General features: G+C 52.9%; 60 protein-coding genes (2 of these 60 cut by a window edge). 5 read left to right on the forward strand and 55 right to left on the reverse strand.

The annotated features are described in order from the left end of the window. From D3P08_RS23220 to D3P08_RS23245, 6 genes are all read right to left on the reverse strand, one after another. Positions 1-293: the 5' portion of a hypothetical protein gene (locus D3P08_RS23220; protein ID WP_476703859.1), read on the reverse strand. The gene continues 979 nt to the left of window position 1, outside the view; 293 of the gene's 1272 nt are visible here — the first part of the coding sequence; it begins with the start codon at positions 291-293; its stop codon lies off the left edge, out of view. A 68-nt stretch (positions 294-361) separates the two neighbouring features. Then, positions 362-1921 carry an extracellular solute-binding protein gene (locus tag D3P08_RS23225; RefSeq protein ID WP_119602520.1) on the reverse strand — a complete coding sequence of 520 codons (1560 nt, stop codon included), beginning with the start codon at positions 1919-1921 and terminating at the stop codon, positions 362-364. Between the two features lie 58 nt (positions 1922-1979). Further along, on the reverse strand, positions 1980-2864 hold the full coding sequence (locus D3P08_RS23230; RefSeq protein WP_119602521.1) for a carbohydrate ABC transporter permease: 885 nt from the start codon (positions 2862-2864) through the stop codon (positions 1980-1982). Positions 2865-2884: 20 nt separating this feature from the next. Next, entirely contained in the window at positions 2885-3847 is a 963-nt protein-coding gene (locus D3P08_RS23235; RefSeq protein ID WP_119602522.1) for an ABC transporter permease, read from the reverse strand. A 177-nt stretch (positions 3848-4024) separates the two neighbouring features. Then, positions 4025-6358 carry an AraC family transcriptional regulator gene (locus D3P08_RS23240; protein WP_119602523.1) on the reverse strand — a complete coding sequence of 778 codons (2334 nt, stop codon included), beginning with the start codon at positions 6356-6358 and terminating at the stop codon, positions 4025-4027. Positions 6359-6560: 202 nt separating this feature from the next. Then, entirely contained in the window at positions 6561-7223 is a 663-nt protein-coding gene (locus tag D3P08_RS23245; protein WP_119602524.1) for a rhamnogalacturonan acetylesterase, read from the reverse strand. Between the two features lie 201 nt (positions 7224-7424). Here D3P08_RS23245 and D3P08_RS27980 point away from each other — a divergent pair, with 201 nt between their 5' ends. From D3P08_RS27980 to D3P08_RS23260, 3 genes are all read left to right on the forward strand, one after another. After that, positions 7425-8561: a LytTR family transcriptional regulator DNA-binding domain-containing protein gene (locus D3P08_RS27980; RefSeq protein ID WP_119602525.1), complete on the forward strand. Its 1137-nt coding sequence runs from the start codon at positions 7425-7427 to the stop codon at positions 8559-8561. A gap of 140 nt (positions 8562-8701) precedes the next feature. Then, positions 8702-9547 carry an ABC transporter ATP-binding protein gene (locus tag D3P08_RS23255; protein ID WP_119602526.1) on the forward strand — a complete coding sequence of 282 codons (846 nt, stop codon included), beginning with the start codon at positions 8702-8704 and terminating at the stop codon, positions 9545-9547. Next, positions 9544-10254 carry an ABC transporter permease gene (locus D3P08_RS23260; protein WP_119602527.1) on the forward strand — a complete coding sequence of 237 codons (711 nt, stop codon included), beginning with the start codon at positions 9544-9546 and terminating at the stop codon, positions 10252-10254. Before D3P08_RS23255 ends, D3P08_RS23260 begins: the two co-directional genes overlap by 4 nt. 196 nt (positions 10255-10450) lie before the next feature. Here the strand turns inward: D3P08_RS23260 and spoIIE are convergent, their stop codons facing one another. From spoIIE to D3P08_RS23440, 36 genes are all read right to left on the reverse strand, one after another. Then, positions 10451-12943, reverse strand: coding sequence for a stage II sporulation protein E (gene spoIIE, locus D3P08_RS23265; protein WP_119602573.1), 2493 nt, complete (start codon positions 12941-12943; stop codon positions 10451-10453). Positions 12944-13615: 672 nt separating this feature from the next. After that, positions 13616-14116 carry a S1 domain-containing RNA-binding protein gene (locus D3P08_RS23270; RefSeq protein WP_119602528.1) on the reverse strand — a complete coding sequence of 167 codons (501 nt, stop codon included), beginning with the start codon at positions 14114-14116 and terminating at the stop codon, positions 13616-13618. A gap of 189 nt (positions 14117-14305) precedes the next feature. Beyond that, positions 14306-14608, reverse strand: coding sequence for an FtsB family cell division protein (locus D3P08_RS23275; RefSeq protein ID WP_162848579.1), 303 nt, complete (start codon positions 14606-14608; stop codon positions 14306-14308). Continuing rightward, positions 14608-15225, reverse strand: a complete 618-nt coding sequence (yabQ, locus tag D3P08_RS23280) for a spore cortex biosynthesis protein YabQ (protein WP_240647720.1) — start codon at positions 15223-15225, stop codon at positions 14608-14610. Before yabQ ends, D3P08_RS23275 begins: the two co-directional genes overlap by 1 nt. Continuing rightward, positions 15222-15509 (reverse strand): sporulation protein YabP, encoded by a 288-nt coding sequence (yabP, locus tag D3P08_RS23285; protein WP_119602530.1) that lies wholly within the window; start codon positions 15507-15509, stop codon positions 15222-15224. Before yabP ends, yabQ begins: the two co-directional genes overlap by 4 nt. A 66-nt stretch (positions 15510-15575) precedes the next feature. After that, entirely contained in the window at positions 15576-17030 is a 1455-nt protein-coding gene (locus D3P08_RS23290) for an amino acid permease (RefSeq protein WP_119602531.1), read from the reverse strand. Positions 17031-17110: 80 nt separating this feature from the next. Next, positions 17111-17404: a diguanylate cyclase domain-containing protein gene (locus tag D3P08_RS23295; RefSeq protein WP_119602532.1), complete on the reverse strand. Its 294-nt coding sequence runs from the start codon at positions 17402-17404 to the stop codon at positions 17111-17113. A 308-nt stretch (positions 17405-17712) separates the two neighbouring features. Then, positions 17713-17991, reverse strand: coding sequence for an RNA-binding S4 domain-containing protein (locus D3P08_RS23300; protein ID WP_119602533.1), 279 nt, complete (start codon positions 17989-17991; stop codon positions 17713-17715). Positions 17992-17994: 3 nt separating this feature from the next. Continuing rightward, on the reverse strand, positions 17995-18267 hold the full coding sequence (locus D3P08_RS23305; RefSeq protein WP_119602534.1) for an HU family DNA-binding protein: 273 nt from the start codon (positions 18265-18267) through the stop codon (positions 17995-17997). A gap of 189 nt (positions 18268-18456) precedes the next feature. Beyond that, the gene (gene yabN / locus D3P08_RS23310) at positions 18457-19950 is read right to left on the reverse strand and encodes a bifunctional methyltransferase/pyrophosphohydrolase YabN (RefSeq protein WP_119602535.1); all 1494 of its coding nucleotides are present in this window, start codon (positions 19948-19950) and stop codon (positions 18457-18459) included. 21 nt (positions 19951-19971) lie between these two features. Further along, a complete protein-coding gene (locus tag D3P08_RS23315) occupies positions 19972-21630 on the reverse strand; it encodes an oligosaccharide flippase family protein (protein ID WP_119602536.1) in 1659 nt (552 codons plus the stop codon). A gap of 206 nt (positions 21631-21836) precedes the next feature. Beyond that, positions 21837-22379 carry a stage V sporulation protein T gene (gene spoVT, locus D3P08_RS23320; RefSeq protein WP_119602537.1) on the reverse strand — a complete coding sequence of 181 codons (543 nt, stop codon included), beginning with the start codon at positions 22377-22379 and terminating at the stop codon, positions 21837-21839. 481 nt (positions 22380-22860) lie between these two features. Beyond that, entirely contained in the window at positions 22861-23052 is a 192-nt protein-coding gene (locus D3P08_RS23325) for a type II toxin-antitoxin system antitoxin (protein WP_119602538.1), read from the reverse strand. 12 nt (positions 23053-23064) lie between these two features. Beyond that, on the reverse strand, positions 23065-23937 hold the full coding sequence (locus tag D3P08_RS23330; RefSeq protein ID WP_119602539.1) for an SPFH domain-containing protein: 873 nt from the start codon (positions 23935-23937) through the stop codon (positions 23065-23067). A gap of 84 nt (positions 23938-24021) precedes the next feature. Then, positions 24022-24216 carry a hypothetical protein gene (locus D3P08_RS23335; RefSeq protein ID WP_119602540.1) on the reverse strand — a complete coding sequence of 65 codons (195 nt, stop codon included), beginning with the start codon at positions 24214-24216 and terminating at the stop codon, positions 24022-24024. Between the two features lie 30 nt (positions 24217-24246). Beyond that, positions 24247-25488 carry a Ger(x)C family spore germination protein gene (locus D3P08_RS23340; RefSeq protein WP_119602541.1) on the reverse strand — a complete coding sequence of 414 codons (1242 nt, stop codon included), beginning with the start codon at positions 25486-25488 and terminating at the stop codon, positions 24247-24249. Further along, positions 25481-26584, reverse strand: a complete 1104-nt coding sequence (locus tag D3P08_RS23345) for a GerAB/ArcD/ProY family transporter (RefSeq protein ID WP_119602542.1) — start codon at positions 26582-26584, stop codon at positions 25481-25483. The genes D3P08_RS23340 and D3P08_RS23345 overlap by 8 nt, the downstream gene beginning before the upstream one ends. A gap of 27 nt (positions 26585-26611) precedes the next feature. Continuing rightward, a complete protein-coding gene (locus D3P08_RS23350; protein ID WP_119602543.1) occupies positions 26612-28183 on the reverse strand; it encodes a spore germination protein in 1572 nt (523 codons plus the stop codon). 160 nt (positions 28184-28343) lie between these two features. Continuing rightward, entirely contained in the window at positions 28344-29483 is a 1140-nt protein-coding gene (locus D3P08_RS23355) for a peptidylprolyl isomerase (protein ID WP_119602544.1), read from the reverse strand. Between the two features lie 70 nt (positions 29484-29553). Then, complete coding sequence (gene mfd / locus D3P08_RS23360; RefSeq protein WP_119602575.1) at positions 29554-33120, reverse strand: transcription-repair coupling factor; 3567 nt, start codon at positions 33118-33120, stop codon at positions 29554-29556. A 186-nt stretch (positions 33121-33306) separates the two neighbouring features. Beyond that, entirely contained in the window at positions 33307-33537 is a 231-nt protein-coding gene (locus D3P08_RS23365) for an anti-sigma-F factor Fin (protein ID WP_119602545.1), read from the reverse strand. Positions 33538-33601: 64 nt separating this feature from the next. Continuing rightward, positions 33602-34162: an aminoacyl-tRNA hydrolase gene (gene pth / locus D3P08_RS23370; protein WP_119602546.1), complete on the reverse strand. Its 561-nt coding sequence runs from the start codon at positions 34160-34162 to the stop codon at positions 33602-33604. Between the two features lie 139 nt (positions 34163-34301). After that, positions 34302-34955 carry a 50S ribosomal protein L25 gene (locus tag D3P08_RS23375; protein WP_119602547.1) on the reverse strand — a complete coding sequence of 218 codons (654 nt, stop codon included), beginning with the start codon at positions 34953-34955 and terminating at the stop codon, positions 34302-34304. Between the two features lie 104 nt (positions 34956-35059). Further along, positions 35060-36460, reverse strand: a complete 1401-nt coding sequence (gene glmU, locus D3P08_RS23380; protein WP_119602548.1) for a bifunctional UDP-N-acetylglucosamine diphosphorylase/glucosamine-1-phosphate N-acetyltransferase GlmU — start codon at positions 36458-36460, stop codon at positions 35060-35062. A 163-nt stretch (positions 36461-36623) separates the two neighbouring features. After that, the gene (gene spoVG, locus D3P08_RS23385; protein ID WP_087571183.1) at positions 36624-36905 is read right to left on the reverse strand and encodes a septation regulator SpoVG; all 282 of its coding nucleotides are present in this window, start codon (positions 36903-36905) and stop codon (positions 36624-36626) included. A gap of 130 nt (positions 36906-37035) precedes the next feature. Beyond that, positions 37036-37431 carry a RidA family protein gene (locus D3P08_RS23390; protein ID WP_119602549.1) on the reverse strand — a complete coding sequence of 132 codons (396 nt, stop codon included), beginning with the start codon at positions 37429-37431 and terminating at the stop codon, positions 37036-37038. Between the two features lie 19 nt (positions 37432-37450). After that, positions 37451-38278 carry a pur operon repressor gene (gene purR, locus D3P08_RS23395; RefSeq protein ID WP_119602550.1) on the reverse strand — a complete coding sequence of 276 codons (828 nt, stop codon included), beginning with the start codon at positions 38276-38278 and terminating at the stop codon, positions 37451-37453. Positions 38279-38360: 82 nt separating this feature from the next. Continuing rightward, positions 38361-39215: a 4-(cytidine 5'-diphospho)-2-C-methyl-D-erythritol kinase gene (gene ispE, locus D3P08_RS23400; RefSeq protein ID WP_119602551.1), complete on the reverse strand. Its 855-nt coding sequence runs from the start codon at positions 39213-39215 to the stop codon at positions 38361-38363. 125 nt (positions 39216-39340) lie between these two features. Beyond that, positions 39341-39526, reverse strand: a complete 186-nt coding sequence (locus D3P08_RS23405) for a small, acid-soluble spore protein, alpha/beta type (protein WP_119602552.1) — start codon at positions 39524-39526, stop codon at positions 39341-39343. Positions 39527-39690: 164 nt separating this feature from the next. Beyond that, positions 39691-39963, reverse strand: coding sequence for a biofilm formation stimulator Veg (gene veg / locus D3P08_RS23410; protein WP_116050072.1), 273 nt, complete (start codon positions 39961-39963; stop codon positions 39691-39693). A gap of 174 nt (positions 39964-40137) precedes the next feature. After that, positions 40138-41007, reverse strand: coding sequence for a sporulation peptidase YabG (yabG, locus tag D3P08_RS23415; RefSeq protein ID WP_119602553.1), 870 nt, complete (start codon positions 41005-41007; stop codon positions 40138-40140). Between the two features lie 63 nt (positions 41008-41070). After that, positions 41071-41982 carry a 16S rRNA (adenine(1518)-N(6)/adenine(1519)-N(6))-dimethyltransferase RsmA gene (rsmA, locus tag D3P08_RS23420; RefSeq protein WP_119602554.1) on the reverse strand — a complete coding sequence of 304 codons (912 nt, stop codon included), beginning with the start codon at positions 41980-41982 and terminating at the stop codon, positions 41071-41073. A gap of 2 nt (positions 41983-41984) precedes the next feature. Beyond that, positions 41985-42536 carry a ribonuclease M5 gene (rnmV, locus tag D3P08_RS23425; RefSeq protein WP_119602555.1) on the reverse strand — a complete coding sequence of 184 codons (552 nt, stop codon included), beginning with the start codon at positions 42534-42536 and terminating at the stop codon, positions 41985-41987. A gap of 161 nt (positions 42537-42697) precedes the next feature. After that, positions 42698-43846, reverse strand: a complete 1149-nt coding sequence (locus tag D3P08_RS23430) for a 3D domain-containing protein (protein WP_119602556.1) — start codon at positions 43844-43846, stop codon at positions 42698-42700. Positions 43847-44362: 516 nt separating this feature from the next. Further along, the gene (locus tag D3P08_RS23435; RefSeq protein ID WP_119602557.1) at positions 44363-45142 is read right to left on the reverse strand and encodes a TatD family hydrolase; all 780 of its coding nucleotides are present in this window, start codon (positions 45140-45142) and stop codon (positions 44363-44365) included. A gap of 26 nt (positions 45143-45168) precedes the next feature. Further along, positions 45169-46464 (reverse strand): HD domain-containing protein, encoded by a 1296-nt coding sequence (locus D3P08_RS23440; RefSeq protein WP_119602558.1) that lies wholly within the window; start codon positions 46462-46464, stop codon positions 45169-45171. A 270-nt stretch (positions 46465-46734) separates the two neighbouring features. On the opposite strand from D3P08_RS23440, the gene D3P08_RS23445 reads away from it, so the two are divergent. Further along, positions 46735-46989 carry an AbrB/MazE/SpoVT family DNA-binding domain-containing protein gene (locus tag D3P08_RS23445; protein WP_028609554.1) on the forward strand — a complete coding sequence of 85 codons (255 nt, stop codon included), beginning with the start codon at positions 46735-46737 and terminating at the stop codon, positions 46987-46989. A 148-nt stretch (positions 46990-47137) separates the two neighbouring features. On the opposite strand, the gene rsmI is transcribed toward D3P08_RS23445, so the two are convergent. The 10 genes from rsmI to D3P08_RS23495 all read right to left on the reverse strand — a co-directional run bounded on the left by rsmI (position 47138) and on the right by D3P08_RS23495 (position 54595). After that, positions 47138-48037 (reverse strand): 16S rRNA (cytidine(1402)-2'-O)-methyltransferase, encoded by a 900-nt coding sequence (gene rsmI, locus D3P08_RS23450; protein ID WP_119602559.1) that lies wholly within the window; start codon positions 48035-48037, stop codon positions 47138-47140. Further along, positions 48034-48759 (reverse strand): tRNA1(Val) (adenine(37)-N6)-methyltransferase, encoded by a 726-nt coding sequence (locus D3P08_RS23455; protein ID WP_240647722.1) that lies wholly within the window; start codon positions 48757-48759, stop codon positions 48034-48036. The genes rsmI and D3P08_RS23455 overlap by 4 nt, the downstream gene beginning before the upstream one ends. 104 nt (positions 48760-48863) lie before the next feature. After that, positions 48864-49226 carry an initiation-control protein YabA gene (locus D3P08_RS23460; protein ID WP_420819056.1) on the reverse strand — a complete coding sequence of 121 codons (363 nt, stop codon included), beginning with the start codon at positions 49224-49226 and terminating at the stop codon, positions 48864-48866. A gap of 85 nt (positions 49227-49311) precedes the next feature. Further along, complete coding sequence (locus D3P08_RS23465) at positions 49312-50115, reverse strand: PSP1 domain-containing protein (RefSeq protein ID WP_119602561.1); 804 nt, start codon at positions 50113-50115, stop codon at positions 49312-49314. Between the two features lie 3 nt (positions 50116-50118). Further along, complete coding sequence (holB, locus tag D3P08_RS23470; RefSeq protein WP_119602562.1) at positions 50119-51096, reverse strand: DNA polymerase III subunit delta'; 978 nt, start codon at positions 51094-51096, stop codon at positions 50119-50121. Positions 51097-51146: 50 nt separating this feature from the next. Continuing rightward, positions 51147-51590 (reverse strand): YaaR family protein, encoded by a 444-nt coding sequence (locus tag D3P08_RS23475; RefSeq protein WP_119602563.1) that lies wholly within the window; start codon positions 51588-51590, stop codon positions 51147-51149. Between the two features lie 15 nt (positions 51591-51605). Next, a complete protein-coding gene (locus D3P08_RS23480) occupies positions 51606-51935 on the reverse strand; it encodes a cyclic-di-AMP receptor (RefSeq protein WP_119602564.1) in 330 nt (109 codons plus the stop codon). A 103-nt stretch (positions 51936-52038) separates the two neighbouring features. Beyond that, on the reverse strand, positions 52039-52674 hold the full coding sequence (gene tmk, locus D3P08_RS23485) for a dTMP kinase (protein ID WP_119602565.1): 636 nt from the start codon (positions 52672-52674) through the stop codon (positions 52039-52041). A 104-nt stretch (positions 52675-52778) separates the two neighbouring features. Next, positions 52779-54305, reverse strand: coding sequence for an aminotransferase class I/II-fold pyridoxal phosphate-dependent enzyme (locus D3P08_RS23490; RefSeq protein WP_119602577.1), 1527 nt, complete (start codon positions 54303-54305; stop codon positions 52779-52781). A gap of 98 nt (positions 54306-54403) precedes the next feature. Beyond that, positions 54404-54595, reverse strand: a complete 192-nt coding sequence (locus tag D3P08_RS23495) for a sigma factor G inhibitor Gin (RefSeq protein ID WP_119602566.1) — start codon at positions 54593-54595, stop codon at positions 54404-54406. 225 nt (positions 54596-54820) lie between these two features. On the opposite strand from D3P08_RS23495, the gene D3P08_RS23500 reads away from it, so the two are divergent. Further along, entirely contained in the window at positions 54821-55351 is a 531-nt protein-coding gene (locus D3P08_RS23500) for a transposase (protein WP_119602567.1), read from the forward strand. Between the two features lie 53 nt (positions 55352-55404). Here D3P08_RS23500 and D3P08_RS23505 read toward each other — a convergent pair whose 3' ends face one another. The 3 genes in view from D3P08_RS23505 to ssuD are tightly spaced (at most 59 nt apart) and all read right to left on the reverse strand, a layout consistent with a single transcriptional unit that may run on beyond the window. Next, a complete protein-coding gene (locus D3P08_RS23505; RefSeq protein ID WP_170160270.1) occupies positions 55405-56193 on the reverse strand; it encodes an ATP-binding cassette domain-containing protein in 789 nt (262 codons plus the stop codon). A 59-nt stretch (positions 56194-56252) separates the two neighbouring features. Beyond that, positions 56253-57056, reverse strand: a complete 804-nt coding sequence (locus tag D3P08_RS23510; RefSeq protein WP_119602568.1) for an ABC transporter permease subunit — start codon at positions 57054-57056, stop codon at positions 56253-56255. 17 nt (positions 57057-57073) lie between these two features. Further along, positions 57074-57671: the 3' portion of an FMNH2-dependent alkanesulfonate monooxygenase gene (ssuD, locus tag D3P08_RS23515; RefSeq protein ID WP_119602569.1), read on the reverse strand. Its footprint extends 545 nt past the window's final position; the window shows 598 of its 1143 coding nt (coding positions 546-1143); its start codon lies beyond the right edge, outside the window; it ends in the stop codon at positions 57074-57076.

The raw sequence follows: 57671 nt of genomic DNA on the forward strand, positions 1-57671 counted from the left end.
CATCCATCGCCGTCGATATCATAAATTTGCGCCGGATAATCCGAGCCAGGCCCGCCGCAATTCGGATCGGGCGTTCCGACCTGCCACAGCAAATTGCCGTCCAAATCGAAAGCGGTCATGCACTGCACCTGATGGGGAACGTAACGATCATCGATGCCCCCGTCCGGCTGAACCATGACGAGCTCCATGCGGCCATCCCCATTCAGATCCCCGAGCAGCATTTTGTTACGTACACCGGCTGTGCGAACGTTTAATTCCTTCAGCAATACAGGAGCCGACTCCGCTCTATTCACCGCATTCCCCTCCACGGAAGCAATAGACAGTGCGGCGATTCGCTCGCGGCACTGTCTATCTGCATTATTTATTGCTGAGATTCTTTGTAGAGCTTATTGATCTCCTCGATATAATCGTCGCCGCCGGTCTCTCTCCACAGCTTAATTGCCGCGTCCAGCCCCGCATCGTCGATTTGTCCGACGATGTATTGAATCCTTGCGTCCGCTATAATATTGTCGAGCTGCTGCCCCTTTTGCGCGTACACTTCGGACACGAGCGGCTGGGCCGGGTTGGCCACGACGATCTTTTCGTTCGCCGCCTGAACCTCGGCAATCATGTTGTTAATCGGCGTTTGCTCCAGCGTCGGCGCAACCGGCCCGATGAACGGGAGCATCTGGTTCAGGCCGTTATATTGCTGCAGCACGGCCGGCTCCAAATTCTCTTTCGGAACGATATAACCGTCCACCATATCGTAGTGGGTGCCTTCCACCCCGTAGCCAAGCAGCAATTGCATCTCCACATCGCCAAGCTTATCGATGAAGGCGAGCACTTTCTTGAGCTCCTCTTCCGTTTTCACAGCGGATTTCGAAATTGCCAGCATACCCGCATAGCCTGTCGTCGGCATGTCCCGATGCCCCTTCGGACCGACCGGCGCCTGGTATACGGATGTATACGATTCGTCTCTAGGCTCCTTCTCCTGCATGGAAGCATTAAGGCGGCGGGCATTATCCGCCACGTCCACGAACGCGCCGGCTTCTCCATTCACGAACGGATCATTCCACACAGCCGAATCCATGACCGCAAAATCTTCATTGACGAGCCCTTCTTCATACAGCTTACGGAAGAACTTCAGCGCTTCTCTGTACTCCGGCGTCATGTGCGTCGGCACCAGGTTGCCGCTGCCGTCGTCCCCCCAGCCGTTAGGCGCTCCGAACCATACCTGCATAATATCCCACGGACCCGCATATTTCGTAACGACAATGCCGTATGTGTCGTCCTTGCCGTCTTGATCCGGATCCTTCTCTTTGAACGCTTTCAAAATATTATAAAACTCGTCGATCGTCTTCGGCGGCTGCAGGCCCAGGTTATCCATCCAAACCTGATTCAGCGTCAGCCCCATTCGGCCAAGGACGCGTCCCCGGTAAACGCCGTAATTTTTGCCGTCGATGGAGGAATTGTTCAGCACAATGTCATTCGCCATGCTGAGGTTCGGGTAATCCTTCAGGTAAGGGCCCACTTCCCAGAAGGCGCCGGCGCGGGCCGCGCTAATAAAGCTCGGCGACTTGTCGACAACCATAATGGTCGGCAGCTGCCCGGACGCAAGCGTAATATTGACCTTATCCGGGTAAGAGCTGTTCGGCACGAACTGAATGTCCAGATCGGTATTCGTGTACTCTTCCAGCTGCTTAATGACAGGGCTGTCGGCGCCCGGAAGATTGGTATCGAACGATTGCATCATGATGCTGATTTTATACGGCTCCTCTTCAGGCGTCTGCCCGCTGTCTGAAGGCTGTGCGCTTTGCGGCGGCGCGCTTTCCTTGCTGCCCTCCGTATTGCCATTTCCGCCCGAGCAGGCCGAAAGCAATAACACCGACGACATAACGAGCAGCGCGAGACTTTTTCTTAACCTGGACTGATCTCTTTTCATGAAATACCCTCCTCTTTATAAATGAGATTGCCTATATAGATATCACGTTCGTGATGATCTACCCTTTGATGGAGCCTAAGAGAACGCCCTTCGCAAAATGCTTCTGCAGGAACGGATACACCAGAAGAATCGGCAGCGTTCCGACCACGATAACCGCCATCTTCACCGACTGATCCGGCGGCTCGACAAAATTCGGATCCAGATTGCTCATATCGCCCGCCGCCATCTGCGACAGCATGACGATTTCCCTTAAAATGACCTGCAGCGGCCACTTCTCATGGTCGTTCAAAAACAGCAGCGAGGAGAAAAAGTTATTCCAGTGGCCGACCGCGTAGAACAGACCGAACGTAGCAAGGATCGGCTTCGACAATGGAAGCACGATGCGCCACAACACCCCCAGATCGGTACAGCCGTCGATCCGAGCCGATTCCTCTAGGCCTGGCGGGAGCTCTTGAAAGAAGTTTTTTATAATTATCATATTGAAGGCGCTGATTGCGCCCGGCAAAATGACCGCCGCGTACGTATCCAGCAGACCGAGCTCCTTCACGACCAAGTAACCCGGAATCATGCCGCCGCTGAACAGCATCGAGAAGATAACGAGATTCATCATGATATTCCGGCCCATCAAGTCCTTGCGGGATAACGAGTAGGCCATTGTAAACGTAAACGCCAGGTTGACCAGCGTGCCGGCAATCGTAATGATGACCGAGTTAACGATGCTTCGGGAGACCGTGTCCGTCGAGAAAATGTATTGATAAGCCGCTATTGACGGGTCCCGGGGGAAGATAAAAAATTCCCGTTCAATCAGCTCCACTTCCGTCGCGAACGACCCGGCGATGATGTATATGAAAGGAAGCACTGTAACCAATGCCAGAAGCCCAAGGAACAAATAGTTGAAGCCGTCGAATATTTTCTCGCCAATCGAATCGTGCTTGCTGTTCATCGTGATTCACCTCTCTCCGTTTAAAAAATTCCTTCCCGTCCGAAGCGCTTAGCGAGACGGTTGCTGCCGTAAATAAGCAGGATGCCGACAACCGATTTAAATAAACCGATGGCCGTGCTATAGCTGAACGCTCCTTGCGTAATGCCGACAAAGTACACATACGTATCGAAGACATCCGCGACCGACCGGTTAAGCGAGTTGGTCATCAGGAAAATTTGCTCGAAGCCGTTGTCCAGGAAGCTGCCCAGCCGCAAAATCAACAGAATAATGATCGTGCTGCTGATCGCGGGAATGGTTATATAGATCAGCCGCTGGAAGCGGTTCGCGCCGTCGACGACCGCCGCCTCATATTGCTCCATGTCAACGGAAGCGAGGGCAGCCAAGAAAATAATGGTCCCCCAGCCGGAATCCTTCCACATCATTTGAAGAATAATAAGGGGCCGGAACCAGGATGTATCCGCCAGGAAGTTAATCGATTTCCCGGTGATCGCGGAGACAAGCTCATGAATAACGCCGCCAGACGTCGTCAGGAACACGTATGTCATACTGGCGACAATCACCATAGAGACAAAATGCGGCACATACACCATCGTTTGAACGACGCGCTTGAAGAAAGCCAGCCTTACTTCATTCAGCAGGAGCGCCAGAATAATCGGGGCCGGGAAGAAAAAGACGAGATCATAGACGGCCAGTATCAGCGTGTTACGCAGAAGCCGGAAAAAGTCCGGGTTGGCGAAAAAGTTTTGAAAGTGCTCGAAGCCTACCCATTCGCTGTTCCAGAAGCCAAGAAACGGCTGGTAGTTTTGAAAGGCGATCAGCACGCCCCACATGGGCAAATATTTGAACACCAAGAAGTACAGCAGGCCCGGCATTAGCAAAATATACAACCACTTGTCTTTTTTCAGCTTCGATAACCATCTCCTCCGCCTGGGGATGGCCTTCCGGATGGAAGCATCCGATTCAGATCGCAGCGCCGTGTTCATCGACTCACCCTTTCTTTACATTCGCTACATTCGCTCCGAAATGGTATCGCTTACATTTTTGAGTATCCACGCTGCGGGCAAGACATTCAATTCTACATTTTTGCATAAGAAAAGCCTTGAATATCAAGGCCTTAAGGGAAGTATGGAACTATTTTGGCGGGGTGGTACACTTTTGTTTCAAGCCTCCGCCTGCTCTCTGAATTGCCCCGGGGTAATGCCGACCTGCTTTTTGAAGATCCGGTTAAAATACCGCTGCTGATAGCCGACTTCAAGGGCGATGTCGTTAATTTTCAGATCCGTTTCGCGAAGCAGCGCCTTCGCCTTTTCGATTCGAAGCTCCGTCACGTAGTCAATAAAGTTAATGCCCGTGAACTGCTTGAAATATTTGCTGAGCGTATACGTGTTGGTGCCGACCAAGTCCGCGCAGAGCTCCAGCGAAATATCCGCCGTATAGTTGGCGTGAATGTAGTCGATCGTCGATTCCACGAGACGCTTCAGCTCAGTGTTCGCCTTCGCTTCCCTCTCCTCAATAAACGGCGCGATGACCCTTCGCTTCATCCAACGGAGCATCTTCTCCGGCTCGCGGATTAACGATAACTGCCCGAACATGTTCTCTCCGTGAAACAGCTGGTGCGGGCTGATACCCGACTGCAGGATGGCGTGCTGAATCGATCCGAATAATTGAAGCATGCTTTGCTGCACGAGAATTTCGGTTCCGCGGGCGGAGAGCACATCCTCTAAAAATAAAGTGACCAGCCGCTCCGCCTCCTCCTTCTCGCCGGCTCTCATCGCATGGATGATATCGCGCTCAAGCGCAAAGGGGTAATGCATCTCGCTGCCTTCGGAGTGGGCGGATAGACGTTCCATATGAATCAGCTGGTTCTGGTTGACGAATTTCCGGTAACCGGTCGCCCGCTCCACCTCCAGAAACATATCGGGAATTTGCTGGATCCTCTCCATCTGCCCGCTGATTGTAATCGTAACCTGCATTTGGATAATGCCGTTGATGGCCTTCGTAATGTCCGTCCCGAGCGTCTGGAGTTGTTCGGAAATCAAGGCTCCCTTCGGGTACATTACCAGTACGGCGACCGTTAAGTCGTGAAAGTTCATTACGCTGTATTGGTCGAATTGCTGCGCCGCAAGCTCTTCGATAATATTGGAGGCCGCAAATGTCACCAAGCTTTCATCCCCATGCGAGAATCGCTCGGTTAGGACGTCATACCCCGTCAGCTGGATATGCAGAATCCGGAAATGATGATCTTCAATATCCCAGCCGTACAGCTTCATTCTCGCTCCCAGGTCCTTCTCCGTATACGAGCTTAAGTGCCCTTGAAGCAGCTGAAGCAGAAAGCCCGATCTTACATGGGTTCTTTGCTCCTCGAGCCGCATTTGAAGATTCAAGCTTTCATTATGCAGCTCATTCCACTGCTTCTCTAGAAATTGAAACTCGTCCATGCCATGCTCCAGATTCTCGCCCCTATTCCCCGCAAGAATGTGCAGCAGCCTCTTCACCGGCAAGTATACCCGCCGCGAGGCAAGCCATGAGAGGATTAACGCCAGCAGCAGACCCGAGGCGCTTACGATAAAGATCGTGTTGGAAATCTTCACGACCGTAGAGGTGATGGCTGTGATAGGAGTGGCCGAAATATAGGTCCACTCGGAGGTGATGCGCGCAAGCTTCCCATAGGAAACGGAATACGTAATCCCGCCTTGCTCGAACACGAACGTGCCCGAAGGCGCTTCCCGGCGAAGAACCTCGCCGCGCAGCGTCTCACCCATATCCGTCTCTTCGGCATTATCCGCAACGAGTACTTGTCCGTCCTTATCGAGGAGCATGGTAAGCCCTTCATTGTAGGGAGTCATCGTCTTCAGCAAATTAATGACTTTGTCCCTCTTAAGCTCTGCAACGAGCACCCCGAACGGCGAGCTGCTGTCTCCCGGAATTTTATGAACGAGCACAATCGGTTTCTCCGTATCCGCTCCTTCTCCCTCGGTAGCAGGCAGCATATCCGACCAATAAATATTCGTTCCTTCCTCGATTAAGCGTTCGAAGCCGTCGATCTGCATGCGGTCGCGGTCGTCCAGCATATAAAACTCGGGCTGGAACAGCACCGTGTCTTCTCCATTAATATAAAGCTGGACTTGGTTGATCAGAGGATGGGAGCCTTGGAGCATAAACAGCGTTTTCGTAATATCCCATGTCTCCTTGAAGTGATAGACGAAGTTCAGCTCCTTCAAATTGGAACCGAACCGCGGGTTAAACGCCCAATGCGAAATATCCAGCTCCACGGAGCTGAACTGATCGTCTATATTTTGCGCGCGCTCCTCAATTTGGTTCTGATGAAGCTCGCTGATGTTCTTCTCCATCGGGCCGACCGCAATCCAGTACGTAGACACGCCTATGATCAGCCCCGGAACACTTGCGGCAATTAAGAACCAGATGAAGCTTTTACGGTAAAAGCTTCTATTCTTTCTCCCTGTCTTCACGGAGCCGGCAATCCGCAGCAGCATGCTCTCTCACCATCCCTGAAAGTAAGTGTAAAAGAAACCGCTTACAAATAGGTTTATGCTTGTGGTCACCCGTTTTATTTGTAAAAGTATACTTGATTGCATACGAATGTGCCATGTAAAAAATAGGGTATCCGCTTCCCCCTTTCTAATTTGCAGTTGTAACCGGTTGACGATCCTTCGCCTCCTTCCGTTCACGAGATGATTATGATTCCAACACCGTGAATGAGGACAGCCGGATAGGAAGAGCTTTTACTTCGTCCGCCACGAGTCTCGCGATCCGCTCGGCGCCCGTTTCGGTAAAATGGGTATGATCGGTTCCGTTCACAGCGACCATAAAAAAGCTTTTCGCCTCCTCGTAACCGACCGACGCGTAATGCTCCAAGCTCCTGCTCATCAAATCGATGATCAGGACATCTTCCTCGGCGGCTACCTGCTTCATCGCTTGGCAATAGTCCGGGAAATCATTGATGAACACGCCGTTCTCCACATGCAGCCTTCCAACCGGCGTAACAAGCACCGGTATGGCTCCGCGGCTGCGAGCCCCGTCGACATACAGCTTCAAATAGGATTTGTAATCGGTATAAGGTTCCGTATAGCGCTCAGGCCTGCTCTTCGTGGAGTCATTATGGCCCATCTGCACAAACAAATAGTCGCCTTCCCTGATCTCTTCCAATATTTCATGCAGGCGGCCCTCCTGAATGAATGTCTTCGAGCTTCTGCCGCCAATGGCCCGATTCCTGAAATGAACCTCATCCGAGAAGAAATCGGCGATATATTGTCCCCAGCCTGCTTGCGGCGCATGCTCCCGGTCGTACGTCTGCACCGTAGAATCGCCCGCGAGATAGACGTTTATTTTGCTTGCCATGCCACCCACTCCGTTTCTTGCTTTTTTTGCCAAACCCTCTTCCCGCTTATTGTAGGCATTCGTTCCATCCCCGGCAATTGCACTTTTTTGCAAGGGCCGTTTCCAACGCCAAACGGTTAAATCTTGAACAAAAAAATGGTATCATATTCGGATATGGAAAAATCAAGGTAGACAGCTCAACAATTGAAAGGAACGAACTGCATGTCCTTACTCCAACTATCTCAGCTAACGAAGACGAAACAAAATGTCGTATTGCTTCCGGCAATTGATTTATCGATTAACGGAGGACAGTGTGTCGCCATTCAAACCAATTATGAACAAGGCCTTTTATTAATCCGCTTAATTCTGGGGATGATTCCGGCATCGGGCGGATCCATTCTTTTTCATGGAGAGACGCTTTCCCGGAAGGAACAAGTCCAGAAGATAGCCGTTTATTTTCAGGGAGACGGTGTGTATGAGCGGCTTAAGGTTCGGGATTATTTGTTATTTTGGGCAAAGCTGTACGGTGTCCGGCCTTCCATTCCGGATGTTCTTCAACTGGCGGGACTAGCCGATAAAGCCGATGTCACGATCGCGAAGATGAATGATTCGGAACGAAAAAGGCTTCATTTCGCCAGAATGATTGTGCAAGACCCAGACTTGCTTGTATTCGAAACGCCCGAACAAAATCTTGATATTGAGAGCTGCATGATTCTCCGCAATATGATGGTCGAGCTCGCCAAGCGGGGAAAGGCGATTCTAGTCACGGCCTCATCGCTCGAGAGCGCGATATCGATGACGGACGAAGTCTATTCTTTATTGCATACCGGATTAAAGAAAATCGAGACAAAGGATCCGGACGAAGCTGCTTTGAAGGATCCCATTCCGAACGAGCCGTTGTCGGAAGCAGCCGTGCAGGATCATCTTATCCTAGAGGAAGAGCTGCCTCCATCCTTCCCGGAAGACTCGGAGAACGCAGGCGGCAATGAGGCGGCTGCGGCTTACGAGATGCCCCGACCGCTGAAGCTGGAGAAAATCCCGGCCAAAATCGAGGATAAAATCATCCTGTTCGACCCTCTTGAAATCAATTATATCGAAAGCAATGAGGGCCTATCTCAATTGCATCTGAATGCGGATGTATTCCCTTGCGCCTGGACCTTAAACGAGCTTGAGGCAAAGCTGAAGGCATATGGCTTCTTCCGATGTCATCGCTCTTATATTGTGAATCTGCAGAGAGTGCGGGAGGTCATTACATGGACAAGAAACAGCTTCAGCCTTGTGCTCGATGATCCGAAAAAAAGCTCTATCCCGCTGTCAAAAAACAAATATGACGCGTTAAAAGATATTTTAGGCATCTAAAACAGGCGCTCCATTCGCCTTAAAAATTGCATCGTTCAACCCCGCAAACACGCTTTTCATCCCGAAATTACTGCGGTTCTGCCGCATTCGGATTACGATAGGTGACGTAAGACGAGACAAACGGGAGCGAGGTTGATCAGATGCAGCCAATCATTCAAGTGAACCAACTAACAAAGGCATACGCAAATAAAAAGGCGCTAAACGGGATCAGTTTTCAAATTCATAAAGGCGAAATTTTCGGATTTCTAGGACCGAGCGGATCGGGGAAAACAACGACTGTAAAAATATTGACTTCGCAATTACTGCACACATCGGGCGATGTCCGCGTATTCGGGAATCCGATCGCTCAGTCAAGACATGCCCATTACTTAGGCCGTATCGGTATTCTGACGGATAATAGCGGGTTATATGAGCGATTAAGCATATATGATAATTTGGAGCTCTTTTGCAAGCTATACGGCATTCCGATTCAGCGGATTGAGGAAGTGCTTACGGAAGTCAATTTAGCGGCGGAACAGCGAACGCTCGTTAAGCAGCTGTCGAAAGGAATGAAGCAGCGGGTAACGCTGGCCAGGGCAATCCTTCATAAGCCGGAGCTGCTGTTTTTGGACGAGCCTACTTCCGCTCTGGATCCGGTCAACAGGCAGCATATCCACGAAGCGTTGAGAAAGCTGAATGAGGCTGGCACCACGATTTTTTTGACCACGCACGATATGGAGGAGGCGGAATCGCTTTGCGGACGCATCGCCTTCATCAACGGCGGCAAAATTGAGGCGATCGATACGCCGCAGCAATTGCGATTGAATCATTCGGATAACACAATCACGTTGACAACCAGGCAAGGCCGCGTGACTGTGGAACGCGACGATTCGGGTGCGGCTCGTATTGCCGAGCTCATTCGAAAAGGAGAGCTTCTTGCCATCCATTCCAACGAACCAACTTTAGGCGATATTTTCGTACAACTGACGGGGAGGAACCTGCAATGACATTTTCGATGGTACGTTTTCAGGCGATTGTAAAAAAAGAGTGGAAGGACGCGGTTAAAAATCCGCAAATCCTGCTGCTGGCGGCATTGCCGATCTTATTTGCTCTAGTGTTCGAGGGGATGGCCGATAATCGTTTGGATATTATCAGTTACCCGGCATTGCTGGCATTGTCGATGACGGGCGCTTTCACGCAATCGACGATGGTTTGCGAGGAGAAAGAGAAGCATACGCTCCGCGTGCTGATGCTGTCGCCGGCAACCGTTGCGGAAATATTGCTTGGCAAGAGCTTGTTAACTGCCCTGCTAACGCTGGTCGTTATGATCATCAGCATGATCATTGTCGGGTTTCCGGTTTATCATTTCGCTTACTTGGCCCTGATGCTCCTTTTTTCGCTCGTCATGTTCCTCTCTTTCGGCACCATTATCGGTTTATTGTCGCGTACGGTTTCCGAATCCTCCATTATCGGATTGCCTGTCTTGCTCATATTCGTGATGGGACCGTTCTTTGCGCCGGATCTCGGCGGAGACGCTCTTGTCAAAATTGTGGATTACTTGCCGACTCAGCAGTTTATGCATGCGCTGTCCGCCCTAACGGAGGATGGAGGCTTCAACGAAATCAAATGGAATTTGCTTAATATTGCCGTATGGACCGCAGCGTCGCTCGTCGTATGTCTGGTTACCTATAACAAAAGACGATTTGATAAATAATGTGAAGCGAGGTGTTTCCCGTGAATAAAACCGTTAAATCCATTTTACAATTTGTGGCCGCCGCCCTAGTTACGATTATTATCGTATCCATCGTCAAGTCGCTGTAAGGATTCTATTCCATCTTCATCGCAATGCTTACAGCCCAGCCGCTTGTGCGGCTGGGCCCCATCGTCTTCACACGTTCCAACGGTTTCTCTCAGCTCACCGTCCTTGGCCGCTCCATGCGGGTGACGCCCGGCCAGCGGAAGGAAGCCCACTCCGGCAGGTGCTTGTCCACGCGCGCGACGAGTACGGTCATATCGTCCACGATCTCACCCTCGTGGTAACGCACGACTGTCTCAAGAAGGGTATCCGCAATTTCTTGCGGATCGTCGGTCTTCATCTCGCTGATGATGCGCTTCATCCATAGCTCCTTATTCACGGCATGTCCCGGCGCGTCATAGATGCCGTCGCTCATCATCACGAGCGTGTCGCCCGGCTGCAGCTGCATGGAGACGAAGTCGACGTCGATATCTTGAATGATTCCGATCGGCAGGTTGTTCGCCGTAATCGGAATGACTTCCTTGCCTCGTTTAATGAAGCTTGGCGTAGAGCCGATCTTCATAAACGTCGTATGCGCGGTATATAGATCGACGATCGCCAGGTCAACCGTCGCGTAGATTTCTTCGGAGGAACGAAGCAGCAGGACGGAGTTCACCGATTTCACCGCCAGCTTCTCATCCATCCCCGACTGCAGCAGCTGCTGCAGGATGGATAATGCCGCGCTGCTCTCCTGGCGCGCGCGCTCCCCGTTGCCCATGCCGTCGCTAATTGCGACCGCGAATTTTCCGTTGCCAAGCTCGACCAGGCTGAAGCTGTCTCCCGACAGCAGATCGCCGCCTTTGGCCGCGCCGGCCACGCCCGTCTCGATTTCATATTGCTTCGCCGAAGCGAAGGTCACCATCGTTGGCTCTCCGTGCTTAGCCGGCGGCACTTCCGATTTCACCGCGATGTGCTCGCCGAGAATGTCGCTGAGCAGCGGCGCAATGATTTTGCGGCACTCGTCGAAGCCTTTGTCGAACGAATGGTACACCTCGATTTCTACGTTCCCCTCCTCCAAATTCACGATATCGACGCCTTGAATGGATAATCCTAACCCTTCCACCGCCTCCCGTATTTGCTCCTCTTGCAGATGCAGCGTCTGCCCTTCGCGTTTGATCTCCCTGGATAAGTCCTCCATGACCTGGGAGACGCCGAACAATTGATCCGCGACAAGCTGCCGGGAGTCAAGGATCTGCTTCTTCCAATGCTTGTTGTTTTGGTGAAGCTCATACTGATGGCGCATCGTGGACAAGACCTGAGCCGTTTTCTTGCAATGAGCGGTCCACGACCTCGGGATATCGTTGGCTGCCGGCACCCGGTTCTCCTCGACCGCGGTTATCATCTCCGTCATCATTTTATGCGTGTTATAGAACTTCTCCTCCCAGCACGCGCTCTGCCAGTGGCAGTTGGCACAGCTGCGTTCCGCAACCGCATTCATGAAATGTCCGATTTCCTCCTCCTTTTTCACCACCGTTACTTTTTGATTAAGCTGGCCAAAGCTTTTTGATAACTGCCGGAACACATCCGAAAATTGAGTGATTCGCTCCGCCGTCACCTCGCGCACCCGCTTCGCATATTCATGCTGCGACTTGGCGTGCTCGAACGTGCCCGGCACATAACGCGCAATCGTCCGAATGACCCCGCGAGGCGTCAGCATCAGCAGCGTTGCGGCCGCCACCGATTCCCAGGTCGAACTCATCACATCCGGTCCTGTTCCTATATATATCGAAAGGATGGACGTTCCGAGCAGCATGCCGAAAGCAGCCGCCATCTTCCCTCCATCTCTTAGTAACCCCGCAAGCAATCCCGCAAAAGCCAGCATACTCATCTGCACAATCGCGCTGAAATCCGCCAAGCTTAGAATAAGGCCTGCCACAACGCCAACCGAAGCGCCAAGCGGCGCGCCTCCCGCCATCGCGAACAGCAGCAGCAAATACCTGGACATGACATGCTCCGCCGACATGCCGTAGAACACCCAGCCCACAGCGCCGGTCATTACGGAAGCAAGCAGAATCATCACGCAAATGATCTCCTCATGCTTCAGCGCCGCCGATTTTTTCGTCATGGTCAGCACAGGGATCGCATGAATGAACACCAGTGTCAGGACAAATGCCAGCCCGGCCTCTACTACGACAAGCATGAAGTTGTACCAGCTAAGCGTATCGCCGATGAACACGCCGAACATTTGGACAAGCAGCGTAGAGACGAACACGAGGATCGGCGCAGTGGAGAGCTCCGCTCTCTCGTAAGCCTCCAGCCCCTTCATCAGTAAGAACAGCACCGCGATCTCCATCGCGATCCACAGCGGCTGCGGATCGGGGGCTAACCAGCTCCCTGCCACGAGCGACACGGCGATCCAGCCGTAAATATCCTTTCTCATAAAATAAATGACGGCAAAATAAGCAGCGGCAAACGGCATCAGCGATTCGAGAATGACGGCTCGTCCAAGCAGAAAGGCTACTGCGACGAGCAGGATCGTCCACTTCTTCGCGAGGAGCATCGAGGCCGTCCCCTTGACGGCCCTCATGTCCCTCACCCTTTGCGCGGCGTTCCGCAGCAGCCCTTCCCGCTTCACCGCGGGATTCTGAATCACGCTCTCCTTCTTCATCATGAACAAGCACCACCATTTCCGAGTTTATTGTGTTTCCCATTATAGGAGCTTGTCCGGATGAAGTTTGTCAGTTATCGTAGCACGGCAAAAAGTTTTTTCCGACAAAAACGCGGGGAGCGCAGTCATTGTCATGAGCGTGTCAAACCTGCGGCTGTACTGGCTTTGCGCGAGTTACGCCTAGGCGTTCGCTGTCGCATCCGTCAACAAAATGCACGCTTGCGGGATGGCGAATCTATGCGGGAACCTGTCGGGAATAGAGGAGGATCGGAGAAAACTATTTTTCTGGAGTAGGCATATTCGGTAAACCGACTTTTCCGCCATGGCGGTCGACAGGGATAGCGCAAATGCCGCGAATGCCTCGCCGCGCGGCTATTGGCCATGCGGTTGCTGTCGCACGAACTGGTTTTTCCTTCGGCGCCGTGCAATCGCACACGACCGCCCCCTCCCCCACCGGTAACCGCCTTTTCGACGCTACTGCACTGCACGACCAACCCCCTCCCGCCAGTAACCTCTTTTTTCGCAATCAGCTCGCGGGCTCGTATGGGCTCATGAGACTGATGTCGACAGAAGGAGGTTTTACACTGCTGTGGCCTACTCAGGCGCGCAACTAACAAAAAAAGCAGAGCCGCAAAGGCCCTGCTTCGTATTTAGCGATGAAATGATTTTAAATTATACACGCTTGGCTCCGCGTCCGCCGCGTTTGCCTTCCGTATTCTTCTTCAGGGAAGAAATACGCTCTTCACTATCTTTCAAGAAGCGTGACATTTTATCCTCGAATGACGGTTTGCCGTATGACGGTCTGCCAGACGATTGCTTGTTGAAGGGACGTCCGCCTCGGTCTTGTCCTCCGCGGTTGAAACGATCTCCGCCGCCGCCGAATCCGCCTGAGCCGCCGGAGCGCTCGCGTTGCGGTGGGGGCCCTTGACCTTCCGGCCGATCAATGGCTTGCTTAATCGAAAGTCCGATCTTTCCGTCTTTGTCCACGTTGATCACTTTGACTTTCACGATGTCATCAATCTTCAGGTGATCCTTCACGTCCTTGACGTAGTTGTCGGCAATCTCGGAAATGTGAACTAGACCCGTGACACCTCCCGACAAGTCGACAAATGCCCCAAAATGCGTGATGCCCGTCACTTTTCCTTCTAACTTGGCGCCCACTTCAATTGCCATAAAATAAAATGTTCCTCTCTCAAAAGTTTTATTAAATCGGTCCGCTTGTCTCCAAGCGAGTAAGGAACAAAACCTACCTCATCAGCAAGGGCTGCGCCCCGCCTCGTCAGCAAAAGTCTTGTATCTATCGTGATTATAACCGAATCGCCGAAGCAAGGTCAACAGACGTTCACCCGACCCGCCGCCCGATTAATCGCTAAAGATCTGCTGTTCTCCCTCTTTGACCATCCCTTGCTGCTTGGTCGCAATCTGAGAGATGTATTCGGGATCGTTGAGCCGCTCGATTTCGCGCTTCAAGCGCTCCGTCTCCGCGCGGGTCTCTTCAATACCGCTTTCAACGGTGGTCAGCTTGGAGTACGTCGCCTTCTGCTGCTGCATTTGGCCAAATAACGTATAGCCCGCCCAGCCCATAAACAGGACGATGAACATCATCCATAGCTTGTACCGACGCTTGGCGGCTGACGCGGTTTTGTTCGCAGCTGCAGTTGCCATTATCGTTTCTCCCTCCTGAACCATCGATTCCATATCGTCCGAATGACAGCTAGTCCCTTCATGAGACGCTCGCCGAATCGCAGCTTTTCCCAATATGGCCTTAGCCATCGTCCAAGCGGACGGGTGATCGGCTTAACCAGCCATCGCAATAAAAGCCAGATCGGACGAACCAATTGTACCACAATCTTGAGCAGGAAAATAGTGAGCGCAGACCCAAATCCTAAAATTACAATGACGCCTTTATAAAGCAGAATGAGAGGCTTCAGGATCACAATCTGGATAAACTTCACGATAAAAGCGATCAAGCTGCGAACAGCTCCGATCAACCATTTCACCGTCGCGATTACCGGCTTGCTGAGCAGCCAGTAGTAAAGAATGACGCCGATAGCTAGTCCCAGGAAAACGTATGCCCGCACCTCGCCATTGTTGCTGGCATACAGCATCCGGAATACGACGACTGCCGCCGCCATCCAGTACATAATATCAAGCACCGGCAGCCACCACCGCGGAAATCTCAGCTCGTTCGACACGACGCGGTATCCATCGAATACGACGCCCATCCCGAGACCGGATAACAGCATGACGGCCACCGTCATCCATTGCATGCTAAGCGTCACTTGAACAGCTTCCCGAACAGCCCTTTGGATTTATTTCCGGCTGTCGCACCATCAAGATAGGCGAGGGAATGCACGTAACCTTCAATTGCAACCAGCCCTTGCTCCAGGCTTAGATGCTTAATATGCAAATTCTGCCCCGTGACAGTGAGAAAACCCAATTCCGTCTCCAGCAGAAACTCTTCACTGTCGAAGCTCTCCACGTTCTTAACGCCGGTCAGCTCCAGCAGCTTCCGATTGACCAGCCTGATTTCCTGATTCTTCTGCCCTTTGCCCGCTTCAACCATAGACTCGTCCCCCGCTTCGTTAATTTCTCTATTACTCTATGGGGGAGAGACTAGGTTTAGAACAGGCTATTCTTCTTTATCGAGCTTACATTCCTTCAGCGGGATGACCCGGGTCCGATGCTTCCATTTGTAGCCCAAATAAATGAGCAGGAACAGCGGTAGTCCGATATAGGTCGCGATGACCCCCATCCAATTGATCGAGCCTTCGAGGAATTGCGCATACCCCTGTCCGACCATTACGATGAAACAAATGACAAACGCCAAAATCGGTCCGAACGGGAACCACCTCGCCCGGTAAGGAAGCTCGTCCAGGCTCCGATTCTGCGCTTTGAAGGCCCGGCGGAACCGGTAATGGCTGATCGCGATACCGATCCACGCGAGAAATCCGGACATGCCGGAAGCGTTCAGCAGCCAGGTATAGACAACGCCTTCCCCGAACAGCGACGCCAAAAACGCGAGCATGCCAATGGCGGCTGTTACCGCAAGCGAAGCGACCGGAATGCCTCGCTTATTCAGCGCCCTCAGCCAGGACGGCGCTTTTCCTTCCTTCGCCAGCACCCATAGCATACGGGTCGACGCATACATGCCCGAAGTGCCGGCGGATAGAACGGAGGTCAGAATGATCGCATTCATGACCGACGCCGCAAACGCCAGACCCGCTCGCTCGAACACGATGGTGAACGGGCTGACCGCAATATTTTCGATACCGGACTGCAGAAGCAGCGGATCTTTATAGGAGATTAAGGCGCCGACGATAAAAAGGGAGATGATGTAGAAAATCAAAATCCGCCAAAAAATCTGCTTCACCGCTTTCGGCACATTGCGAGCAGGATCCTCGCTCTCTCCCGCCGCAACACCGATCAGCTCCGTTCCTTGAAAGGAGAAGCCGGCTGCCATAAAGACGCCGAATATCGCAAAGAAGCCGCCGGGGAATGCCGTCTCTCCGGGCTTTGCCCATTGGATGCCGCTGTAGTCTCCGCCCATAATGCCAACGATCATCAGCAAACCGATCACGATGAAGATAATGACCGTCGCTACCTTCAAGAAGGAAAACCAGTATTCCGATTCCCCGTATGCCCGGACGGATAAATAGTTAATGCCTGTCATAACGGCTAAAAAGATAACGCTCCAGAGCAGCGTCGAAGAATTCGGCAGCCAAAATTTCACGATTAAATTAGCCGCAGCAATCTCGGCCGCTATCGTGATGGCCCAGTTGAACCAATAGTTCCAGCCTAAAGCAAAGCCGAACGCCGGATCGACAAAATTGGTCGCATAAGTGCTGAACGACCCCGGCACCGGCATATAAGCCGCCATCTCGCCAAGACTCGTCATGAGAAAATAGACCATGAGGCCGATAGCGGCATAAGCGACCAACGCGCCGCCGGGTCCGGCCGAATGGATCGCTCCGCCGCTGGCGAGGAACAGTCCCGTTCCGATCGAGCCCCCAATGGCGATCATGGTCATATGGCGGGCCTTCAAGCCCCGCACAAGATTATCGTTGGTATTGCCTTTCTTATCCATCCTTCAAAAAACTCCCTTTTCTTAGATGTGTGTAGGTTTTGTCAGTTGGGAGCATCTCATACAAAAGCTTACTCCTTACTTTATACCGAAAAGATCGGGACTTCATAGATCCGGTTGCGTCCCGCAAGCTTCGCTTGGTACAACGCTTTATCCGCATGCTCGACCATCTCATTCCGCTCGAGGCCCGGAGTCGGAATCATCAAGGCGACGCCTATGCTGGCCGTGACATGATCATTCAGTATCGACGCTATATGCGGAATTTGCAGCTCGTCGATTCGTTTTTTGATGCTTTCCGCCGCCTGCCTCGCGCCTTCGGAGTCCGTATTCGGGAGCAGGGTGACCGCGACCGGATTCGACAGCTGCGACGAGGCCATCTACTCCCGCTCGAAGGCCTCTTCGAAGTGCCTCCGGTTCGACAGCCCGGTAAGACCGTCAAGCGTCGACAGCTCCTTCAGGAAATTAACGGACCGCTGCCAACACCCCTTATTTTGATCCCAGATTCTACCCGATCCCCTCTATTTCTATGAACCTAGTTCAAGCAACTTTCTTATTGCCGGAAAATGATTCAAATGGCGAATAGAAAAATAGAACAGGCCGGCTCCGAATGTAGCGGAACCAGCCTGCTTCCTTGCTAAGTATTGGGTTGAACCCTGCCGAGGACGACCCGTGAGCGCTGCTGCCCTTACCAGTCGAGACCGGTGTCGCGAGGCCGCTGCTCTTCTTTCACCAAGGTATAGAGCTCGCCGGCCTCATCCTTGCGGGTCGTCTCTGCGAGACGCTCCACTCGGACGGTTACGATCTTCTGACCGTACTGGATCTGAAGCTCGTCACCGACCTTTACGGCGCTGCTCGCTTTCGCTTCGCGGCCGTTGATCCATACGCGTCCCTGCTCGGATACATCCTTCGCAACGGTACGGCGCTTGATCAGCCTGGACACCTTGAGAAACTTATCTAAGCGCATCTATTACTTGATCGCTTCTTTCAGCTTGTTGCCTGCTTTGAATGCAGGTACTTTGGATTCTGGGATCGTGATCTCTTTGCCTGTTTGCGGGTTGCGGCCAACGCGTCCGGAACGCTTGCGAGTTTCGAACGTACCGAAGCCGATCAGTTGCACTTTGTCGCCGTTTGCAAGCGCGTCCGTTACTTCGCCAAGGAAGCCGTTCAGAACTGCTTCTACGTCACGTTTAGTCAATCCGCTTTTCTCAGCGATGTTGTTGATCAAATCTGTTTTGTTCATGTTCATTTCCTCCAATAGAAAAAGGTTATTTGTGGCGTCCGCCCACTAATGTGGCGGACTGCCCGTTTGGCAGAATATGCTCTCACGAAGATTACATATTCTGCTCTCCTCAACAAATTCCTGCTGCCTGCGTTAAATTTTTTGGGAAAAGTGCAGAATCGAGGCGAATTATGACGAAAATTATGGGTATTAACGCCTCTTGGCTTCTTCCCACCAGCGATCCATTTCTAGTAAATCAGTTTGGTCAAAAGTTTTGCCGTTTATACGAAGCTGCTCTTCTATATATTGAAATCGGCTCTTAAACTTTCGATTGGTGCGAGAGAGCGCCTCCTCCGGATCGGCGTCAATGAACCGGGACGCATTCACGACGGCGAACAGCAAATCGCCAAGCTCATCGGCTTGCTGCTCCTTATCGCTTCCGGCAATCGCCTGCCGAAGCTCGCGCAGCTCCTCTTCGATTTTGGCGAGCACCGGATCAAGCTCATCCCAGTCGAAGCCGACTTTAGCCGCTTTCTTCTGCAGCTTGTACGCCTTCATCAGCGCCGGCAGATCCGGCGGGATGCCGTCGAGCTGCGATTTCCGGTCGCCGTCCGTTCCTTTCAGCCGCTTCTCCTCCGCCTTCATCCCTTCCCAGTTCGCAAGCGCCTCGTCGGCGTCCTGCGCGTCCGAGCCGCCGAAGACATGCGGATGACGGAAAATCAGCTTCTCGTTCAGCGTCTGAATGACGTCGTAGACGGTGAACGCTCCTGCTTCCTCTTCCATCTGACTGTGAAGCATCACTTGAAGGATGACGTCGCCGAACTCCTCCTGCATGCCGGCAGGGTCGTCGTTGTCAATCGCTTCGAGCGCCTCGTACAGCTCTTCGATGAAGTTTTTGCGGATTGATTGATGCGTCTGCTCTCGGTCCCACGGGCAGCCTTCCGGGCTGCGCAAAATTTTTACGATCTCATGCAGCCGGTCGAAGGAGCGGTTCTGCAGCGCGGGATCATCGGAGCGAGGTATGTAAATAACCGATAGATTGCCGTATGCCTGTTCCCGGTCAAGCTCGTAGATCGGCACTTTGATCAGCTGCTCCTCCCCTTGCACGCCCAGCGCATGTCCGATCACAACCTCGTAATCCTCGGGATAGCGCTCCATCAGCGCCAGCTTCACATCCGAAGCGGTGAACGCGTCATACACTTGTCCGACCAGCGTATGCAGCTGCGGCTGCAGCATGGAGGCCTGAAGCTCCGCCGCATCGAGGAGCGTAAAGCCCTCAATCGGGTCAAAGCCAAGCGACGCGAAGGCCGCGTCCAGGAAGCTTTCGCCGCCCAGCACCGTCAGCTCGACGCCCGCCGCGCCGCAGCGCTCGCGCAGCAGCTGTACGGTCCGTTCGGCGACCATCGGGTGACCCGGCACCGCATAAATAATGGCTTCATCGGAGACGGTATTGCCCGTTGCCGCTTCCGTCAGCAGCCTTGAAGCAATCGCCTCGTACACCTCGGGGAACGACTCATGCTGCTCGTACAGTTGATCGAACGATTCGTAAGCCAGCTGATGCTCGCGCAGCAGCGCCATGACGGGATGCTGCTCGGTCCGCACGAAGATGCGCTTCGCCGACTGCAGACGCCTCCAGATACCGAGCGTTAATTGATCAGGGTCGCCGGAGCCCAGCCCGACGATTATAATTGGCGAATGTGCCATAGTAGATTCAGCCTCCATCTCTTAATCCGCCGGCGGAATAAGCCGCCAGCGCCTCAGCCGCGCGGCCCATGCCTCGCCGCCCGGAATCGCCCGCCATTCGCGCGCGTCAATGGCGCCCGCGCGCAGAGCCGCGAGCGCGAACACCATTGCGCCGACGGCTGCGCCCGTCAGCGCCAAGGCCGCCGCCTTCGCGCGCGGCGGCAGCTCGTGTCCGAGCGCGGCGTCCAGCGCGCGCTCGGCTAATAGGACGCTGGCGGCCATGATCGCCAGCGCAGCTGCGCCGGCGGCGGCGGGCGCCAGGCCCCGCCCGCGCTGCCGGCGATGCCCTTGCGGCGGGCGAAGCCCCTTCGCCGCACGGCGGAGCGCCGCCGCGCCCAGCATGGCGGCGGCGGTTAGCGCGGCAACGCCGGAGAGCGCCGCTCCCTCGATGCCGAGGGAGGGGACGAGAGCGGCGTTGAGCGCGCCCTTCAGCAGCGCTGCGAGCAGCAGCAGCGCGACAGACGCCCGCGCCGAGCCGAGCGCTTGCAGCGCGGGCGTGACAACCGCGCTGACGCAGCCGGCGAGCGCGGTGCAGCCGATGAGCGCGAAGGCAAGCGTGCCCTTCGCGTCCTTGTACAGCATCACGTTCAGCGGCTCCGCCAGCAGCACGAGGCCAATCGCCGCCGCGCCGCCGGTCAGCCACGCGGCGCGCAGCTGCATGGAGAGGCGCAGTTCCAGCGTCTGCGCCTCCCCGTTCGCCTTAGCGGCGGCGAGGGCCGGGACAATGGCGGCCGCCGCCGCGCCCGCCACCATCGTGACCAGCTGCACGAGCGGTCCGCCCCGGCTGTAGACGCCGAATAAGCTCATCGCCGTCTCTTCCGCCATGCCGCTTTCCCGCAGCAGGCGCGGCACCATAAACGAATCGACGACGCCGGTAACGGGCACCACGATCGATGCCAGCGCCGCCGGCCCCGCGAACGCCACCAGCGACTTCATCTCCATGAACAGCCTGCCGAGGGTTAGGCCGGAGCCAGATCCCGCCCGGCCGCTCCAGCCTCTAATCGCGAGCAGCAACGCCGCCACTGCCGCGCCGGCCGCCGAGCCGCTCATGACGCCTGCGGCGAGCCTTGCATCGCTCCAGCCCGCCATCAGGCCGATCTCCAGCGCGAGCAGCATCATAGCGACCCGGACCAGCTGTTCCGCCACTTGCGAAGCCGCCGATAAGCCCATCCTGTTCTTCCCCTGCTCGTAGCCGCGCAGAACGGCTACAATCGGGGCAAACAGCAGCGCCGCGGACAGCACGCGAATCGCTAAAGCCGCCGACTCATCCCCAATCCATGATGCTGTCACATCGGCCGTTACCCACATCAAGACAAACGCGGCGCCGCCCGACAAGCCGAGCAGCAGCAAAGCGGCCGTAACCGTAGCCCTTGTCCCATCCGCGGCATGCTCGTCCCTGAGCCGATGCGCGATGAGGATCGACAGCGCCGTGGGGATGCCTGCCGTCGCCAGAACGGCAATCAGCTGATAGAACGGATACACGGCGTTGTAAATACCGAATACGCGGTCCCCTGCCAAATTTTGCAGCGGAACTTTCTGCAGCGCGCCAATCAGCTTAGTCAGAAGGGCCGCTCCCGTCATCAGGATAATGCCATTCCTCCAAACTCCTCGTAGGCGGCTGCTTTCGGACCTGCGGCTCATATTGTTTTCCCCTGCTCCCTATGCCTTCTCATGATTACTGATTATAGCGTTTGGAGCATGAAATGAAAAATCTTTTGCCGAAGTTTATCGTTTACCGCTTTATACATAACAAAGCTTCTCCACTCGGCCTAAAGCCGCAGGGAGAAGCTTTGCTCTCGTCTTTATTTCGTCCTTGCTCGTATGTGTGCCTTGCAGATTAGCTGGATTTACTGCTCCATTTGCTTCGCTAGGAAGCCTGCGGCAGTCTCCGCCATTTTGGTCTCCATTTGCGCCATTTTCACCGATTGATCCTTGCTCATCAGAACCACCGTGCCGATAGGGTCGCCGCTTGCGATAATCGGAGATACGACGTAGGAGCTGTACTCTTCTTGCAGGTCCTTGACGATCTCATGCGGACCGCCGGTTGCCTCGGTTACCGTCTTCCGGTTCTCCATGCAAGTCTCCAGCGTGCTGCCGATCGGCTTGTCGAGCAGCTCTTTCTTCGAAGCGCCCGCTACCGTAATAATCGTGTCGCGATCCGATATAAGGGTAATGTGTCCAGTGCTTTCATACAACGATTCCGCGTATTCTTTCGCAAAGTCGCCAAGCTCGCCAATCGGCGAATATTTTTTCAGAATAACTTCTCCGTCACGGTCTACGAATATTTCCAATGGATCGCCCTCACGTATACGCAATGTACGGCGAATCTCCTTCGGAATCACCACACGACCGAGATCATCGATACGACGCACTATTCCAGTTGCTTTCATTTCTTGTTGCCCCGCTTTCCTAGAGGATTTTGAATCGACTGGATTGTTGCAGCATTTATGTTGGTAAACATCTCTGAGAGCTCCACGAGGATCATCGCCGTCCTCGAAGTACTTCCGGGATGCGTGTCCGCATCTGTTGCGGCGGATATGTGACATACCCGATCATTCACCGGTGTTGAAGAGGTAAGATCCTTCGATGAAGATTTTGAATCTGACCATAGTATTCATCTGCTCCCAGTATCTTATGCACGTGACCAGTCCGCCCAGATCATTCCTGTGCTGCCATTCGGCGCCGATATGCCGCATGCATCCAGACTCTTACTATGCCCCGTTTCGTTCCCGATAACCGCCAATCCTGCCACCGAAACGCCATATTCTCCTTTCCAAAGCTGAAGCTCGGCTTTCGAAGTCCTGTTCCAAACAACAGAAGGCAGCATCTAAGCCATCTTGGCTAGATGCTGCCTTCGCAGCCATTGCTTTCCTATTGGTCGACGGAATCATCCTTAACCGGAGCTCTTCCTTTGCCAAGCCGCCCCGCCCTTGTCAGCGCTTCGCGCAGCAGAAACTCGATATGTCCGTTCACGCTGCGGAATTCGTCGGCGGCCCATTGCTCGAGAGCGCGATGCAGTTCCGGATCAAGGCGCAGCGGGAACGCCTTCTTCTCTTTCGCCATAACCGGCGCTCCTTAGCTGTATAACGATCCCGTATTAATAACCGGCTGCGCGGCGCGGTCGGATACAATCGAGACCATTAAATTATTTACCATCGCCGCCCGCCGCTCGGCATCCAGCTCAATGCCGTTCTCCTCCAGCAGCCGGAGTGCCGCATCAACCATGCCGACAGCGCCCTCCACGATCTTCTGGCGCGCTGCCACAATCGCGATCGCTTGCTGCCGCTGCAGCATCGCGCTTGCGATTTCCGGCGCATACGCGAGGTGGGTGATCCGCGTCTCTCTGAGCTGCACGCCCGCTACATCAAGCCGCTCCTGCAGCTCGCGAAGCAGCTCAGCCGCCACTTCGTCGGCGTTGCCGCGAAGCGTAATGCCGCTTTCGTCCCCGAACGTATCATAAGGGTATTGCGCGGCGATGTGACGAATGGCCGTTTCGCTTTGAATCTCTACGAACCGTTCATATTGATCCACATCGAAGGAGGCTTTCGCCGTATCGACGACCTTGAACACGATGACGGCTCCGATCTCTACAGGATTGCCTTCCGCGTCATTCACCTTCAGCTTCTGGCTGTTGAAATTTCGTACCTTCAGCGAAATCTTCGACTTGCTCGTAAGCGGCAGCACCATCCACAATCCGCTTTCAATCACCGTTCCAATATACGTTCCGAAAAAAGTAATGACCTTCGCCTCGTTCGGCTGAACAATAACGAGAGACGACAGCATCAGAATGGCAATCGCCATTAATACGACGCCCGCGACGATAAGCCCTCCCGAAGGCGCTTCAGCCGCAGACTGAATGCCTATCAGTACCGCTCCTCCGATACCTGCCGCAACCGCAATGAATAAACCCAAATAACCGCTGACGTATAATGCCTTTTTTTCTTTCACAGGATCACCTCATATCAATGTGATACTGATATGATATCACTTTTTACAAATATAAGCAATCCATATGTAAGAAAACAGGCCACTCTACTTCAGCCAAAGCACGAACAGCACGACTATACTAAGCCCCAAGTGCAAGACGCCGGATATAAGGGCCAGCTTTTTTTCTTTACGCTCCGCCCTGCCCTTTCTCGACTCCACTAGCAGGATCGCGCCGCAAATGGCAAACAACAGGATCAGGTATCCGGAGAATCCGAACGTATAGGTTTCTTGCGAGAACAATGCTTTCGCCCTCCTCTAATCCAATCCGTGCTAGATCGCTTTCATGCCGATTCTTCGTATCTTCACAATAACGTCGATATTAAAGGTCACTTCCTTGTATTTCTCCTGCCAGGCTTCCTTTGTTTTGACATACTGGTTCCAGTACTTTGGTTTTTTGGCGCGGACATGCTCGCCAAAGCCAAATATATCCGATCCTTTGCTCTGTGTTTTCTTAATAATATTTTGATAAAATTTGACGGAAGCGTCCGACTGCACCCGTTCGATTCTCGCGATAATATCGGGGTTATTAATTTCGAATTCCTCGCTCATCTTCTCCTCCAGATTGGCCTCCAACTCAATATAAATGTCGAAGTGAGGAACTCCGTCCTTCAATCGGAGCTTAATAACCGAACGCCGATGCGTCACATTCGTCATCACGGTTGAGTTCGGGTCATTCTCGTCGAGCATGATAACCGCCCGGTAGCCTGCCGGATTCACGCCTCGTAGACCGAGATACCCGGCAACCTCGAACGGCTTCGTTACGCCAACCATATGCTCTCCCCGGAAATACGCCAGTCCTTGAATTTCGACGTTCTGCTCATCTTTAATGGCGACGTACGGAAGAAAGCCCTCCTGTCCTTTCTTGGACGAATTGCTCCAGTAGACCCCGATATAATCCTTCGGGAATTTCCCCATCTTAATCGAGTTGTCCAAGGTTGACATCAAATACAGTGTCGGAATTCGCTCGAGCTTCGGCGCGGCGGTCATCAAGCCGAGCGCTTTGCCTTTGGATACCATCAGCCAAGCCATTCTTCGCACCTCGGGATTTCGCCGGAAATAGTCGTTAATGTTCTCCATGCCCTTCTTCGCGATCGCCTCCGACACGACGATGATCCGAAGATGTCCGAAGAACAGCTCGCTGGATACCTGCTGCTGCAAATTCATAAATGCGTCGTCCATGGAATGGCCGACCACGGTAATGACCCAGACGGTTTGCATCGTATCATTGCTGCCGCCCCCTTCGCCCGGTCCCAGCGGAATTCTGCCGGGCAGCGCGATTTGTACACCGACCTTCACCATGCCTTGCTTAGGCGGAGGGAGCGAGCCCTTGACATGGGAAACTTCGCTTTCTCTTTCCGCCGCTTCTTCGCTGGTGACTTCATCGATCGAAACGCCCAGCACCACCGCGCGTTCGTCAATTTCAAGCCGGTCCCAGCAGCCCGTTAGAAGCGGCATGAGCAGGAGGGCTGCCAGGAGCAGACGGATCTGTTTGCTTATCCCCGCTCTATGCATTCCGCTCCCCCCTTTTCTTTCTCAGCATCGCTATGAGCAGCAGCAGACCGGGGTACGCCATCGTAATGTACAATCCGACTCTGCCGATATCCTCAATGATGACATAGAGATGGGTCACGTTCTGCGGCAGCATCGCCATAAAGAAGACGATCGGAAGCAGAATAAAGGTGAATACTTGATGCTCCTTCAAATGAAGCACCTGCTTTAGGGCGACGCTTGTCAGAAAATAACTGGACAGCAGCGTCGTAAAAACCGCCGTTACCCACACGGCTAGAAAGGCCGCATCCAGCCTTTCGAGCACGTTCGCAGGCAAAGATGCGCCTTTCGCCAACTCAAGCGTAGGCCACAGCAGCTTCTTGATCTCCTCCGCGCCGAATACGCTGACGGAAGCCACCACGATGATCAGATAAAGCCCGCCGGAGACCAGGATGCCGAATAGACTTGCCTTCATCGCTTTTTTCGGTTTACGCATCGCAGGTATCACAACGGTCATAATGAACGAGCCTTGGAATAAGGCGGCAATCGTAAAGGTCCCCATAAATGCGTTATTCGGGCTCGTTAACAAGATTGGCTGCAAGTTGATGACCTCCGCATTGCCAAGCGATAGGATGGCAATCAAGACGCAAGGAACAAGCAGCAGCGGGAAATAGAATGTATGGAAATAAGCGAAGGTTGTGATCGACCTTCGCGCGGATATAGCGGCAAGCGTCAGCATGACGATGACCGTTACCTCAACGGGGGTTGATTTCAAGACGGATGTGACGACAACTTCCCCGAATTCCCGCGCCGTCAATGAGGTAAGAACGGCAAAGAACACAATTACGACGATGCTCCCTATCGTCCCCAGCCATTTGCCGATAATGTCATTGCCATATTGGAAGATCGACTGGTTCGGGAATCGCATGCCTAGCCAAGTGAGTAGAGCGATTCCCAGAAAGGCCACCCCGATCGCAAATATCGTGACGAGCGGAGCCGCGGAATCCGCTGCCCGGACCGCAAAAAGCGGAAGCGGGAGCACGCCGACTCCGATAATGGTGCTGATTAGAATAGCCGATGCTTGAATGAGTGTTATTTGCCGAGAATCTGTATTTTCCACACTGTTGCCTCCTTCTGCTTGGCCGCTTTACGACGGCGAAGGATTATCCTGCTGCTTGCCAGCGGCATCATCGTTCTCTTTCCTTCTAAACTTCACGGAGTCTTGAGGATTCAAGAACACAGGCCGCTTTGTGAGCGAGCCGAGCGGGCCTCTGATCAGCAAATCCTTCATCCCTTGGAAATTGCCCGGAACCAAAGGGCTTAAATACGGCACGCCGAAAGACTTGAGCGCCAGCAAATGATTCGCAATAATAATCAGCCCGATCATAATACCGTACAACCCGAACATCCCTGCCATAATGATTAACGGGAAGCGCAGCAGCCTGAGCGCCAAAGCCGCGTTATACGCGGGGGTCGCGAAAGACCCGATAGTTGTAAGCGCGATGATGACGACGGTAATCGGACTGGCGAACCCCGCCGATACGGCTGCCTGTCCGACAACGAGCACGCCGACGATCGACAAGGCGCCGCCGACCTGCTGCGGCAATCGGATGGTAGCCTCCCGCAGAACCTCCATCGACACCTCCATAATGAGCACCTCGACAACGGCCGGGAACGGCACGCCTGCCCGTCCGCCCGCTACAGCGACAGCGAATTCCGTCGGTATCAGTTCAGGGTTGAAGGAGATGATCGCGACATAAAGGGAAGGAAAGACAAGAGAAAACATCAAGGCAACCAGCCTGGCCATCCGAATCGCGCTCATCAGCATGAAGCGCTCCGTATAATCCTCCACGGTCTGATAAAATTGGTTGAATACCGTAGGCACAACCAGCGCAAGCGGCGATCCGTCTACCAGAATGGCGATTCGTCCTTCCATTAGGTTGGCGACGATTTTATCCGGACGCTCCGTATATTGCACTTGGGGGAACGGCGACCATTTATTGTCTTCGATGAATTGCTCCAGGTAGCCGGAATCAAGCACGCCGTCGATATCGATCGGCTCCATCCGTCGATCCAGCTCCTTTAAAATCTCCGGATCCGCAATCCCATCCATATAGCAGATCGCGACCTTTGATTTCGTACGTCTTCCGATCTCCCGCATCTTGATGCGCAGGTCGGTCGACTGCAGACGGTACCTGATAAGTGCCAGATTCGTATTGAGCGTCTCGATGAAGCCTTCGCGCGGGCCGCGGATAACCTGTTCGGTAGCCGGTTGTTCAATGCCCCTCTTTTCAATGCTCCTCGTGCTGATGACGATTGCTTCTCCTACGCCTTCAATAAGAATGACCGTGCTCCCGGCCAAAATCGCTTTAATGACGTTGTCGACCTTTTGTTCCCTCGCGACATCTCCATGATAGAGAGCCTCGTACAGGATAACGTCCGGCAGCTCGTCCGGCGCAAAGGAGCGTCCTTGCAGATGATGCGGTATATGCATCAGCGGTTTAATAATATCTTCATTGACCGACGACTGCTGAACCATGTGCGAGAAGCTGTACATCGCCGCTTTATGCTGGCCGAACACATGAAATCTCCGAATGGACAAATCCTCGGTCCCGTCAAATAACTCTTTGGTAATGTGATCAAAGCTCTCAAGCGAACCGCTTAACGGCTGTCCTTCATATGCCTTCAAGGAATTACTTGGCGACTCTTTCCTCTTCATCCCTTCACCTCCATAGAAGCTGAAGCCTTCTGTTCCTATAATTTCCTTGCGATGCTTTAGTATGTTCAACACGGGGGAAATCTATCCAAAAGCAAAAAACCGTTTTGCCGGCGGAAGCATGGTGCTTCCGCTGACAAAAACGGTTTATGTCTATTCCTGCTTATTTGGCTGCGTTTGTTCCATTCGCAGCGCCTTCGTTTGCAGCGCCATCGTTCGCCGCGCCTTCTTCTGCCGCCGCATCGCCTTCCGCGTTGCCGGCTGCTCCGTCTTCCGTCGCCGCGTCGTCGGTCGGCTCCGGCTCAGGAAGCGTAACCTTAAGCTCCTGCTTCGGCATTTCGTCCGTCATAAATTTCTCCATGTACGTGTACGCCGCTGTGTTCTTCACTTGCTCTTTCTGCTCGTCCGTCAATTGGTCCAGCGTTTTAATCTCGCGCTTCTCGACCTTCATGACATGGTAGCCATGCTCCGATTGGAACGGCTCCCCGACAACGTTAAGCTCCTGCTCGAACGCCGCTTGCTTGAACGACTCCACCCAGCTGCCGCCTACTGCGTTCTCGTAAAGGCCGCCTTTGTCCTTCGAGCCTGGGTCATCCGAATATTCTTTCGCAAGCGCATTCCAATCGCCGCCGGCGTCCAGTTTCGCTTTCACTTCTTTCGCGCGGGCCAAAGCCTCTTCATCCGTGCGGAGCTCCTTCGTTTCGCCCGTTGCGGTATCCTGCTCCGTTGTTTTGACCAAGATATGGCGAACGGTATATACGCCGTAGTCGGCCTTGGTGCTTTCGTACGCTGCCGCCAGATCTTCATCGGTTACCTTCGAGTTGATGTGGAGGACTGCAGCCGTGTTAAGGAGCAGGAATGTCGCCATATCCTCATCGGAAACCTTTCTGTTCTTCACTTCAGCCGCAAACGTCTCGTCCGATTTTTTATATTCTTTGTACTGTTCGATCTGCTCGTCAACTTGCTTCTGCGCTTCCTTCATGGACTCCTCGGAAGCCTGCGAACTCAGAATCTTGTACGCTACATATTGCTCCACAATCATTTCCTTAAATTCCGGAATCTCAACGACGGACGCGTAAGCAGGCTGCGCCAGCACATAAAGGTCGAGATACTTGTCCAGTTCATCCTGTGTAACCTGGCCGTCTTTGTAAGTCGCGACAACATCGCCGCCGCTTACATTCTTAAATTCAAGAGAATGCTCCTTGCTGCCTCCGCAAGCCGCCAGCATCGTCATGGCTAGTACCGCTGAAGCGATCAGCAACGCGCTTCTGCGCCATGCCGATTTACGTGTCCTTTGAAACATGCGTGAATCCCCTTTCAGATATCGTTATTTCGTATTGTAGCAGATCGGGGGACCGAAAAGCGAATCCTGGCTATGACGATGCGTTCTGAAGCTCTTCCTTTTTCACGACGGCTTCGCCGTAAGCCTCCAAAAACTTCTCCGCCAAGTGGAGCTTCTGCTCCATGTTCAGGCCCTTGCCCCGGAGCAGTATGGTCTGCGGCGACTCTTGCTCGCCGCTTTGCTTGAACCGGTTCTCCATCTTGAGGCACAGCTGATCGATTTTTTTGCGGTCGACCTTTCCCTTCTGCGCATCGGACAACCGGAAGATCAAGTCGTCGCCCTTCTGGCTGATCGATTCAATCCCATATTGCATGCCGTAAATTTTCAGTCTGGCAACGGCTAGCAGATTGCTGACCGCCTGAGGCAGATCGCCGAAGCGGTCCATCAGCTCGTCGATCAGATCGTCGGTTTCCTCGAACGTCCGAGCCGCTGCGACCTTTTTATAAATTTCAATCTTCTGAATGCTGTCGTAAATATAGTCGGATGGCAGGTAAGCATCGACGCTGATGTCGATGACGGTGTTGACCTGCTTCTCCTCCGCAGGCTCGACGCCTTCCATCTCCGCTTTCCGCTTCGCGATTTCCTCCGCCAGCATCTGCGAGTACATGTCGAAGCCGACGGAAGCGATGAAGCCCGACTGCTCGGCGCCAAGCAGGTTGCCTGCGCCGCGGATGGACAAGTCCCGCATCGCGATTTTGAAGCCGGAACCCAGCTCCGTAAATTCCTTGATCGACTGAAGCCGCTTCTCCGCCACCTCTGTCAGCACCTTGTCCCGCTGGTACGTGAAATACGCGTACGCGATCCGGTTCGAACGGCCAACCCGTCCTCTCAGCTGATACAGCTGGGACAGGCCCATCTTGTCCGCATCGTGCACAATCAGCGTATTGACGTTCGGGATATCGACGCCTGTCTCAATGATGCTGGTGCTGACAAGCACATCGGATTCCCCGTCGAGGAAGTCCAGAATCGTCTTCTCCAGCTCCTGCTCCGACATTTGGCCATGGCCGACCGTCACCCTGGCGTCCGGCACAAGCGCATTGATCGCCTCCGCCATCTGGTAGATGCCCTGGACGCGGTTGTACAAATAGTAGACCTGGCCGCCTCTCGCCAGCTCGCGCTCGATCGCTTCCCGCACAAGCGCCGGGCTGTATTCCACGACATAGGTCTGAACCGGGAACCGGTTCTCCGGAGGCGTCTCGATGACGGATAAATCACGGACCCCCAGCATGGACATATGCAGCGTCCGGGGGATCGGCGTCGCCGTAAGCGTCAGCACGTCCACATTCGTTTTCAGCTTCTTCAGCTTCTCCTTATGGGACACTCCGAAGCGCTGCTCCTCGTCCACGATGAGCAGGCCAAGCGCTTTGAATTGGACATCCTGCGACAGCAGGCGATGCGTCCCGATGACGACATCCACCGTACCGTTCTTCAGCCCCTTCATCGTTTCGTTCTGCTCCTTGCGGGAGCGGAACCGGCTGAGCACCTGCACGTTAATCGGATAGCCGGCGAAGCGTTCGCGGAACGTCTCGTAATGCTGCTGCGCCAGGATCGTCGTTGGGACAAGCACCGCTACTTGCTTGCTTTCCATTGCCGCCTTGAACGCCGCGCGAACCGCCACCTCTGTTTTGCCGTAGCCTACGTCGCCGCAGAGCAAGCGGTCCATCGGCTGCGGCTTCTCCATATCTCTCTTAATCTCTTCAATCGCGCGAAGCTGGTCCCGGGTCTCGTCATAGGGGAACATCGCTTCGAATTCCTGCTGATAGGTTGTATCTTTGCTAAAGGCGTAACCCGGCGTCGATTGGCGCTGCGCGTACAGCTTAATCAGGTCATCCGCAATGTCTTGAACGGATGCCCTCGCCTTGCTTTTCGCCTTCGTCCACTCGGTGCCGCCCAGCTTGTTGATCTTCGGTTCTTTCTCTTCGTTGCCGACATACTTCTGAATCAGATCGACTTGATCGATCGGCACCGACAGCTTGTCGCCGCCCGCATATAGAATATGCAGATAGTCGCGATGAATGCCGCCGATTTCGAGCGTGCCGATCCCGACATACTTGCCAATGCCGTGGTTATGATGCACGACATAATCGCCGACCTTCAGCTCGGTATAGCTTTTGATCCGTTCGGCATTGTCCATCTTCTTATCGATCCGGCGCTGCTTCCGCTGCTTCTGCGTGAACATTTCGCCTTCCGTAATCACGACAAGGTGCGAGGAGGGAAGCTCGAAGCCCTGCTGCAGGTTGCCTTCCAGCAGCATCGGCGGTTCAATGCCGTAATCGTCCAGAACGCGCCGCATCCGATCCATCCGCTCCGCGCTGCCCGCCAGCATCATCACCTTCGCGCCGATCTTTTTCCAGCGCTCCATCTCCGACTTGAGCACGTTCATCTGCCCATGGAAATTTTGCATCGAACGGCTTGTCATATTGATAATGTTCTGAGGCTGGCTGTGCGGAATCTGCCTTAAAAACAGGGATAAAAACAGGGTAGGAAACGGCCGGTGATGGAGAATTTCCTCCGTATCGCGGGCTAATGCCAGTCCGGGCAGCGACTTGCCGTTCTGCAGCAGATGAAGGGACCATTCGCTCTCATCCCGCTCCAGCTGCTTCGCTGTCTCAATGAGGCGTGTCGGTTCATCCAGGATGAGCAGCGTATCGCTAGGCATATAATCCATAATCGTCTGCCGCTCGGGATAGAGAAGAGAGATATATTTATAGATTTCCGGAAAATAGACATGCTCTCTCAGCCGTTCAAGCTCGCTGCCAAGCTCCGAGCGCAGACGGTCCTTAGCCGTTCGATCCGTCATTTTCTCCAGCTGCTTCTCCAGCAGCGAGCTCGCATGATTCGCCGCGCTCGTCATTCTTGCGGCATCGGCGATAATTTCCTGGCATGGCGGAATTACATATGATTTCAGTTGATCGGCCGACCGCTGATCGGCGGGATCGAATGTGCGGATCGAGTCAATCTCGTCCCCGAACCACTCGATTCGGCAACCGAGCGCCGCTGTGAGCGGATAAAAATCGACGATGCCGCCCCGTACGCTCATTTCGCCCTTCGATTCCACGCGGTCGGCTCTCACGTAACCAAGCGCCGTCATCTGACGGAGGAAGTCTTCGAGCGGCATCGTATCTCCGACGGCTACCGAGATTTGCGCCTCAGCCATCACACGGCTGATAGGCAGGTAGCGCCGGACGCCGGAGAAAGGCACGACAATAATCCCGCGGTAGCCTTGGGACAGCTTGATCAGCACATCCATTCGCTGCGCCAGCGTCTCGGGGCTCGAGATCGCCGCTTCCGCAGCCATCAGCTCATTCGCAGGATATAACAGCACCTTATCGGCGGACAAACATTCTTGCAGATCCTCCGCGATCTTCTGCGCGGAGAACATATTATGCGTCACGACAAGCATCGGACGCTCCACCGCTTCCTCCAGCGCTGCGATCAACACCTGGCGGGAAGAGCCGGCGAGCCCGGATATCATCTGCTCTCGCATCCCTTTGCTAATACCGGACAAGATGGACTGGACGTCCGAATCCGCAGCAAAAGCTTGAATTAGCGCTTTCAACGTTTGCGGCACCTCGTTTCTATGAGAAACCCCTACCATGGACAGTTCAGGATGAACCGCCCGCAGGTTTGCCGAGCAAACCTGCTTCGTAGCAGGGGCTAGATTAATCGCCAATAACGACCTTCAATTTTTTATAAGTCAGATAGGCAAACCCGCAGCACGCAAAAACAGCTACATCCGGCCCGGAAGGCGGCATAGCTTGTTCTCGCATATTTCTATCCAATTTTACTGCAGCGGATTGTTGACTAGCATGAGATCTGGATTCAAGTTCAATGCTTCATTGCAATGCTCGCAAACCAGACTGACCGTCACATCGCCGTTTGAGTCATACGCTATTATATCGCTGCGCTCTTCGGGGGTCAAGAAATGGAAACCGAGCTGCTGTTCGGTTATAGACGGCTCTGCCACCGATCCAATCGACGTCTTGCAATGCCTGCATATATAGTTTACAGCCATATGTATGCCTCCTGAAGGTTTGTTATACCCTTCAGTATGCCCGGCTTCTTCTTAATTTAACGGCCTAGCGGTTAAACTTTGCCATCGTCTCCTCGAACGGCGCTTTAAGTCCAAATTCCGCCGCATCGCAAGCCTGCTCGATCATTGCGGCCAGCTTCTCCCGCTCCGCCTTCGGGAAGTTAGACAGCACGTAATCGGAGATCACGCCGCCTGGCTGCGGCCTTGAGATTCCCATCCGAATCCGGTTGAACGTTTGCGTATTCAAGTGCTGAATTAAAGATTTGATGCCGTTATGTCCGCCGGCGCTTCCTTGATAACGCAGCCTAAGCTTGCCGATCTCCGTATCTAAGTCATCGTAGATGACGACCATATCCGATAAGTCCGCTTTATAGTAATCCATAAATGCTCTAACCGATTCGCCCGATAAGTTCATATAAGTCATCGGCTTAATAAGCGCCACCTTCACGCCCCCGACATTGCCCTCTCCGACCAGCGCCTTGCACTTGCTCTGCGTAACGGAGATGCCCCATCGCTTCGCCAGCTCGTCAATGACCATAAAACCGACGTTATGCCTTGTATCTCTATATTGTGTGCCCGGGTTGCCTAGCCCCACAATCCATTTCACGTTAGTCGTCCTCCTCCGATGTTTCGGTATTTCACCTTAATGTAGCATACTCGAAGGGCGCTATCCAAGCACAAAAAGCTGCCCCGAAAGCAGATCAGATGCGAGATCTCCTTCCAGGACAGCTCTGTCCTTCAGCCTATCAGGTGCTTGTCGCGATCTCCGCGTGCTTCGCTTCCTCCGAACGCGACTCCGCCTCGTGCATCTCGACCTCAAGCGCTTCAGCCTCAGCCTCGCTAATTTCCTTCTGCGGCGCCAGCACCGTAACGACCACAAGCTCCGAGTCGGATTTCGCCTCTACGCCGCTTGGCAGCTTAAGCTGTCCGACCGTTAAGCTTGCGCCGATCTCCAGCTCGCTCACATCGACCTCGACGACTTCCGGGATATCGTTCGGTAAGCACTGCACCTCAAGCTCATGCAAAATAAGCGAAAGGATACCGCCTTCGCGAACGCCGGTCGAATCGCCTGTCGTTTCGATCCGGATATTCGCGCGAACCTTTTCGTTCATATTAATTTGATGGAAGTCGACATGCAGCAGATTATGGGTCAGGGAATCGCGCTGCACGTCCGATACCATAACCGACTGGACGCCAATGGCAGGAACGTCCACCTCCAGCACCGCGTTCGGATGAGACCGAAGCAGCGCAGTCAGCTCTTTCTCGTTGACGCTGACCGCCGCCGGCGCCGGCAGCTGCTTGCCGTATACGACACCCGGCACCTTCCCGCTTTGCCTAAGCTTGCGCAGATCGCCCTTAGTGGTATGCGTTCGCGGCTCGACTCGCATTGCAATTGCCATATGGAACCCTCCTAAGAAGAATTGACATTCCATATCACTTTACCCATATGAGGACAAAATTACTCACAAGGCTGCCTGAGCCGCTTCGCTGTCATTCGCTTCCCTTATTTCTGCGAGCGTTCCTTCTTCGCTTTCGCGCGCGCCCGAATTTTATCCGCGTACCCCGGCTTATTCACTTGCCGCTCGCGGGCAATCGCCAGATCGCCTTCCGGCACATCCTGCGTTACCGTCGAGCCCGCTACAACATAAGCGCCGTTTCCGATCTTCACCGGCGCAATCAGATTGACGTTGCTGCCGATAAACGCTCCGTCGCCGATTTCCGTGACCGCTTTGTTGAAGCCGTCATAGTTCACCGTAATCGCGCCGCAGCCGATGTTGACGTCCTTGCCGACAATGGCGTCTCCCACATAGCTGAGATGCGAGACCTTGCTTCCGTCGTCCAGCGTCGCATTTTTCAGCTCGACAAAATCGCCGATTTTGCAATCGCGGCCAAGCTTCGAGCCCGGACGGAGGTTCGCGTATGGGCCAACCGTGCTGCCCTCTCCGATAACCGCGTCCACGGCAACCGAATATTTAATTGAAGCGCCGTTATGAACGGCGGTGTTCGTCAAATCCGCGGACGGACCGATGACGCAATCTTCGCCAATAACCGTGGAGCCGCGCAATACCGTACCCGGGTGAACGACCGTATCCGAGCCGATCTGCACGCCCGATTCAATGTACGTGCTTGCCGGATCAATCAACGTGACGCCGTTCAGCAGATGCTTGCGGTTAATCCGCTCGCGCATGAACCGCTCCGCGTCCGCCAGCGCGACACGGTCATTCACGCCGATCGCCTCCGCCGTATCCTCGGTGCAGTACCCCTGCACGATCTCTCCCGCTTCCTTCAGCAGCCCGATCACGTCGGTCAAATAATATTCGCCCTGCGCGTTCTGATTCGTCACCTTGGAGAGCGAATCGAACAGCTTGCGGTTATCGAAGCAGTACGTGCCGGTATTGATCTCCCGCACCTTCGCTTCCTCCGGCGTGCAGTCCTTATGCTCCACAATGCGCTGCACCGTTCCGTCCTCGCCGCGAATAATCCGCCCGTAGCCAGCCGGATTCTCGAACGAAGCGGACAAAATGGTAGCCGCGGCTCCGCTTGCTTCATGCAGCTCCAGCATAGACTGCAGCGTCGATGCCTGCACAAGCGGCGTATCTCCGCAAATTACGATCGTCACGCCGTCTTCGCTGCCGAGCAGCTCCTTCGCCTGCAGCACCGCATGACCTGTGCCAAGCTGCTGCTCTTGCAGCACGAACTCCGCGGTATCGCCAAGATAGGACTTCACCATCTCCGCGCCATGGCCGACTACTACAACCGTACGTTCACTGGCCGCTTCCTTCACCGTATCCAGCACATGCCCAACCATCGGCTTGCCGCAGACAGGATGCAGCACTTTATATAATTTCGATTTCATACGCTTGCCTTGACCGGCAGCCAAAACAATCGCCATTATTTTCTTCATTCCGGTAACCCTCCTGAAATGTTTTGCGAAAGCAAAACATACTTCGAAACCATGCTCTTAATACTCACATGAATATATATCATATTCCAAAAAAAGAAAAGAGAGCCTAGGCTCCCTTCTCCTATACATTCCCATCTGGCCGCAAAGCTGTACAGCTCTGCTATTAAGCGCCTTCTTCAATTGCTACTTCATCGGCCGCGCGCTCGTATTCTGCCAATACGGCAGCTTGAATCTTCTCTCTTGTCGTCGAAGAGATCGGATGAGCGATATCGCGGAATTCTCCATCCGGAGTACGTTTGCTAGGCATAGCCACAAACATACCATTGTTGCCGTCGATGACACGGATATCGTGAACGACGAATTCGTTGTCAATGGTGATGGAGGCAATCGCCTTCATACGGCCTTCCGAATTTACACGGCGGAGTCTGACATCAGTAATTTGCACTTGTGTTCACCACCTTTGCCTATCTGAGACTTGGTGTATAATTCCACGTTTTTGTGCCAATTCCTTCTGGTTTTTTGGTAAAAAGTTTCTAAATTTTAAATATTTTTTCGGCTATGAATTATTTTCGTTTTCATTCGACAGGAGTCGATGCGATGACCTCGATTTCGACAAGAACGTCCTTTGGAAGCCTTGCCACTTCAACAGCCGAGCGGGCCGGTTTGTGCTCCCCGAAGTAGGATGCGTAAATCCCATTCACCGTCGCAAAGTCATTCATATCCTTCAAAAAGACCGTCGCCTTCACAACGTCCTGGAACGTTGCTCCGGCCTCCGCGAGCACCGCTTTCAAATTGCGGAACACCTGATGCGTCTGCTCCTCGATTCCGCCTTCAATAAGTGCGCCGGAAGCGTCCAGCGGGATTTGGCCCGATGTGAAGACCAAGCCGCCAAGCTTGATCGCTTGAGAGTACGGCCCGATTGCGGCCGGCGCTTCTGTCGTGGAAATGACCTGCAGTTTTGGGTTCGCCATCGTGATGATCCCTGCCTCTCTAGTTTTTGAAATAGTTGCCCAGCACGACCTTCGCTTGTCTTGTCTTCATATCGACGGCTGTCAGCTTCGCAAGCGAAACGTAATCCTCGAGCAGCCGCTCTTCCATCTCGACCTCGCCGGATTCAACGAATACGCCGACACCCGCTACCGTCGCTTTAAATTCATAGAGCAAATCCATCATGCCCTGTATCGTTCCGCCCGCCTTCATGAAGTCGTCGATGATGAGAACATGCGATTCTTCCTTCAGTGCTCTCCGGGCAAGCGACATGGTCTGAATCCGTTTATTGGAGCCGGACACGTAGTTGATGCTTACGGCGGAGCCTTCCGTCACTTTATTATCGCGCCGAACGATCACGACAGGAATGTTCAGACACGCGGCTGTCGCATAGGCGAGCGGAATGCCTTTCGTCTCCACCGTCATTACGACATCGATCCTGCGATCCGAGAATGCCGTCGCGAACATGCGGCCTACATCGGCCAGCAGCTCCGGCTGCCCGAGCATATCCGTCATATACAAATAACCGCCTGGAAGCACGCGATCGGGCTGCTCCAGCTTCAAACATACCTCTTCTATAATTGCGCGCGCAGCTGATTCTCTCATCTGCGGCATATATTTGACGCCGCCTGCCGCCCCTGCCAGCGTCTGCAGCTCGCCGATACCTTCTTCTTCGAAGACTTCTTTAATGATGGCTAAATCCTCGCTAATCGAAGATTTAGCAGACTGGTAACGGTCCGCAAATGCTGTCAACGAAATTAACGTGTGGGGACGAGATAATAGGTATTGCGTCATTTCGACGAGCCTTGAGCTTCGTTTTAATTTCTTCACTGCCTTCTCCCCCCACTAAATCCGAATAATATAAAGACAATATAACATTTTTATACGGATTTAATCAAGAACAACGTCAACACTATGTAAGCATTCTTACCACGTATACTTCTTTACAAAATCCTCTTAAGCCATTATAAATGCGAGGAAGCTTGGCTTCCTTCGATACGAGCCCAAATACGGTCGGTCCGCTGCCCGACATCAGCACGCCATCCGCGCCTAAGCGGATCATGCTTTCCTTCAGCTGCAGCACCTCCGGGTAAAGCTCAAGCGTCACGTTCTCCAGCACATTGCCGAGTCCGTCGCACATGTCTTGGAAGGAGCCTCTCTCCAGCGCGTCTCTCATATTCGCGATTGAAGGGTGCTGGGTTATTTCATTCGCTCTCAGCTTGCCGTACACATCCGCCGTCGACACATTGATGGGAGGCTTTGCAAGCACGACCCAGCATTGCGGCGGGTGAGCGATATGCTCGAGCTTCTCCCCTCTGCCTCTGGCGATCGCCGTGCCGCCTTTTACGCAGAATGGTACATCCGAACCAAGCTCAGCGCCTAAGTCGCACAGCTCGTCCTCCGAGATGCCAAGGCCCCACAAGCGATTTAATCCGCGCAGCGTAGCCGCCGCATCGCTGCTCCCTCCGGCGAGACCCGCCGCTACCGGAATCTTCTTGTCGAGGTGAATATAAACGCCCTTCCTGACGTTGTAACGCTCTTTGATCAGTCTTGCGGCTTGAAAGGCCAAATTCTTCTCGTCGAGCGGAATATACCCCACCTGGCTCGATATAATGATCGTATCACGCGGCAGCTCCTCCATCTCAAGCCTGTCCGCCAAATCCACCATCGTCATGATCATTTCGACTTCATGATAGCCGTCGTTGCGTTTACGCAGCACGTCCAGCAGCAGATTAATTTTGGCCGGAGCCTTCTCATAAATTTTCATCCGATAAGTTCACCCGTTCATCTCTTTAGCTTAAGCCCCATTATAACAAAGGAATACAATAAAAGCTAAACCCTGCAGACGCTGGAATGAAGCGCGCAGAATTTAGCTTCCTGTTGTCATGCGTATTAAGGCTGCTGCGACTTTGCAGCGGCTTGCTCGGCGAGCTGAATCGCCCGCTTCACCATGTTGCCGGCATCCTTCGCCTTGATGCCTCCCCAGCCTTCTTGCTGAACCGTATCGTAAAAGCCTAAATCCTTCGCCAGCTCATATTTCAGCTGCTCCGACATAACGCTTCGCCTTCTGCGACTCATCTGTATTCCCTCCATTACTCATGATGACAAGCCTAAGCCTAGGATGACCGTACATTGCTTAGTATGTGTCGCCTGAATGGGATTATGCGCGGGCCGAGGACCTCCCAACCGCAGAAAAAAGGCGCAGAGTTCTCTCTGCGCCATGGGTGAAAACGAATGTGATTCTATTGTTGAAAAGCGATGCGTACTTGACCCTCATCATTGCACACGGTCACTTCTACAGATTCTGTAAGGATGTCCGCATAGCTGTAGGACACACGCTTGAAGGCGTGCTGCTCCTCATCCAGCTTGACAATGAACACAGAAGGGTAGATTTCTTCCAGCGTCCCGGTCCGTTCAATGGTCTTTCGGCGACCACCGTTTGCCCGTAGACGGATCTTGGAGCCTACATGAGCTTCCAAGCTGCGTTTTATATCCAACAGCGCATTTTTTGCCATTGTCAGCTACCACCTCTTTCCTTGTCCATTATAACCAAGAAAAGAGGATTTGTCAAATGAAGCAAAATATTATATCAGTCAAATATTTCTCTTGTCAACGGTGTTTTCGCCCATTTTTTAAAAATCGGCCAAGCAACGATAGTTTTTGCCTATATTTTACTTTTTATACATCCTTTAACCAGATGTGACTTTGGGCTTCGGCAAGCCGATTCGGTACCGGCCCATCGTCTCGATGCCGCCAACGCCGTCTATTCCGCTGATTGTCCCATGGATAACATCCTGCAGATTAATGGATTCACGGATCGATGTATAGCTTGCTTTAATGGCGATATAGACCGGATCGAGCGCATGGATTAAGATGCGGCCAGGCGAGCTGGCGAAGTTGGAGCCCGCTTGCAGGAGCGCTTCAAAATGCGATTGGCATGCTCCGGCGATGACAATGAGTCCATCCCTGTTTTTTTCGTAATCTCTAGCGACCCGCACGGCATTAACAAAATTTTGCGAGTTCTTATAGCTGGCCAGGCTGTAGATTTCGCCCGCTCTCCGATTCTTTAGCACGCCGTCATGACCGGTAATGACCACAATGTCCGGTCTGAATTGCGGCAGCAGACGATACAGCACATCCGCCATTTGCGATTCGTGGAGATGTAAGCCATGCGCAGGAACATGCATCGAATTGTACAGCTGCATGCTCTTCTTCAAATAGTTGTTATCCCCGTCCAGATGAAGCACCTTGCCCGGCATTTCAAAGTAATTCGCGTTCTGCTGCTGCTCGGTAAGTCGGATCACTTCATCGTTGTCTGAGATTTGCCGTTCTCTATCGGTTCGCATTTTCTCCAGCGATTCGTTCACTTTGATGCGTACTTGCTGCGCGGCTCGCGTTTCTTCGGGATTTCGTACGATCGATAGATCAGGAATTGGCGCGTCCGCCAGCAGCCGGTAATCCGTGCCCTTTAGGACGGCGAAATAGGAGCGTACTTCTTCGACACGGAACAACACGTCACCGCCGTACGATTTGCGGACGACCAGGTCCCCTTGCTTCATAGGTCAATCACCTCTTCGTCTATCCTATGGGCAGATGGCACGAAAGGTGACCATTATCTAGCGTTACCGGTTCCAGCCTGCCTCGAGCATGCTGCTCGACAGCGCCGCGAATTCCTCCAAGGACAGCGTCTCGCCGCGTCTTGCAGGATCGATCCCGATGCTGTTCAGCAGAGCGGTCAGCTCGTCACGCTTCTCCTTGCCAACGAACGATGTCAAATTGTTCATCAGCGTCTTGCGGCGCTGCGCGAAGCTGGCCTGCACGACGCGGAAGAAGAATGCTTCGTCCGGAACGGAAACGGCCGGCGTATTCCTTACCTTCAGCTTGATGACCGCGGAGTCGACATTCGGCTGCGGAATAAATACGGTATGAGGAACCGTACAGACCAGCTGCGGCTCGCAATAATATTGGACGGCAACGCTTAAGCTGCCATACTCTTTGCCTCCGGGCTTCGCAGCCATTCGCTCTGCGACTTCCTTCTGAATCATCACAACGATGTTCTGCAGAGGCAGTCTCTCCTCGAGCAGCTTCATCAGAATCGGCGTTGTGACATAGTACGGCAAATTTGCGACAACGCTGACCCCTTCGCAATCGGCGAACTGCTGCTGGAACAGCTGCCGCAGGTCCAGCTTCAGCACGTCGCCATGGACGACGGTAACGTGCGGCTTGTCCGCCAGCACTTCGCCTAGAATTGGAATCAGCCGCTGATCAATCTCGATGGCGGCTACTTTGCCGGCCGCCTGCGACAGACGTTCGGTCAACGCGCCAATTCCGGGCCCGATCTCGAGGGCTCCTTTGCTCTGGTCCAGCTCTGCCGCATCCACAATCCGGTTCAGCACGTTGCCGTCGATCAGAAAGTTTTGGCCTAAGCTTTTTTTAAACGAAAAGCCGTATTTCGCGATAATTTCCTTCGTGCGTCTTGGCGTGCCGACTTCGGCAGCCGGCTTGGTCTGCGCGTCTCCGCTTACCTTGTTCATCTCTAGACTCCTCCTGTCTGACGTTCCATTTCGCGCAACGCTTTGTCGAACTCCGCCTTCGATATGCGGAAGCTGGTGCAGCGCTTATAAAATTGTTTGCCGTTCGCGTAACCGATCCCGAGCAGCTTGCCCATCAACAGCCGGCGATTCGCCGCATCGGGATGGACGATTAGCCCCGCTTCCATCAAGTCCTCCCATGCGATCTCCCCGGTCGCGTCGGACGTCTCGGTCCGAAGCTCGGACAGCGCTTGTCTAATCGCCTCCGGACTCGCGTTCTCGATGCCGATATCGCCTTTGTAGAACGCCTTCTCCTGCGGCAGGAACGCATGCTTGCAGCCCGGCACATGACGCCCCACGATTTTGCGTATGCGCTCGCCCGCATGATCGGGGTCGGTAAAGATAATGACGCCTCTCCGTTCTTGCGCCAAAGCGATGCGGCGAAGCACCTCTTCGCCGATCGCCGAGCCGTTCGTTTCTATAGTGTCCGCTTCCACCGCCCGTTTAATCGCGATCGTATCGCTTTTGCCTTCTACCACGATAACTTCCTTAATCACTTTCTTAAACCCCCTGTGCTTTCCCTTAGCTTCAGCATAGCTTACCTGTTTGAAACATGCAAAACCGGCGTAAGACCCGGGTCGCTCCCGTTAAACGAAACAGGGCTGCTCCCAAAGGTCGTAAGTGACCTTGTGGAACAGCCCTGTTACAGCAATGCCTGCTAGCTTGCTGTAGGTTTATTCGGTCCAAGAACATAAACGGTATAGCCTTTCTTCTTGCCGAACTTCGTCGCATAGCTGCTGCTATCGAAATAGATGTCAATCTTATTGCCTTTGACCGCGCTTCCCTTGTCCTCTGCCCGGCGGAAGCCGATGCCTTCGATGTAAACCCACCAGCCGATCGGAATGACATCGGGATCTACTGCTATCGTTCTTCCTTCCGTGACGCGAGTGCCGGATGCGGTAATCCCGTATCCAGGGTGGTCTTCGTCCTTGCCTGTTGACGCTGGACCGGCCGAATATGCGGTTAACGTGACGTTCTTCAGCACCTTCTTCGCCTTGAACGTATAATCGCCTTTCGTCACGGTCATGACGTCCGGGCTGCTGTTCGACAGCACGGTAACCTTTGGTTCAGCCTTCTTCGTGCCTACGGCAACAATCTGGTCTACAGCCGCCGTTTGAACAACCTTGCTGACGTTTTCCTTGGATACCAGTACGCCATCCTCGTACTTCTCCTTGATCTGCTCGACCACGACGCCTTCCTTACCGGTCTGGACAACTTTCTCCTTCCCTTTCTCCAGGGTCGGGTCTTCTTTCTTCACGATTGAGAATGGAACGGTTTTTTCGAGCTCCGACACTTTCGTGTCGACACGAACGATCGTTATTTGTTCATCCGCCTCAACGGTTTCGTTAAGCGGAGGAGTTACTTTATCTTCACTATCAACGGTTAGATTCAGTTCCTCTATCGCAGCTTCTACCGTCTTCTCTGTCGTGTACACCGTAGATGTCTTGCCATCAGCTTTTACAATGACCGGAATCGCTTGATTCACGATGATTCGGTCCCCGTCTTTAATCGGTGAATTAAGCGGGATGGAAACCTCGTCATGAGGTCCGATTGTAATAGCTTGTTCATCCAGTAGGCGTTGCAGGACCCATTGCTTGGTTTTCACAACGGTTTCTTGTCCATTCACTACTACGGATACGCTCTTGACAGCCGTACCGTACAACAACACCAAAAACATGAAAGTCATAGCGATCGAGATCGCAGCGCTGAGTATAATCAAACGCAAGTTTCCATGCTTCCATCGCATTGCGAAAGTCATGCTGGATGATCGTTTCCCATGGGTGTCCTTCTTCGGGATTAAGCCCACTTCTTCGGTCCTCCTTACATAGCCCCGCCGCCAAGTGTTACGCATGTTACAACTGACGCGACTATTATAGATTTGCGTGCTAGAGGTTATTCAAAAATCCGCTTGTCATCAAGATGCGGAAACCGGACTTTTTGAACATCCGCTGTTACACACGCTCCAACCAAATTTGTACACTCACCTCCCTGCTTAACCCTATGACGACGATGTGCCGAATATTCTAGCATGGATGGAGAGGTCGTCGAAGAAAAGGTGTGAGGCAGGCGCAGAAGCGTTCACGTTAAGAAGCAAGTGAGGGGGTACGATGAGGCTGAAAATTTGGTTGAAGAGTTGGAAATCCAATACAAAATCAAAAGCTCTGATTTGAATCATACCTTCATCACAGCCAAGTTGTAAAGAAGCGATAAAATGCGATTTTCACGAAAAAAGCAGGTAAACTTTGAATAAATAGTTGATTTCAGCGACAAAAATCAGTTTTATTGCGCTAAAGATCATTATTTCTCCCGTTTAAACGTACTTTCAATCGATTCGGAAACATTTTTTTCCGTTTTCGGTCGTCAATTGGGCCATTTCCTCTACCGTTTTCCCCTTAATTTCGGCTGCTGCCTGGGCGACAAATGCGACGTAAGAGGACTCGTTTCTTTTTCCTCTAAATGGATGTGGAGTTAAATAAGGGGAGTCCGTTTCGATCAATAATCGGTCCATCGGAACCCTCTCCAAAACCTCTTTTGGCACCCTTGCATTTTTGTATGTAACAGGTCCCCCGAAAGAGATATAGAAGTTCATATCGAGACATTGTTTAGCTGTTTCCCAGCTGCCGGAGTAGCAGTGCATGACCCCTCCGACCTCCGCCGCGTTTTCCTCCTTCAAAATTTTTACGACGTCTTCATGAGCGTCGCGGTTATGAATGACGATCGGCTTGCCCACCTTGCGCGCTAATCGGATTTGCTCGCGGAATACGCGGTGCTGCACATCCTTCGGGGACGTATCCCAGTGATAATCGAGTCCGATCTCCCCAATCGCGACCACTTTCTTATGGCTGCACAGCTCCTCGATCCACCCGAGATCCTCCGGACGCATATGAATGCTCTCAACGGGATGCCAGCCGACCGCGGCGTATATAAAATCGTATTTTTCGGCAAGCGCCATTGTCGTCGGAATGGTCTCTCTGTCGAAACCGATGTTGACCATCAGCCCGACTCCCGCTTCTCTCGCGCGTTCAATCACGGCCTCGCGGTCCTCGTCAAATTTATAAGAATCCAAATGGGTGTGCGTATCGAACAGAAAAGGCTTTGTCATAGATGCTGCATCTCCTTACCAGGCATTTAATCAAGCTTAAATAATTTGATCATCCGTTCGGATAAACGGTCTTTGTTCTGAGCGAGCGGCTCCTCCGGAAAATATAAATGATACTGTCCCTGTCTGAGGCCCGTTATGGAACGAACAATGTCGGATTTCACGGAAATCTCGCTGATGCCGTCCTCGCTGTCAAGCAACAAAATCGGCGCTTTTTCCTTCTTTTCGCCGTTATTCTGATCCGGCTTGTACACATCGTACGGAAGATCGAACGGGTAATCGATTTCCATATGATAATCCGGATTCAGCCCTACAGCCAGCATTGCGTCCGCCACCTCAGCGAGTAATGCTTCATCCGGCTCGATCGTTACATATTTATAGAGACGTCTGTTCAGGAAGCGCCTGCACAGATCGCTTAGAATCTCGTCGGCCTCCTCCGACCATTCCGCGAAGGCCATTTGCGCCATCGATTCATCCAGCTTCAAATAATCCTGTAAGCTCAGCGTATTATTAAGAAGCTTTTGTATCGGATCCGCCATCCAGCGGAACGTATATCCCTGTTGATTCAGCTCATGAGCCCGACGGAATATTTGCCTCAATATAATTTCGGAGCTGCGCGTAACCGGATGGAAATAAATTTGCCAATACATCTGGTAACGCGACATCAGATAATGCTCGACCGCGTGCATCCCGCTCTCTTTGACGACAATCTTTCCTTGATAGGGCCGAAGCACGCGCAATATCCGCTCGAGATCAAACGTCCCGTAATTGACGCCGGTGAAATACGCGTCGCGGAGCAAGTAGTCCATTCGGTCGGCGTCCATCTGGCTGGAAATGAGGCTCACAACGATCGGCTTCGGATACGTCTTCTGAATGACGGCGGCCACCTTCTCCGGGAAGTCCTCCGATACCTGACGCAGCACTTTATTAATATCCGTATCCCCCAGCAAAATATTGCATGTCCACTCTTCATGGTCCGTATCGAATATTTCTTCTAAGGAATGCGAGAAGGGACCGTGGCCGACATCATGGAGGAGCGCCGCGCATAGAGAGACAAGACGTTCCTCCACCGGCCAATCCGGATATCCGTTACGTTCGAACTGGGAAATAATGCGGCGCGTAATTTCATAGACGCCAAGCGAATGGGAGAACCTGCTGTGCTCCGCTCCATGAAACGTCAAATAAGTGGTTCCAAGCTGGCGAATCCGCCGAAGCCGCTGGAACTCCTTCGTATTAATCAGATCCCAAATCGTCTGATCCCGAACATATACATAATGATGCACCGGATCCTTAAATACTTTTTCCTCACGCAATGGCTCGTTCATACTCTCATCTCCTTTGTTCATAGTTTCGACACAACCTGCGCGTTAATTGTCGAATCATGTCGTCAATTTCTTTCCAAATTGTCGAAGCTGTTGTATTCTATTACAAAGTAATATTTTCACGATATCCCGAAAAAGTCTTGTAGTTACTGGAATTTGCCAGAAGATTGCTGGTTGACTGTTTTGGGAAGAGTTGGTATTATAGAAACATAGATTCATAAAACTTGTCGAACAATGACGAAATAACACAAATATTGAGAGGACTGATAGATGATGATGAAATCAACCGGTATTGTACGTAAAGTGGATGAGCTGGGTCGTGTCGTTATCCCTATCGAGCTGCGCCGCACGCTTGGTATTGGCGAGAAGGACGCACTCGAGATTTATGTAGACGGCGAGCGCATTATGCTGAAGAAATATGAGCCTGCATGTATTTTCTGCGGTAACGCGGAGAACGTTTCCTACTTTAAGGGAAAAATTGTTTGTCATATTTGTTTATCAGAAATGCCTACGCCTGTGACAAAATAAGAAAAATAGGTTATAATCAAATTATACCACCTTGTTAATTCTAACCTTTTTATACTCCTTTTTGCCTTCCTGTGCTAGAACCCGGCCAGGAAGGCCCTTTTTTTTATCACATAAGTTCGTGACCGCACCCATAGAATCTGGGGGTCGGCTAACGGTTTACTTCATTATAAACGTCCCTTTTCGGTATCCCGCGGTCAACTGCCGCTAGCTTGATCGCTTCCTTGCGGTCCATCGTCGATTCGTAGTGCGCAACATGCTCGGCGACCGACAGGTCCATCCACCATGCGCCCTCCCTTGCTGCTTCCCCCGCTTCCGACGCATCCGCTCCTTCTGCGACGATACAGAACTCGCCGAGCGGCTCATGCTCCCGAAACCAGGCTATACATTCGGAAGCCGTCCCCCTGACCGCTTCTTCGTGCCGTTTCGTTAACTCGCGAATGACTGCGACCCGGCGGTCGCCGAAATGCTCCAGCATCGCTTCCAATGTTTTGTTCAGACGATGCGGTGATTCATACATAAGAAGCGTAGCTTGCTGACCAGCCAGTCCCTGCAGCCACTTCGACAGCTGCTTTTTCTCCCGTGGAGGGAACCCGGCGAATAAGAATCGGTCGGTCGGCAGTCCAGACATAATCAAGGCCGATAATGCCGCATTGGCTCCCGGCACAGGCACAACCGCCAGTCCTTCCGCCACCGCATCGGCTACAAGATCGGCGCCGGGATCGGAAATCGCCGGCAGCCCCGCGTCGCTGACGAGCGCGATCGACTGACCCTCCTTGAGCAGACGTATCAGTTCGGGTCCGCTTGCCCCTTTATTATGCTCATGATAGCTGACCAATCGGGTATGAATATCGAAATGGGTAAGCAGTTTACGAGTCTGTCTTGTATCCTCGGCTGCAATAAGATCCGCTTCCTTCAATATCCGAATGGCTCGCATCGTCATGTCTTCAAGGTTGCCAATCGGTGTTCCTACCAAATACAGCGTACCCGCTTCGCCATCGTTCCCCTTAGGATGCGCGGATGGCTCTGAGTAGCTTTTTTGTCTCCTCATACGATTTGGACTCCTTCGTCGTTATAGACCATAATTGGCGGCAGCAGCCTGATATCAGGCTTCCCGTCACGCGTTGCTTCTATTAATACCATGTTCGCCTCAGCCTTCGCATGCGGATGCACGAACTGAATTCGTTTGGGCTCCAGCCTATGTCGTCTGAGCGTCTCCACGATATCGAGCAGGCGGGAAGGACGATGCACCATGGAGAGCTTGCCGCCCGGACGCAGCAGCCTGCAGCAGGCAGCGGCCAAATCCTCAAGCGTACAATGAATCTCATGCCGCGCGATCGCGTAATGCTCATTCTCGTTATGGTCGCCTGCCGTTACCGGCATATAAGGCGGATTCACCGTTATCGCATCATAAACACCGTTGCCCGCGATTTTGGGATACGCGCGAAGATCCTGCTCCAGTACGCGAATCTGGTCCTGTAAGCCGTTAAGCGCTACGCTCCTTCGCGCCATATCGGCCAGCCTCGGCTGAATCTCCACCGCATCGATTTGCGCCTTCGTCCGCGATGACAACAGAATCGGAATGACGCCGTTGCCGGAACAAAGGTCTACTATCCGTCCGGTCTTTGGAATGTTCGCGAATCTAGACAGCAGCACTGCATCTAAAGAAAAGCTGAATACCTCGCGGCTTTGAATAATTCGCAGCCCCGTATCGGTTAACAGATCGTCAATCCGTTCTCCGACCGCCAATACAATCCTTTGATCTTCCGTCACTCGCTGTTCTCTCCTTTATTGCTTCCATCATAACGTATAAGTGCAAGTTTATACAAAAAAAGCCGTCCTCTCGCGGTAAGGACGGCCTGTCGATACGATATACCTTATTTGTTTAGAAAAGACAGACAGAACAAGCAGTCGCCTTCCGTCCGCAAATGTCCGTAATATACATTGCAGATATGGAATCCTTCATGATATAACCGCGTTAAGTTATCATGCCCTTCGCCAACAGCAACATTACTCTCTTCAAGCGAACTCTTTTGAACCGATTCCTTATTCCGCGACTTGCTGCTCTTCGCTGCCAATACGGCTTCCCGTTCCGTCGTCGTCTCTCTCTTGAAGACTTGCCGTAGCTGATGGTTCTCGATACTGAGTCTCTTGTTCTCTTCCAGCAGCTCTTTCACCTTTTGTTTAAGAGCGCTAAGCTCGGCATGAAATAAGCCTAAACGATTGTCCAACTCATCCATCTGAACAAAAATATCTCTCTTCTCCAAGTTCCCACCCCAGAACTTCAAGCGTGAGCGTTACCTCACCTATTTAATTGAAAGAACATTACTTCACAACTACGTCGTCAAAAGGCAATTCCTTCGGCTTACCCGGAATATCGAACAGCTGTACATAGACGCTCTTCGCATTCGCGTTAATACCGGTTACTTTGCCTTCGCCGTAAGAAGTTACGACAATCTTGCCGACTGCAGGCAGCTCTTCCCGCACGCTTTCGTAATTGTCATGCTCATACTTCAGACAGCACATCAGCCGTCCGCATAAGCCTGATATTTTCGTAGGATTGAGCGACAAGTTCTGATCCTTGGCCATTTTAATAGACACGGGCTCGAAATCGCCTAGCCACGATGAGCAGCAAAGCACGCGCCCGCAAGGACCGATTCCCCCCAGCATTTTCGCTTCATCGCGAACCCCGATCTGACGGAGCTCGATTCGAGTGCGGAATACGCTGGCCAGGTCTTTCACCAATTCCCTGAAGTCGACACGGCCTTCGGCCGTAAAGTAAAAAATAATTTTATTGCGGTCGAACGTAAATTCGACATCAACCAGCTTCATTCGAAGCTGATGGCTCTTGATTTTATCAAGACAGGTTGCAAAAGCGTTCTTCGCCGCCGTGCGGTTCTCTTCTACGACCTGCGCGTCCGCTGAGCTTGCTATGCGGATAACCTTCTTGAGAGGGAGAACAACATCCGATTCACCGACTTGCTTCTGTCCCACCACCACTTTACCGTATTCGATACCGCGCGCGGTCTCAACAATGACATGCTGATCTTTCTCCACGGGGTGCTCGACCGGATCAAAGTAATAGATCTTGCCCGCCTTCTTGAAGCGGACACCGATGACATTATACAAGGATTAGCCCTCCTGTAGGTTTACCAATAATTGCTCAAACGCGAGCTGAGGCGCCACGTTCGCACGCATGCGCTTGCCCGCTTCAAGGATGTGCTCCATGCAGGATACCCATCCTGCGAAGGAGCGGTCATAAGCGTGATTGCTTATCCATTCCAACTGATCTATAAATATAAGCTTGTCCTGCCTTCCGGCCTGGAACTGCGTCAAATCTTTAAACCAAAGCGTAAATAACGAAAGCAGCATATCCATATGATTCGCTAAATCTGTCTTAAATAACTGCTGCTGGGCAGTGATCATCGCCGCGGTGAATCGGGACGTACTCTCCTTGCCTAATTGTATCACTAGGCTTCTGATTTCTGCAAACGTATTCTGCTGGAGAATTTCTCTTGCTCCTTCTAACCCGGACGACAGATGGACGGCCGCTCTTGCCAGCAGGGGCGGAGCTCCTTCCGCTGTCAGCCGCTCAAGCATCGCTTCAGGCGCCATCGGGAGAAACGGTACCCACTGGGTACGCGACCGTATTGTCGGCAGCACAGCTTGTACATTATCCGTAATGAGAATCGCGACAACCGGCGACACCGGCTCTTCGAGAAATTTCAACAAGCTGTTTGCGGCTTGAAGCGTCATTTTCTCCGCTGATTCGATAATATAAACGACTCTGCCCGACTGCGTGCTCCGGTAGGACATGGATCGCTGCAGCTCGCGAATCTGGTCGATTTTGATGCTTTGTCCATCAGGTGCCACGTTAATCAGATCGCTTTGATTGCCATGCTCGAACTTTCGGCACTCCAAGCATTGCCCGCAAGCGTCCCAGCCGTCTGAAGTGCAGAATAGCGCTTTGGCAAATTGCCTTGCCATCTGCAAACGGCCCGTACCAGACGGGCCGCTGAACAGATAGGCATGTGATATTTTATCGCTTTGGAGGGCGTGCTTCAGAATACGCTGCGCCTTCCATTGTCCGTCTGTCCGTTCAAGGCTCATAGCCATCGTTTCCTTACCTTTCCCAGCTCTGCTTGCATTAAAGAGGTTGTTCAAAACAACAAATTAATCAAAATACCGCGTATTTCGCCAATTTTGTTCAGAAGCTCGATTCTGCCTTCTTCGGTATTCAGCAAATCTTCGCCCATCGACACAAGGTGAGCATCGATTTCATCCAGAAGCTTATACCGCTTGACGCGGCCGCGGCGGTCAAAGCCTCTCACTTCCTTCAGCCCGATGCCTCGTCTAAGCGTATCCTCCAGGAACGACTTCACCATCTGGCGGTAAAGCATAAGCTCGCGAACCGTCATATTTTTCGCCAGCCGGTCGCCCTGCCGATGAATATCTTGAAGCTTCTGCTGAAGCTGCTCCTGCGTACGCTGCGAATCCTGCTGCATCATCACATCCGAAAAATTCGCCGGCTGCGCAGGCTTCGCGGAGGAATCGGTATTCGTGCGATTTTGCCCGATTGGGCGCCAACCTTGGTCTACTCTCATGTATGCTTCTCCCGCTTAGAAGTGTTCGAACCGCTCCACCGGTAAGACGAATACCGCCGCTCCGCCGATTTGCACCTCGACAGGGAATGGGATATACGAATCCGTAGAGCCTCCCATAGGCGATACCGGCGTGACCAGCTGATCGCGCACCTTGCAATTTGCGCTAATGACATGAAGAACTTCATGGACCCGCTCGTCCTCTATCCCGATCATAAACGTCGTGTTGCCCGCTCTTAGGAATCCGCCCGTACTGGCAAGCTTCGTTGCCCGGAACCCTTCGCGAACGAGCGCGTTAGACAATCTGTTGCTGTCCTTATCTTGAATAACCGCGATGACTAATTTCATCTTCATTCCCCCTCAATTACGTTTAGAATAGGTAAAAAATGAATGACTTAGTCCTCTCTTCTCCAGAAAGCTTTATCTATCCTTAAAATTTGACACGAACGGCCTATATTCCTTCTAATCGGTCCTTTAAGATGGCATTTGCCGCTTCGAGCACCTTCTCCGGCTCCTCTTCCGCATTCACGAACCGGATGCGGTCCGGAAATTTTTGGAGCAGCAGGCGATAACCTTCCCTTACCTTCTCATGAAAGGACTGGCGTTCCAAATCCAGCCGGTTCACTTCACGATCCGGGGAACGCGATATCCGCGAAAGCCCCACCTCCGGCGACACATCCATGTAGAGCGTTAAATCCGGCATGACGTCGCCAATCGCGAATTGGTTAATTCCCCACACCTCCTCCATGCCAAGTCCTCTTGCGTGGCCCTGGTAGGCTAAGCTGCTGTCCACGAACCGGTCGCATAATACGACCTTGCCTTCTTTCAGAGCAGGAACCACCTTTTCAACGAGGTGCTGTCGTCTCGCCGCCGCATAGAGCAGCGCCTCCGTTCTAGCATCCATCATCGTATGCTCGGTGTCGAGTATGATCGACCGGATTTTCTCCGCGATCATAATGCCTCCAGGCTCCCGGGTAACAACTACGCTCCTGCCCATATGCTGCAGTGTATTCGCCAAATGCTGAATGAGTGAAGATTTGCCGGCGCCTTCGCCGCCTTCTATCGTAATAAACAGTCCATTACTCAATCCGATGTTCTCCTTAACCTTTGGTGCTGATGCCTGCTTGTACACTCATTGTAACAAAGCAGGCCCCCCTAAACAATTAAAGATTCCTCGTTTTCCGACGATTCTCAACCTATTTCTTCTATTAATATAGCGATCGTGTTCATCGATTCGTCAGCCGCTCCCTGAAACTTCGCTCCTGCCTCCGACAGACCGATTATCGTTTCGATATGATGAGCTGTAAGCCTCTCTCCAACATAAACAATCGGGATGCCCGGCGGGTAGGGGATGACCATCTCACCGGATAGCTGATTTTCGGCTTCGCGAAGCGGCACTCTTTTCATCGTCCGACTCTTCCTTCTCTCTCTCGCAAAAGAAACCGGTTCTCCCATTCCAAGCTCTTTCGTGTTGAAGCGCTTAAGGTTTATCCCTACCATCCGCTGGGATGAAGCTTCTTCCCGTTGCCGCTGATGCTTATGATGAATTTGGAGCAGAGCTTCTTTCAGCCGAGGCAAGGCGCTATCTCCTGCATGAGGCCCGCTCACAAGCAGCACAAAGCTCGGATCCGCCATTTCCGTATAGCAGCCCAGCGCCTCTAGCTCCCGCTGAAGCTCATAGCCCGTAAGTATCCCCCTTGCATCCGTTAGGATCAGCCTTAATGGATCATAGATCATGCGGCGGCTTGAGGTTAGCGGAATATCCGGTGATGCAATGATCAATCGGCTTTCCGCTAACCACTCTCTAAATTGTCTGATTGCGCCTAGAACATGTTCATACAGAGCCGGGCCAAGCGTCCCGACTATTGCTCGGGAAATATCAAGCGACGCCATAATCGGGAACGACGGACTAGAGCTTTGGACCATGGCAAGCGCTTCTTTCAGCTTTGTTCGGTCAATCCGGCCTCCCCGTATATGCAGCATCGCTCCCATCGTCAAAGCAGGCAATGTCTTATGCGTTGACTGTACGACGCCATCGGCTCCCGCACGGATGGCAGACGCCGGCAGCTGCGGATGAAAGCCGTAATGAGCGCCATGCGCCTCGTCGACAAGCAGCGGCTTTCCGTGCCGGTGACACACCTCGGCATACGGCTCAAGCGTAACCCCCATGCCGTAGTAATTCGGATTGGTCAGAAAGACAGCTTTGGCCTCGGGATATTTCTGCAAAGCTTGTTCTACCTGTTCAATGCTGGGGACGACTGGGAGATGGGTTATAGGCTCATGCTCAGGCGCCAAAAAAACGGCAGAAGCGCCCGCAAGCGCAAGTCCGTTCAAGACCGATTTATGGACGTTGCGCTGCACAATTACAAGGTCACCCGGATCGCACACCGCAAGCAGAAGCGATAGGTTGCCCGATGTGCTTCCTCCCACCAGAAAAAACGTTTCGTCCGCGCCATAACAATCGGCCGCTAATTGCTGCGCTTCTTTAATGGCCGCTTCGGGATGATGCAAGTCATCCGTAGAGGATAGCTCCGTCAAATCCAATTCCATGATAGGAGCATAATGATGAAGGAGGTCGTACGATTGAAGACCCATCTGTTGAAGCGCGTAGAGAAGGGCTTCGCCATGATGATGCCCCGGCACATGAAAGCTGACGGATTTCCTCTGCGCATGCTCGAATAATGCGTGATAGATTGGCGCGTATAGCCGCTGCTGCATTTGTTGGTCCTTCCTTCCGTCCGGCATATTTCCTCTATTGTAACGAAGCCGAACTCCCTGCGTAAACGAAAAAAGACAGCCGCTGTATCCAGGGCTGCTTACGCGTTCTTTTCCACAAATAGCTGCTTCATCTGATGAATGAAAAATGGGTACTTGGCGTCCTTCACATCGGTATGAACCATTTCCTTCTCGCAATCGCCGCATATAAAGCCCATTACGATTCGAAGGCCTTCGCCCTCACCCTTCACATTACCGCATATCACGCATTGGTGAGTGTTGTTGTTGTCCATACTCATCCCCGCTTTCTATGGCCGCTTTCGTCTATTTCCTATTATTATGCCACGTATTCTAGTGAAATATACTTGTTTCATAACCCATTTCAAATATTTATATACCATCTTATGCAGCCATTAGGCTCAAGGTGAGTACAGCGGCAAATAAAATCGAGGTGTCAAAAAAATAGGGAGCAATGCCGATATATAGGGGGAATATGCAAGCTAAGGGAGATCTCATCCATGAAGCAATCATTATCCGAGCAGAAGAACGCAACGATCTACCAATACCAGCTCATCAAAAAGGTTGTCGTGAAATCGGAGCTCATTCTTAGTCATTTGCTTATCGCGGGTATCTTCTTGGGATTCCAAATGCTTGTTTACGGCATGAACGGGCTGTTTGCCTGGCTGTTCGGCTTTGCAGCGATTCAAGCGCTTCATCTCATCATTATCCTTATCACCTTCATTTCTGTAACGGAAGCCGCCGAACGAAAATGGATTTGGCGCATTAATCCGCCGTGGATTGGCTTCAAACCGGCTAACGATATCACGCTGCTGATTTTCCGGCGCGTCCATCGCCATCTTTTCTGGCTTGGTTTATGCGTGATTGGCGTGCTTTACCCGTGGATCAAGCCCTCCTTAATGCTCAGCCTAGTCAGCTGGCATATATGGCTATTGATCCCCCGCATGTTCCTGTCTCTCTCCTTCCGCAAACAACGCAAGGACGGCGTGCTTCGCCTTCAATCCAAAGAAGCATCCTTCTATCACCGCTAGACGTTTATAATAAGCAGAACAGCCGCTCCAGAAGGAACGGCTGTTCTTTTTCGTTAAATATCATACACCGCTTGTTCGTCGTGCTTCGAAAACCGATCCTCCGGCGCAAGAACTCTTTCGAGGATCAAATTTTCGAAATAAGCAAAGCCGTTATCCTTCGTACGAGGCCTCGAAAGGGTGATCGGAAGATCCAGTGCGATTTTGCCGTCTTCGATCAGCACGACGCGATCCGCCAATGCGACCGCTTCGCTGACATCATGCGTAACGAGCACGGCCGTGAACTGCCGCTGCTTCCACAGCCGCTCAATCAGACGCTGCATCTCAATGCGGGTCAATGCGTCCAAGGCGCCTAACGGCTCATCTAGCAGGAGCAATCTTGGATTGCCGACAAGCGCACGCGCCAATGCGACCCGCTGCCGCTGTCCGCCGGATAGGACGGACGGCCACTCGTTCGCCCGATCCTCAAGCCCGACAAGCCTCAGCGCCGTTTCCGCCCGCTGACCATTGTCCCTGCCGTTCCCGGTTAAGCCGATCCTCACATTATCGATAACGGATTTCCATGGCAGCAGACGGGCATCCTGAAACATAAACCTTGTATGTTGACCGCTACCGCCAACATGCCGTCCATCCTGCTCCAGCTTGCCGCCGCTAATATCCTCAAGGCCCGCGAGCAGCCGGAGCAGCGTGCTTTTACCGCATCCGCTGCGGCCGACGATCGCCACGAACTCGCCTTTTTGTACGGATAAATGAATACCGCTGAGCACCGTTTTTTCGCCGAAACGCTTGGATACATTCTCGAGTTCGATCGTAACGCCGCCTTTGCTCTCCGTTCCTTGAGTCAGGACCCTAAGCGGCGCGGCCGGCCCGCCCGGTTGCGATCCGTCGTTTGAGTAACCGGCGCTTACGCCGCTTTCTTCTTCGCTACCTTTGCGAAATGGGGATGCCACTGCAGCCACCTCCTTTCCAGCCACTTCGCCATCGAATCGGATAGCTTTCCTAGTAGGGCATACAGCAAAATACTGAGCACGACTACATCCAGCTGGAAAAACTCGCGCGCATTCATCGCCATATACCCAATGCCGGATTCCGCGGCAATCGTCTCGGCAACGATGAGCGTCAGCCACATGATGCCCAGCGCATAACGGAAGCCTACGAGAATGGAAGACATCGCGCCTGGAAGAAGCACTTTTTTGTACAGCTCCCACTGGCTTAGTCCATGCACCTTGCCCATTTCAATAAGACCAGGGTCCACAGAGCGTATGCCATGCAGCGTATTTAAGTAGATCGGAAAAACGACCCCCAACGCCACTAGGAAAATTTTCGAGCCTTCGCCGATACCGAACCAAGCGATGACGAGCGGAATCAACGCAAGATGGGGAACATTCCGGATCATTTGGAACGTGGAGTCCGTCAGCTTATCGGATAAAGGGATGACGCCATTTAGCAAACCAAATAAGAACCCGATCAATCCGCCTATCAGAAACCCGATAAACGCTCTCCATGTGCTAATGCCAATCGCTTCAACTAGGGTGCCGTCTATTGTCAGGTCCCACCCCGCTCGAACAATGGCGTCCGGCGCAGGAAGCGTACGATCCGATATCAGGCCTGCCGCGCTCAATAGCTGCCACACGATTAAGACAAGTACGGGAATAAGCCACGGCCACGCAGGGTGATCCACCCATTTCTTTTTTTGAACTTGCGCCATAAGCTCTACCTCTTTCATTAATGCGCCGCTGCTTTGGCCGTCGGCAGCACGTTGTTCGCGATAATTTCCCCGAACGGGCTGATCGAAGTCGGGCCCGTTTGTTCCGGTCGGTTCAAATTCAGCAGCGGGAAGAGCAGATCAGCTACGCGGTATGCCTCCTCCAGATGAGGGTAGCCGGAGAAAATAAACGTCTCGATGCCCAGCGCCTCATATTCCCTCATTCGCTCCGCTACGATCTCCGGGCTGCCGACAAGAGCCGTTCCTGCGCCTCCGCGCACGAGTCCTATTCCCGCCCATAAGTTCGGGCTGATCTCTAGGTTAGAGCGGTCGCCTTGATGAAGCTGCGACATTCGCTTCTGACCGACGGAATCGAAACGTTCAAAGATGCGCTGCGCCTTCGCGATCGTCTCATCATCCAGATGCTTGATTAGATTGTTGGCTGCCGCCCAGGCCTCTTCTTCCGTTTCTCTTACGATGACGTGGAGGCGGATACCGAACCGAATTTGTTTGCCCTGGGCATCTGCTAGCTTGCGCATTTCCGCGATTTTTTCGGCAACCTGTGCCGGCGGCTCGCCCCAAGTGAGATAGACGTCAATATGGTTGGCCGCCACCTTC

It is taken from the genome of Paenibacillus nanensis (assembly GCF_003583765.1).
Taxonomy (GTDB): Bacteria; Bacillota; Bacilli; order Paenibacillales; family Paenibacillaceae; genus Pristimantibacillus; species Pristimantibacillus nanensis.

Bases quoted from the DNA above. Each gene is read 5' to 3' on its own strand.
- D3P08_RS23270 (WP_119602528.1), bottom strand. From the start codon at position 14,116: ATGGCAATTGAAGTGGGCGCCAAGTTAGAAGGAAAAGTGACGGGCATC.
- D3P08_RS23315 (WP_119602536.1), bottom strand. From the start codon at position 21,630: ATGAGCCGCAGGTCCGAAAGCAGCCGCCTACGAGGAGTTTGGAGGAAT.
- D3P08_RS23405 (WP_119602552.1), bottom strand. From the start codon at position 39,526: ATGAGTCGCAGAAGGCGAAGCGTTATGTCGGAGCAGCTGAAATATGAG.
- D3P08_RS23490 (WP_119602577.1), bottom strand. From the start codon at position 54,305: ATGCAGCAGCGGCTATACGCGCCAATCTATCACGCATTATTCGAGCAT.
- D3P08_RS23475 (WP_119602563.1), bottom strand. From the start codon at position 51,590: ATGAGAGTAGACCAAGGTTGGCGCCCAATCGGGCAAAATCGCACGAAT.
- D3P08_RS23435 (WP_119602557.1), bottom strand. From the start codon at position 45,142: ATGACAAAGCCTTTTCTGTTCGATACGCACACCCATTTGGATTCTTAT.
- D3P08_RS23340 (WP_119602541.1), bottom strand. From the start codon at position 25,488: ATGCATAGAGCGGGGATAAGCAAACAGATCCGTCTGCTCCTGGCAGCC.
- D3P08_RS23290 (WP_119602531.1), bottom strand. From the start codon at position 17,030: ATGGATAAGAAAGGCAATACCAACGATAATCTTGTGCGGGGCTTGAAG.
- holB (WP_119602562.1), bottom strand. From the start codon at position 51,096: ATGAGCCTTGAACGGACAGACGGACAATGGAAGGCGCAGCGTATTCTG.
- D3P08_RS23240 (WP_119602523.1), bottom strand. From the start codon at position 6,358: ATGCTGCTGCGGATTGCCGGCTCCGTGAAGACAGGGAGAAAGAATAGA.
- D3P08_RS23235 (WP_119602522.1), bottom strand. From the start codon at position 3,847: ATGAACACGGCGCTGCGATCTGAATCGGATGCTTCCATCCGGAAGGCC.
- D3P08_RS23230 (WP_119602521.1), bottom strand. From the start codon at position 2,864: ATGAACAGCAAGCACGATTCGATTGGCGAGAAAATATTCGACGGCTTC.
- D3P08_RS23510 (WP_119602568.1), bottom strand. From the start codon at position 57,056: ATGGCGCAAGTTCAAAAAAAGAAATGGGTGGATCACCCTGCGTGGCCG.
- D3P08_RS23365 (WP_119602545.1), bottom strand. From the start codon at position 33,537: ATGGCTGTAAACTATATATGCAGGCATTGCAAGACGTCGATTGGATCG.
- veg (WP_116050072.1), bottom strand. From the start codon at position 39,963: ATGGCAAAAAATGCGCTGTTGGATATAAAACGCAGCTTGGAAGCTCAT.
- D3P08_RS23480 (WP_119602564.1), bottom strand. From the start codon at position 51,935: ATGAAATTAGTCATCGCGGTTATTCAAGATAAGGACAGCAACAGATTG.
- D3P08_RS23355 (WP_119602544.1), bottom strand. From the start codon at position 29,483: ATGTTTCAAAGGACACGTAAATCGGCATGGCGCAGAAGCGCGTTGCTG.
- spoVT (WP_119602537.1), bottom strand. From the start codon at position 22,379: ATGAAAGCAACTGGAATAGTGCGTCGTATCGATGATCTCGGTCGTGTG.
- D3P08_RS23375 (WP_119602547.1), bottom strand. From the start codon at position 34,955: ATGGCAATTGCAATGCGAGTCGAGCCGCGAACGCATACCACTAAGGGC.
- D3P08_RS23350 (WP_119602543.1), bottom strand. From the start codon at position 28,183: ATGAAGAGGAAAGAGTCGCCAAGTAATTCCTTGAAGGCATATGAAGGA.
- yabP (WP_119602530.1), bottom strand. From the start codon at position 15,509: ATGGTTGAAGCGGGCAAAGGGCAGAAGAATCAGGAAATCAGGCTGGTC.
- D3P08_RS23305 (WP_119602534.1), bottom strand. From the start codon at position 18,267: ATGAACAAAACAGATTTGATCAACAACATCGCTGAGAAAAGCGGATTG.
- D3P08_RS23495 (WP_119602566.1), bottom strand. From the start codon at position 54,595: ATGGACAACAACAACACTCACCAATGCGTGATATGCGGTAATGTGAAG.
- D3P08_RS23225 (WP_119602520.1), bottom strand. From the start codon at position 1,921: ATGAAAAGAGATCAGTCCAGGTTAAGAAAAAGTCTCGCGCTGCTCGTT.
- D3P08_RS23325 (WP_119602538.1), bottom strand. From the start codon at position 23,052: ATGGCGAAAGAGAAGAAGGCGTTCCCGCTGCGCCTTGATCCGGAACTG.
- D3P08_RS23260 (WP_119602527.1), top strand. From the start codon at position 9,544: ATGACATTTTCGATGGTACGTTTTCAGGCGATTGTAAAAAAAGAGTGG.
- glmU (WP_119602548.1), bottom strand. From the start codon at position 36,460: ATGAAGAAAATAATGGCGATTGTTTTGGCTGCCGGTCAAGGCAAGCGT.
- ispE (WP_119602551.1), bottom strand. From the start codon at position 39,215: ATGAAAATTTATGAGAAGGCTCCGGCCAAAATTAATCTGCTGCTGGAC.
- yabG (WP_119602553.1), bottom strand. From the start codon at position 41,007: ATGAAGCAAGGGGACCTGGTCGTCCGCAAATCGTACGGCGGTGACGTG.
- rsmI (WP_119602559.1), bottom strand. From the start codon at position 48,037: ATGAGGAGACAAAAAAGCTACTCAGAGCCATCCGCGCATCCTAAGGGG.
- spoIIE (WP_119602573.1), bottom strand. From the start codon at position 12,943: ATGAAGAAGGAGAGCGTGATTCAGAATCCCGCGGTGAAGCGGGAAGGG.
- D3P08_RS23300 (WP_119602533.1), bottom strand. From the start codon at position 17,991: ATGCGCTTAGATAAGTTTCTCAAGGTGTCCAGGCTGATCAAGCGCCGT.
- D3P08_RS23445 (WP_028609554.1), top strand. From the start codon at position 46,735: ATGATGAAATCAACCGGTATTGTACGTAAAGTGGATGAGCTGGGTCGT.
- D3P08_RS27980 (WP_119602525.1), top strand. From the start codon at position 7,425: ATGTCCTTACTCCAACTATCTCAGCTAACGAAGACGAAACAAAATGTC.
- D3P08_RS23390 (WP_119602549.1), bottom strand. From the start codon at position 37,431: ATGGCGAACCCAAAACTGCAGGTCATTTCCACGACAGAAGCGCCGGCC.
- D3P08_RS23500 (WP_119602567.1), top strand. From the start codon at position 54,821: ATGAAGCAATCATTATCCGAGCAGAAGAACGCAACGATCTACCAATAC.
- D3P08_RS23440 (WP_119602558.1), bottom strand. From the start codon at position 46,464: ATGAACGAGCCATTGCGTGAGGAAAAAGTATTTAAGGATCCGGTGCAT.
- D3P08_RS23255 (WP_119602526.1), top strand. From the start codon at position 8,702: ATGCAGCCAATCATTCAAGTGAACCAACTAACAAAGGCATACGCAAAT.
- D3P08_RS23275 (WP_162848579.1), bottom strand. From the start codon at position 14,608: ATGGCAACTGCAGCTGCGAACAAAACCGCGTCAGCCGCCAAGCGTCGG.
- D3P08_RS23460 (WP_420819056.1), bottom strand. From the start codon at position 49,226: ATGGATGAGTTGGACAATCGTTTAGGCTTATTTCATGCCGAGCTTAGC.
- D3P08_RS23295 (WP_119602532.1), bottom strand. From the start codon at position 17,404: ATGGCCTCGTCGCAGCTGTCGAATCCGGTCGCGGTCACCCTGCTCCCG.
- yabN (WP_119602535.1), bottom strand. From the start codon at position 19,950: ATGGCACATTCGCCAATTATAATCGTCGGGCTGGGCTCCGGCGACCCT.
- rsmA (WP_119602554.1), bottom strand. From the start codon at position 41,982: ATGAACAAGGTAAGCGGAGACGCGCAGACCAAGCCGGCTGCCGAAGTC.
- D3P08_RS23245 (WP_119602524.1), bottom strand. From the start codon at position 7,223: ATGGCAAGCAAAATAAACGTCTATCTCGCGGGCGATTCTACGGTGCAG.
- mfd (WP_119602575.1), bottom strand. From the start codon at position 33,120: ATGGTAGGGGTTTCTCATAGAAACGAGGTGCCGCAAACGTTGAAAGCG.